The 57,671-nt window shown below is 39.1% G+C and carries 44 protein-coding genes (2 of these 44 running past the window's edge); 15 read left to right on the top strand and 29 right to left on the bottom strand.

Annotated features, from left to right (window positions below):
• The 4 genes from QUE35_RS11595 to QUE35_RS11580 all read left to right on the top strand — a co-directional run.
• On the top strand, nt 1-860 hold the 3' portion of the coding sequence (locus tag QUE35_RS11595) for a bifunctional 3,4-dihydroxy-2-butanone-4-phosphate synthase/GTP cyclohydrolase II (RefSeq protein ID WP_122329731.1). It extends 358 nt beyond the left edge of the window; only the last 860 of its 1,218 coding nucleotides appear in the window; its start codon lies off the left edge, out of view; its stop codon occupies nt 858-860.
• Nucleotides 861-1,031: 171 nt separating this feature from the next.
• On the top strand, nt 1,032-3,671 hold the full coding sequence (locus QUE35_RS11590; protein WP_022600753.1) for an ATP-binding protein: 2,640 nt from the start codon (nt 1,032-1,034) through the stop codon (nt 3,669-3,671).
• Between the two features lie 20 nt (nt 3,672-3,691).
• A complete protein-coding gene (locus tag QUE35_RS11585; RefSeq protein WP_022390837.1) occupies nt 3,692-4,387 on the top strand; it encodes a response regulator in 696 nt (231 codons plus the stop codon).
• Nucleotides 4,388-4,451: 64 nt separating this feature from the next.
• Entirely contained in the window at nt 4,452-5,063 is a 612-nt protein-coding gene (locus QUE35_RS11580) for an L-threonylcarbamoyladenylate synthase (RefSeq protein WP_009319685.1), read from the top strand.
• A gap of 449 nt (nt 5,064-5,512) precedes the next feature.
• Here QUE35_RS11580 and QUE35_RS11575 read toward each other — a convergent pair whose 3' ends face one another.
• From QUE35_RS11575 to QUE35_RS11560, 4 genes are read right to left on the bottom strand one after another with little or no spacing between them, the layout of a single operon-like run.
• Complete coding sequence (locus QUE35_RS11575; protein WP_022600755.1) at nt 5,513-6,667, bottom strand: 1-acyl-sn-glycerol-3-phosphate acyltransferase; 1,155 nt, start codon at nt 6,665-6,667, stop codon at nt 5,513-5,515.
• A 52-nt stretch (nt 6,668-6,719) separates the two neighbouring features.
• Complete coding sequence (locus tag QUE35_RS11570) at nt 6,720-7,700, bottom strand: D-alanine--D-alanine ligase (RefSeq protein ID WP_022600756.1); 981 nt, start codon at nt 7,698-7,700, stop codon at nt 6,720-6,722.
• 48 nt (nt 7,701-7,748) lie between these two features.
• Nucleotides 7,749-8,819 (bottom strand): RluA family pseudouridine synthase, encoded by a 1,071-nt coding sequence (locus QUE35_RS11565; protein WP_022600757.1) that lies wholly within the window; start codon nt 8,817-8,819, stop codon nt 7,749-7,751.
• Nucleotides 8,819-9,430: a PASTA domain-containing protein gene (locus tag QUE35_RS11560; RefSeq protein WP_009318905.1), complete on the bottom strand. Its 612-nt coding sequence runs from the start codon at nt 9,428-9,430 to the stop codon at nt 8,819-8,821. The genes QUE35_RS11565 and QUE35_RS11560 overlap by 1 nt, the downstream gene beginning before the upstream one ends.
• A 237-nt stretch (nt 9,431-9,667) precedes the next feature.
• On the opposite strand from QUE35_RS11560, the gene QUE35_RS11555 reads away from it, so the two are divergent.
• From QUE35_RS11555 to QUE35_RS11535, 5 genes are all read left to right on the top strand, one after another.
• Nucleotides 9,668-10,561, top strand: a complete 894-nt coding sequence (locus QUE35_RS11555; RefSeq protein WP_009318906.1) for a DUF8429 coiled-coil domain-containing protein — start codon at nt 9,668-9,670, stop codon at nt 10,559-10,561.
• 278 nt (nt 10,562-10,839) lie between these two features.
• Nucleotides 10,840-12,291 carry a TolC family protein gene (locus QUE35_RS11550; protein WP_031258406.1) on the top strand — a complete coding sequence of 484 codons (1,452 nt, stop codon included), beginning with the start codon at nt 10,840-10,842 and terminating at the stop codon, nt 12,289-12,291.
• Between the two features lie 27 nt (nt 12,292-12,318).
• Entirely contained in the window at nt 12,319-13,314 is a 996-nt protein-coding gene (locus tag QUE35_RS11545; RefSeq protein WP_009318908.1) for an HlyD family secretion protein, read from the top strand.
• A gap of 52 nt (nt 13,315-13,366) precedes the next feature.
• Nucleotides 13,367-14,548 (top strand): ABC transporter permease, encoded by a 1,182-nt coding sequence (locus tag QUE35_RS11540; protein WP_022600761.1) that lies wholly within the window; start codon nt 13,367-13,369, stop codon nt 14,546-14,548.
• Nucleotides 14,549-14,576: 28 nt separating this feature from the next.
• The gene (locus QUE35_RS11535; protein ID WP_031258408.1) at nt 14,577-15,812 is read left to right on the top strand and encodes an ABC transporter permease; all 1,236 of its coding nucleotides are present in this window, start codon (nt 14,577-14,579) and stop codon (nt 15,810-15,812) included.
• A 106-nt stretch (nt 15,813-15,918) separates the two neighbouring features.
• On the opposite strand, the gene QUE35_RS11530 is transcribed toward QUE35_RS11535, so the two are convergent.
• From QUE35_RS11530 to QUE35_RS11485, 10 genes are all read right to left on the bottom strand, one after another.
• Entirely contained in the window at nt 15,919-16,962 is a 1,044-nt protein-coding gene (locus QUE35_RS11530) for a glycoside hydrolase family 43 protein (protein WP_022600763.1), read from the bottom strand.
• A gap of 61 nt (nt 16,963-17,023) precedes the next feature.
• Nucleotides 17,024-18,703, bottom strand: a complete 1,680-nt coding sequence (locus QUE35_RS11525; RefSeq protein ID WP_022600764.1) for a T9SS type A sorting domain-containing protein — start codon at nt 18,701-18,703, stop codon at nt 17,024-17,026.
• Between the two features lie 89 nt (nt 18,704-18,792).
• Complete coding sequence (locus QUE35_RS11520; protein WP_022600765.1) at nt 18,793-21,570, bottom strand: RICIN domain-containing protein; 2,778 nt, start codon at nt 21,568-21,570, stop codon at nt 18,793-18,795.
• A 12-nt stretch (nt 21,571-21,582) separates the two neighbouring features.
• On the bottom strand, nt 21,583-24,144 hold the full coding sequence (locus tag QUE35_RS11515) for a glycoside hydrolase family 3 protein (protein WP_022600766.1): 2,562 nt from the start codon (nt 24,142-24,144) through the stop codon (nt 21,583-21,585).
• A 14-nt stretch (nt 24,145-24,158) separates the two neighbouring features.
• Nucleotides 24,159-24,896 carry a DUF3823 domain-containing protein gene (locus QUE35_RS11510; protein ID WP_022600767.1) on the bottom strand — a complete coding sequence of 246 codons (738 nt, stop codon included), beginning with the start codon at nt 24,894-24,896 and terminating at the stop codon, nt 24,159-24,161.
• An 85-nt stretch (nt 24,897-24,981) separates the two neighbouring features.
• Entirely contained in the window at nt 24,982-26,874 is a 1,893-nt protein-coding gene (locus QUE35_RS11505; RefSeq protein ID WP_022600768.1) for a RagB/SusD family nutrient uptake outer membrane protein, read from the bottom strand.
• 8 nt (nt 26,875-26,882) lie between these two features.
• Entirely contained in the window at nt 26,883-29,957 is a 3,075-nt protein-coding gene (locus QUE35_RS11500) for a SusC/RagA family TonB-linked outer membrane protein (protein WP_022600769.1), read from the bottom strand.
• On the bottom strand, nt 29,954-32,215 hold the full coding sequence (locus QUE35_RS11495) for a GH92 family glycosyl hydrolase (RefSeq protein WP_009318918.1): 2,262 nt from the start codon (nt 32,213-32,215) through the stop codon (nt 29,954-29,956). The genes QUE35_RS11500 and QUE35_RS11495 overlap by 4 nt, the downstream gene beginning before the upstream one ends.
• A gap of 10 nt (nt 32,216-32,225) precedes the next feature.
• On the bottom strand, nt 32,226-34,493 hold the full coding sequence (locus QUE35_RS11490; protein ID WP_022600771.1) for a GH92 family glycosyl hydrolase: 2,268 nt from the start codon (nt 34,491-34,493) through the stop codon (nt 32,226-32,228).
• Nucleotides 34,494-34,727: 234 nt separating this feature from the next.
• Complete coding sequence (locus QUE35_RS11485) at nt 34,728-36,344, bottom strand: GxGYxYP domain-containing protein (protein WP_022600772.1); 1,617 nt, start codon at nt 36,342-36,344, stop codon at nt 34,728-34,730.
• 263 nt (nt 36,345-36,607) lie between these two features.
• On the opposite strand from QUE35_RS11485, the gene QUE35_RS11480 reads away from it, so the two are divergent.
• From QUE35_RS11480 to QUE35_RS11460, 5 genes are all read left to right on the top strand, one after another.
• On the top strand, nt 36,608-39,118 hold the full coding sequence (locus tag QUE35_RS11480) for a Kelch repeat-containing protein (RefSeq protein ID WP_022600773.1): 2,511 nt from the start codon (nt 36,608-36,610) through the stop codon (nt 39,116-39,118).
• Between the two features lie 283 nt (nt 39,119-39,401).
• On the top strand, nt 39,402-40,340 hold the full coding sequence (locus tag QUE35_RS11475) for a magnesium transporter CorA family protein (protein WP_009318922.1): 939 nt from the start codon (nt 39,402-39,404) through the stop codon (nt 40,338-40,340).
• Between the two features lie 219 nt (nt 40,341-40,559).
• Nucleotides 40,560-42,617 (top strand): endonuclease, encoded by a 2,058-nt coding sequence (locus tag QUE35_RS11470; protein WP_081705627.1) that lies wholly within the window; start codon nt 40,560-40,562, stop codon nt 42,615-42,617.
• A gap of 12 nt (nt 42,618-42,629) precedes the next feature.
• Nucleotides 42,630-43,700: an endonuclease gene (locus QUE35_RS11465; RefSeq protein WP_022600775.1), complete on the top strand. Its 1,071-nt coding sequence runs from the start codon at nt 42,630-42,632 to the stop codon at nt 43,698-43,700.
• A 2-nt stretch (nt 43,701-43,702) separates the two neighbouring features.
• Nucleotides 43,703-46,084 carry an endonuclease gene (locus tag QUE35_RS11460; protein WP_022600777.1) on the top strand — a complete coding sequence of 794 codons (2,382 nt, stop codon included), beginning with the start codon at nt 43,703-43,705 and terminating at the stop codon, nt 46,082-46,084.
• Between the two features lie 80 nt (nt 46,085-46,164).
• Here QUE35_RS11460 and QUE35_RS11455 read toward each other — a convergent pair whose 3' ends face one another.
• The 4 genes from QUE35_RS11455 to QUE35_RS11440 all read right to left on the bottom strand — a co-directional run bounded on the left by QUE35_RS11455 (nt 46,165) and on the right by QUE35_RS11440 (nt 51,818).
• Nucleotides 46,165-46,677, bottom strand: coding sequence for an RNA polymerase sigma factor (locus QUE35_RS11455; RefSeq protein WP_022390821.1), 513 nt, complete (start codon nt 46,675-46,677; stop codon nt 46,165-46,167).
• A gap of 398 nt (nt 46,678-47,075) precedes the next feature.
• Nucleotides 47,076-48,269: a pyridoxal phosphate-dependent aminotransferase gene (locus QUE35_RS11450; protein ID WP_022600778.1), complete on the bottom strand. Its 1,194-nt coding sequence runs from the start codon at nt 48,267-48,269 to the stop codon at nt 47,076-47,078.
• 284 nt (nt 48,270-48,553) lie between these two features.
• On the bottom strand, nt 48,554-50,527 hold the full coding sequence (gene porE / locus QUE35_RS11445) for a PorE family type IX secretion system protein (protein WP_009318928.1): 1,974 nt from the start codon (nt 50,525-50,527) through the stop codon (nt 48,554-48,556).
• Between the two features lie 64 nt (nt 50,528-50,591).
• The gene (locus QUE35_RS11440; protein ID WP_031258418.1) at nt 50,592-51,818 is read right to left on the bottom strand and encodes an S-adenosylmethionine:tRNA ribosyltransferase-isomerase; all 1,227 of its coding nucleotides are present in this window, start codon (nt 51,816-51,818) and stop codon (nt 50,592-50,594) included.
• A 54-nt stretch (nt 51,819-51,872) separates the two neighbouring features.
• On the opposite strand from QUE35_RS11440, the gene QUE35_RS11435 reads away from it, so the two are divergent.
• Nucleotides 51,873-52,925 carry a DUF2027 domain-containing protein gene (locus tag QUE35_RS11435; protein WP_022600780.1) on the top strand — a complete coding sequence of 351 codons (1,053 nt, stop codon included), beginning with the start codon at nt 51,873-51,875 and terminating at the stop codon, nt 52,923-52,925.
• 46 nt (nt 52,926-52,971) lie between these two features.
• On the opposite strand, the gene QUE35_RS11430 is transcribed toward QUE35_RS11435, so the two are convergent.
• The 11 genes from QUE35_RS11430 to QUE35_RS11380 form a co-directional block, all read right to left on the bottom strand.
• Entirely contained in the window at nt 52,972-53,709 is a 738-nt protein-coding gene (locus tag QUE35_RS11430; protein ID WP_022390817.1) for an AAA family ATPase, read from the bottom strand.
• A 61-nt stretch (nt 53,710-53,770) separates the two neighbouring features.
• The gene (locus QUE35_RS11425) at nt 53,771-54,109 is read right to left on the bottom strand and encodes a hypothetical protein (protein WP_022600781.1); all 339 of its coding nucleotides are present in this window, start codon (nt 54,107-54,109) and stop codon (nt 53,771-53,773) included.
• A gap of 49 nt (nt 54,110-54,158) precedes the next feature.
• A complete protein-coding gene (locus tag QUE35_RS11420) occupies nt 54,159-54,509 on the bottom strand; it encodes a hypothetical protein (RefSeq protein ID WP_022600783.1) in 351 nt (116 codons plus the stop codon).
• Nucleotides 54,506-54,817, bottom strand: a complete 312-nt coding sequence (locus QUE35_RS11415) for a hypothetical protein (RefSeq protein WP_022600784.1) — start codon at nt 54,815-54,817, stop codon at nt 54,506-54,508. The genes QUE35_RS11420 and QUE35_RS11415 overlap by 4 nt, the downstream gene beginning before the upstream one ends.
• 2 nt (nt 54,818-54,819) lie before the next feature.
• A complete protein-coding gene (locus QUE35_RS11410) occupies nt 54,820-55,170 on the bottom strand; it encodes a hypothetical protein (protein ID WP_009318936.1) in 351 nt (116 codons plus the stop codon).
• Complete coding sequence (locus tag QUE35_RS11405; protein ID WP_022600785.1) at nt 55,167-55,490, bottom strand: hypothetical protein; 324 nt, start codon at nt 55,488-55,490, stop codon at nt 55,167-55,169. The genes QUE35_RS11410 and QUE35_RS11405 overlap by 4 nt, the downstream gene beginning before the upstream one ends.
• A gap of 76 nt (nt 55,491-55,566) precedes the next feature.
• Complete coding sequence (locus QUE35_RS11400; RefSeq protein WP_022600786.1) at nt 55,567-55,878, bottom strand: hypothetical protein; 312 nt, start codon at nt 55,876-55,878, stop codon at nt 55,567-55,569.
• Nucleotides 55,875-56,201 carry a hypothetical protein gene (locus tag QUE35_RS11395; protein WP_009318939.1) on the bottom strand — a complete coding sequence of 109 codons (327 nt, stop codon included), beginning with the start codon at nt 56,199-56,201 and terminating at the stop codon, nt 55,875-55,877. The genes QUE35_RS11400 and QUE35_RS11395 overlap by 4 nt, the downstream gene beginning before the upstream one ends.
• 298 nt (nt 56,202-56,499) lie before the next feature.
• Complete coding sequence (locus tag QUE35_RS11390; RefSeq protein ID WP_022600788.1) at nt 56,500-56,799, bottom strand: hypothetical protein; 300 nt, start codon at nt 56,797-56,799, stop codon at nt 56,500-56,502.
• Nucleotides 56,796-57,104 (bottom strand): hypothetical protein, encoded by a 309-nt coding sequence (locus tag QUE35_RS11385; protein ID WP_022600789.1) that lies wholly within the window; start codon nt 57,102-57,104, stop codon nt 56,796-56,798. Before QUE35_RS11385 ends, QUE35_RS11390 begins: the two co-directional genes overlap by 4 nt.
• Nucleotides 57,105-57,481: 377 nt before the next feature.
• Nucleotides 57,482-57,671 carry the end of a GNAT family N-acetyltransferase gene (locus tag QUE35_RS11380; RefSeq protein WP_022600791.1) on the bottom strand. It continues 320 nt past the right edge of the window, so the window shows 190 of its 510 coding nt (coding positions 321-510); the start codon falls outside the window, past its right edge; the stop codon is at nt 57,482-57,484.

The following is a 57,671-nucleotide window of genomic DNA, read 5'->3' as shown; positions in this document are numbered from 1 at the left end:
CAAAACCGTCAGATTTAGGACGTCCGGGACATGTAAACCCTCTTCGTGCCCGCTCCAGAGGAGTATTGCGCAGATCCGGACATACCGAGGCTGCCGTAGACTTAGCTCGTTTGGCAGGTTTGTATCCGGCAGGGGCATTGATAGAGATCATTAATGAAGACGGGACAATGGCTCGTCTCCCTCAATTAATGGAAGTCTCCCGAAAATTCGGCATCAAGATCATCTGTATCAAAGACCTCATCGCCTATCGTTTAAAAGAAGAATCGATTGTCGAAAAAGGCGTAGAAGTAAATATGCCTACGGCATACGGACATTTCAGATTAATCCCGTTCAGACAAGTTTCCAACGGACTCGAACACATCGCCCTTATAAAAGGAGAATGGAAACCGGACGAGCCAATATTAGTACGAGTCCATTCATCCTGCATGACAGGAGATATATTCGGTTCAAAACGGTGCGAATGTGGAGAACAATTGCACAAAGCGATGGAAATGATCGAAAAAGAAGGAAAAGGTGTCATCGTATACATGAATCAAGAAGGTAGAGGTATAGGTCTTATGAATAAAATGAAAGCTTATAAACTACAAGAAGAAGGTTTAGATACGGTAGATGCTAACCTTCATCTCGGATTCAAAGCCGATGAACGGGATTATGGCGTAGGGGCTAATATACTTCGCGAATTAGGAGTCCGTAAAATGAAATTAATGACCAACAATCCTATAAAACGCATCGGATTAAAAGGTTATGGACTGGAGATCGTGGAGAATATACCGATCGAAGTAGAACCAAACCCATATAACATGTTCTATATGAAGACAAAAAAAGAACGTATGGGACATGATCTGCATAAAATAAAATAAAATCACTAAAAATCATATATCAACGGCGGCATCCATAAAAAACAGATGTCGCCGTTGATATTTCTTTATCGGAAAATTTAAACAGGCTAACATTTTCCCTCTTTATTATTTTGAGAGATCAAAGATCTTTTTTTATTTTGTTAAACATTCCGAGATAAAATATGTCTTTTTATGAATAAAGTTTTTCGATTCAAACCTCAAAAGAGACTCAGCTTACTCAACCCTGAGCGAAAAACAAAAGGACAACTAACCTTGTTCTTCGGAATGTGTATGGGTATAGGGAAAACCCACTTGATGCTACAAGAAGGTATCCATTTGATAAAAGACGGTTTCGATGTCGTTCTGGCAAATTATAACTCGCACGGAAACAAAGAGATAGAACGGTTAGCGGCACAAATAGAGCAAATCCCACTAAAAAAGAACGGAGAAATAAATCTCGACTATATAATCAAACGCGATCCTCAAATTGTTCTGATAGATGAAATGGCCCATCAAAATCCCAACGGCAGCCGACATAAACATCGACATCAAGATATAGAGGAACTGCTCGACGACGGAATACACGTATATACAACTCTAAGTGTACTGCAATTAGAAAGCAAAGCCTATTCTGTTCAGGAAAATACCGAATATTACACTACATGTACCGTTCCGGATATTCTATTCGAGCTGGCAGAAAAGGTGCATTATATAGATGCGTCTCCCCAAGAAATAGCAAAACGATTTCTCGACAAAAGTATCTATCTCGACCAACATTTAGGAGAGCATTATCGAAAAGCATTTTTTTCGATCAAGAACCTGCATTTGTTACAACGCCTTTGCAAACAAATGATGGCATTCCGCCGAAATGAAAAACAACGCCAGTACCTTTATGAGCACCATATGCAAGAAGACACTATTACCGGAGTAAAATTATTGATCTCCATTAATGAAAGTCCGCATATGGAAAGTTTTATCCGAAGATCAAAAAATCTATCCTACACCTTAGGGGTTCCTCTCTATGCCGTATATTTCGACTCTACAGGACAACTGACAAATAAAGAACAAGAACAACTCAATAAAAACATCAGCATGGCCTACCGATTAGGTGTATTTGTTATCCGGTCAACAGGTGAGAACTGGGTATCGAGCATGCTGGATGTAATCCGTATCGAAAAAATTACACATTTAATTTTCGAGAGACTTCCGAACGAAAAATATATAAAGCGAATTTTCAGACGAAGCGAACTGGATCGTCTTATCTCCAAATGTAAGAATCTCGATATTTACATTCTTTCGAACGAGAGTATTCTTGAGCGGAAAAAGAAATTTTTCCAAATCAATACATCGGGGTTCAAGACCTCGATCTGGAACTATATAAAATCGGCGACAATAACATTATCTGCAGTAGCCATACTGAGTCCCTTTATCGGAATGGTAAGTGAAGTATCATCCGGATACATATTCCTTATTATTCTTGCATTACAGTCTATCTATTTCTCAACCGGACCGATCCTTTTATCGGCTTTGCTGAGTGCAGGAGTATATGATATATTCTTTACTATCCCTTACGGCACACCATCCCTTTCCTCTCCTGACGACTGGCTACAATTTTTTATGTTCCTTGCTATCCCGTTTATCAATATCATGTTGGCTACCCGATTAAGAAAACAAGAACAGCAAAGCCGAAAAAGAGAACGGATATCAAACACCATGTTTAATTTTTCAAAACACCTTAGTACCGCCAGCGGAATTAACTCGATTCTCGAAATATCAGCAAAAGCTATCAACGATAGCTTCAAACTAAAATGTGCATTTATCTTGAAAAACAATAAAGGAGGATTAAGCAATTCTACCTCGCCTCACAGTAATTTCACACTTACCAGCAATGAGTTTAAAGTTGCACAATGGGTTTTTGACAAGGGGAAACAAGCTGGTAAGTCAACAGAAAATTATATGCATGAAGAACACACATTCTATCCGCTCAACAGCCTTAAAATGAAAATGGGAGTCGTCGTTCTCGAATTTAAAAAATTATTCGATGCCGAAGAAGAGCTACTGTGGCTTACGTTGAAAAGGCAAATCTCAAATGCACTTGAACGGGAATATTTGAACGATATGGCCAGACAAGCCTCTATATTAAGCGAATCAGACCGATTGTATAAGACTCTTTTCAACTCTATATCTCATGAATTACGTATTCCGGTAACCTCGATTCTTTCTGCTTCTGAAACCTTGAAAGAGATAGAACAAGGTATCAGCAAGGATATAGGTGAAGAAATTTATATGGCTGCCCAAAGACTACACCGGCTTATCGAGAATCTGCTCAGTATGTCGAGATTAGATTCCGGCAGGCTTTCTCCTCGTTTCGACTGGTACGATGTACATGATCTTGTAAATTCGGTAACCGGGTTACTCAAAAACGAACTAAAAGAATATGATCTTTCTATAAATATTCCGGACGATATGCCTTTGGTACGCATTGATTTCGGACTCATCGAACAGGTGTTGTACAATTTATTATACAATATCACAGTATATGTCCCGTCTCATACATTGATCGAATTAGATTTCCAGCACGACGGAACAAATTTCTGCATATCTATTACCGACTACGGGAAAGGATTTGCAGACAAAGATTTACCCTACATCTTCAACAAATTCTACCGGGGTGAATCGGGAATTACAGGAGGATCGGGTCTCGGATTATCCATTGTCAAAGGATACATAGATATCCACAAAGGTCAGGTAGAAGCCAGTAATGTTACCGGAAAAGGAGCAAATATTTTCATCCGTATTCCCAGTATGTTACCTTTGATAGATAATTTTTGATTTTTACTAATACATATAACATGAACAATAACAGTATCCTGATTATAGACGACGAAGTACAGATACGACGCTTATTGAGCATTACTTTGGAAATGAGCAAATATAAAGTATTGGTTGCCTCTAATGCCAAAGAAGGATTAATGGCCGCCGCCATGCATTCTCCGACATTGATTATTCTCGATCTCGGATTACCAGATGAAGACGGACAATCTGTTCTGCGAAAACTACGAGAGTGGTATAAAAATCCCATTATCATTTTATCTGCACGCACGCATGAAGAAGAGATTGTAAAAGCCCTTGACTCTGGAGCGAATGATTATCTGACCAAACCGTTTCATAATGGCGAGTTATTAGCCCGCATCCGGTCGGCAATACGTTCTATTCGGGAAGAAAAAGACCAATCGGCAATTCTCTCATTCGGCGATTTAACCATAGATATGCTAAACCATTGCGTAAAAAAGAAAAACGAAATTATAAAATTGACAAGTACTGAATTTTCGATATTGTCTCTAATGGCACAAAATGCAGGGAAAGTCCTTACTCATCAATATTTGCTAAAAGAAGTATGGGGCGTAGCCTATCAGAGCCAACCTCAATATTTACGAGTATTTATAGCTCAATTAAGAAAAAAGATCGAAAACGATCCTTCTTTCCCGGCATTTATTCTTACAGAATCAGGAATAGGGTATCGCTTCAGTGAACAGACAGAGAAATAAACAATTCCTTATAAACCTCTGTTTCCAATCACGGTCAATAACAAACAATATATACAGTTTTATCATGGAAGTTATCAAAATATATCCGGAAAACCCGAATCCAAAAGAAATAAACAAAGTGGTTAATGTCCTCAAAGAAGGAGGACTGATAGTATATCCGACAGACACTGTATATGCGATCGGATGTGACGCTCTTAATGTTCGTGCCGTTGAACGAATATGCCGCCTAAAAGGCATTAATCCTCAAAAAGTCAATCTATCGATCATTTGCTATGATCTCAGCAATATCAGTCAATACGCTAAAGTAAACAACGAACATTTCAAATTGATGAAAAAAAATCTACCGGGTCCGTTTACATTCATACTGCCTACTCACTCCAATCTTCCAAAGATTTACAAAAACCGTAAAACAGTGGGAATTCGTGTCCCTGACAATTCTATAATTCGGGAAATCGTACATCAGTTGGAAAATCCAGTACTAACAACTTCAATACGTGATGAAGACGAGATTCTGGAATATACTACTGATCCCGAACTCATTGCAGAAAAATATGAAAATGACGTCGATATTGTCATCAATGGGGGATATGGAGGCATAGAGGCTTCTACTATTGTCGATTGTAGCGAAGACGATGCATTCATCGTCCGTGAAGGGAAAGGAAAATTGATTTGGTAACCCAATGATACTTAACCTTTAAATTCTGTTTAAAGTCTCCGATAAAATAATCCGGACAAATACTTAATTCTTCTTTGAATTTTCTTTCGTCAGATAAGCTGCCATCATACTCACAAAAACAGAAAAATATTCTCAAAAACAAAAGACTTCGATTGACATCGAAGCCTTTTGTATAAGAAGTTTTTCAGATCCGAAGCCGGAAGTCAATTCACTATTCTTCATAAGGTGTCTAAGAGTAAATAAAATAACATGCTTTGATGGATTCACATCCTAAAACAATTACTTTTCCAAAACCTCAGACCTGAAAAACTATATTGTAATTATAATTTATGTGCATCTCTATGCTTATGTCACTAATATGTTCTTTTCAGAACATATTTTATTATTATCATCGCAAAAATAGTCATTTTATATGATGAAATAAAATTTAATACTAAATATTTTTTACATCATAGATCAACACCCGTAGCTATCAATTTATTTTTCAATGGATTAGAATACATTTCAAGCATCCTTTCAAGAAGAAACGCCTCATCCTTCTGCGGTAAATCGATCTTATCTAACTGTTTCTGCATATAATCCATAAAACGACGTTTCTCTTCTGTGGAATAATTTCTTGAAAAACGATCTGTATGGTACAACTCGTCATAAGCGACATAATTACCCGAATAAATCATGTAATTTGAATGAATTGCTTTATCAATAATATGGGTTATACAATGCAACACATCCGATTTTTCACAACAGTCTTCCAATTTTTCTAATTCTCCGTTAATAACCGGCGATAAATAAAAATGAATATGTCCCTTATAACCGGATATTCCCGTTTCCATACTGAAAAGATCATCCTGAGGTTGTTTCTTGTAATCAGGATTATCCCGTTTCATCTGATACTCTTTTGCTTTTAAATAGTCACAAGGATCATATTCATAAGATATAGAAACCGGAACAATATTCAACCCCATAATGTTCGTACGCATATCGCTTCCACCCCCGAGATTCAGCATTTTGATAACGCTTTCCTGCGTTTGGTCCTCAGAATTTTTAGAACGTCCCTCACGTTGGGCAATCCATAAAGATTGATGTTTTATCTTAATTGCGAAATTAATATAATTAGATAACCGGCGAGAAACCTCAAGCATGCGTCGGCGAGGTACATTACGGTTTACGATAACGCTTTTATTTACCCGTACCAAATCTGAAATCCACGGATACACCAATAAATTATCCCCGATCGCCACTTCACTGGTTTCAAATCCGTGAGCATCGAGCATCATATTCAGGAAAGAGGCATCTAAAACTATATCTCGATGATTTGACATATAGGTATAATTACCTGACGGAGACAAATTTTCAAGTCCGCTCGCATCCACTCCTGAAGTAGAGCGTCTCGCCAAATCGTTTAATACAGGAATAGCCAATCGTTTTTGAAATTCTCTTTTAGTAGTACATTCTTCCATTTGGCGACAGAATGCATCCACATCCGGAACAACGAATTTTAAAGCATGCCGAAACTTTTCTTCTTTTGTGAGCGACCTGATAATGTCAGGAATCTCCTCGTCATAAAAAGGACGTATCTCGTCAAAATCAAATAGTTGTCTCATAACTTTATCATTTTACAGATCATAACAGAGCTCTTCATAAGAATCGTTATCTTCACAACATTTCATCTTCAATAATCTCCGACAAAACCTGTTTCATCTCCATTCCGGCAGCTTTTACCTGCTGAGGGATAAAGCTGGTCTCGGTCATACCCGGAGTCGTATTTACTTCTAACAAATAGGGTTCTTTGCCCACGATAATATAATCGACACGGATAATACCTTTGCACCCCAATATATCATAAATAAAAGATGTCCGTTCCTGTACCTTAGCTGTCATTTCCTCAGATAAGCGGGCAGGAGTGATCTCTTCTACTTTGGAAGCCGTATATTTGGCTTCATAATCAAAGAACTCGTTTTTACTCACGACTTCGGTAACCGGGAGTACGACATCCCGTTTCCGGGTTTTATAACAGCCGCAAGTGATTTCCGTCCCTGCCATAAAAGCTTCGATAATAACTTCTTTCCCTTCATCAAAAGCTTTCTTTATAGCCGGCTGTATTTCTTCTTCAATCTTTACTTTCGTAGCTCCGCAACTCGATCCACCTACATTAGGTTTTATAAAGCAAGGTAAACCAATCTGCTCTACGATCTCCCGGTCAGAAACAGTCTGCCCGTTTCGCAATACGATAGAATGCGCAATAGGAATACCGAACGCATGCAGATAACGATTACACACAAACTTATTGAATGTCATAGCCGAAACCAAAGTATCACAAGTTGAATAAGGCAAACCTATCATATCTAAGTAGCCTTGTAAACGCCCGTCTTCACCGGGAGTCCCATGTATCGTAATATAAACGAAATCAAAATGACGAATCCGTCCACCTTCGACAAAACTAAAATCATTTTTATCTATTTCAGAAGTTTCTCCGTCAGGCAACTCAACAAACCATTCGTCACGAGTCAATTTCACGATATATATGTCGTAACGGTCTTCATCCATAAAAGAATAAATCCCTTGCGCACTTCTCAACGAGACCGGAAACTCCGAAGAATATCCACCGGCTACAATAGCAATTCTACGCTTATCCATGTTTATAGCAATAAATATACTTAAAATATTTTATATAATGATCTTTATTCAACCAATTTCTCTATTCTGCATGTATGAACGCCATTTTTCGATCAACAAGCTCATATCCTCCGGTATCTCCGAATCAAAAAACATCTCTTTTCCCGTAATCGGATGTACAAAACCCAAAGTTTTGGCATGTAAGGCATGACGGGGACAAATATCAAAACAATTTTGAACGAACTGTTTATATTTGGCAAAAGTCGTTCCCTTGAGTACCTCATTTCCTCCATACCGAGCATCATTAAACAAGGTATGACCGATATATTTCATATGCACCCGTATCTGGTGCGTACGCCCGGTTTCCAAACGACATTCTACAAGAGAAACATATCCCAAACGCTCGAGAGTCGTATAATGAGTTACGGCATGCTTACCATAATCGCCCTCAGGAAACACGGTCATTTGCAAACGATCTTTCAAACTACGACCTATATTTCCTTCGATCCGACCTTCGTTCTCCTCCATTCTTCCCCATACCAATGCAACATACTTCCGTTTTGTCGTTTTATTAAAAAATTGCAATCCCAAATTCGTTTTCGCTTCGGGAGTTTTAGCGATCACCAACAGACCCGAAGTATCTTTATCGATACGATGCACCAATCCTAAACGAGGATCGGAGACATCGAATAAAGGATCATTTCTGAAATAATATGCTAATGCATTGACCAATGTTCCTGAATAATTGCCATGTCCCGGATGCACGACAAGACCTGCCGGCTTATTCACAACCAGCACCTCTTTATCTTCATATACAATATTAAGGGGAATATTTTCCGGTATGATTTCCGATTCATAACGAGGTCTGTCCATCACTACCGAAACGACATCCAACGGTTTTACTCGATAATTAGACTTTACCGGATTCCCGTTTACCAATATACAATTAGCTTCGGCAGCTTGTTGAATTCGGTTTCTCGATGTATTCTCGATGCGAGCTACCAAAAATTTATCGACCCGTAGCAAATTCTGACCTTTATCCGCAACAAACTTAAAATGCTCATACAGAGCCGGAATTTCTTCATCCCCCGTCTCCAGTTCTTCACAGTCGGTCTCTATGTCCGTGAGCTTCTCATCCATTATTCCATCCACTCCTCTCCCACAGAATCTTCACTCATAATAATAGAGTCTTCTATAATTTCCGCCGTCCCATTTCCAACGAATAATTTCAATCGGGAAGATACGGGCAATTTCAATCCTTTCTCTACTGATACTCCATTATAAACGACATCCAACACAAGATCTTTATATTCCGAAGCTACATATTCGATCTCCGGTTGCGAAAGACCTATCCCTTCAAGAATAGCAACAGCCTGGCGATATGACATATCTCGAACATCCGGTACTGTAACTTTTCTGGGAAGATTAGAGTTTATCGTCAGAAAAACAATCCTATTTTCTTTTACAGAAGAATTTTCCCGAGGTATTTGTTCTACAACTGCGCCCCGAGGAATATTGTCAACATACACCGAGTCGATGACTTCACTACGCAATCTATAGCGAGAGAAAAGAGCTTTTGCATCTTCAGCCTGCATACGTTTGACATCGGGAACCGTTACCGACTCCCCATGTCGGGTGTAAATATCCAAACCATGCAACACGATCCAAACCAATGCCACAAAAACTAATCCGATAAAAATCAGATGTTTAAGAATCGGATGATTTTTAAAAAACAGAATGATTTTTTTCACTGCTTTTCAATTATACATATTAGAATTGGCAAAGATAGATATTTTGATCGGTTTTCCAATCAAGCTAATTTATTTTAATAATCATACATCAAAACCTCCACGAAACAAAGAATTCCCGATTCATAACTTAAAAAATCTAATATGGTTGATTTTTGCTTCTAAAACGTTTACCTTTGCGAGCAATATTCTCCCGATGGAGAATAAAAAATATTCTAATCTGAAAATACTTTTTCAAATATGAAAAAAGGATCTGTCATATGGATTGTAGCATGCGCTATTCTTGTTGTCATTTTGGTAATCGCTGCATATTTTATTTACTCACAAAAGAAAGAGATGGAAGATTTCAAAACGCAAGTTGAAATCGAAAACGAACGGAAAGAACTTGAAAAAGAATATGCCGACCTCGCATTCCAGTATGACCAATATGAAGGTGGAAAAATATTATTGAACAACGACTCTTTAGTACAAAAGTTGGATGCCGAAAAAATGAAAGTCCAACGTCTGCTCGAAGAACTTCGTACCGTCAAAGCTACTGATGCCGCACGCATCAATGAACTGAAAAAAGAATTGGCTACATTACGAAGCGTAATGCGTAACTACATCATACAAATCGACTCCCTCAACTCCCTCAACAAAAAGCTGATGGAAGAAAACAAATCTGTCACCAGTAAATATCAAGCTGTAGCCCAAACTGCTTCTCAATTGCAAAAAGATAAAGAACAGCTCAGTCACAAAGTTACGTTAGCATCAAAATTGGATGCAGTCGGAATCACGGTTACACCGATCAATAAAAGAGGCAAGGAAACCAACAAAATCAGTAAAATCGAACAAATAAAGGTATGTTTTACCATTGCCAAAAACGTAACGGCCGAAGTCGGTGAAAAATATATTTATCTCCGGATTATGAAACCAGACGGGGATATTCTGGTAAAAAGTCGGGCAGATTTATTTCACTACGAAGATAAAGAAATCAACTTCTCTACTCGCAAACTTATAGAATATGACGGAGAAGAAATGAATTTGTGCCTCTATTGGAATGTCGAAGAATTCTTATATCCAGGGGATTATCGGGTCGATATCTTTGCCGACAATTATATGATCGGAAGCAAGTCATTTAGCTTAGAAAAATAACAATAGATCAACAAAATATTGTAGAACTGTCTGTTGCCGAAATATGAATCATATTTCGGCAACAATTTTTTGCTTCCCCTTTTATTAAAAAAGAATAAAAACAGAAAACTAACCGAAAGAAAATCTTGTTATGTTAATATTCACAATATATCTTTGCCGGTAAAAGATAGAGCTGTGAAGTCTCTATTTTTTTAACATAGAAAGATTGTTTATGCAACAATTGCATATTTAAGAATATAATGCGAGATTTGAGAAATAATATCTAAACAACGAACAGAATGAAAAAATTAATTGTCCTCTGTTTACTCATCATTGGCGGAAGTAATGCTATCGCACAACAGGTTTTTACCCTTGACTCGTGCCGGAATATGGCAATAAACAATAACAAACAGATACGTATTGCCAACGAAAAAATAAAAGCAGCCGGTTATGAAAAGAAATCGGCATTTGCAAATTATTTGCCCGGATTCGATGCAGTAGGCGGTTACATGTATAATTCAAAAGAAATCTCTCTATTAAGCGATAAACAAAAAGAGCAATTATCAAATGCAGGGACAAATACATTAGCTCCTATAATGCAACAAATAATAGCTCAACATCCCGAACTCGGACCACAACTTCAACAATTGGGTGCTGGCATAATAAACTCGGTAAACGGAGCAGGACAATCTTTAGTAAATGCTCTGCGTACCAATACGACCAATATGTTCGGGGGGGCAATTACGCTTACCCAACCTATTTATATGGGCGGAAAAATAAGGGCCTACAATCAAATCACCAAATATGCAGAAGAACTGGCAAAAACTCAGAAGAGCACAGCAGTAAAAGACCTTGTATTCCAAACGGACGAAATCTATTGGCAAGTAGTATCGTTGGTATATAAAAAGAAACTGGCCGAGAGTTATGCCGATCTTTTAGATTCTTTATACCAAAATGTCGAAGCAATGATAGCTGAGGGGGTTGCAACTCAATCTGACGGGCTGACTGTTGCAGTAAAACAAAACGAAGCACAAATCACTTTAACAAAAGTTTCTGACGGACTCAGCCTCTCTAAAATGCTTTTGGCACAAATTTGCGGATTACCGATAAACATGCCTTATACTTTAGCTGACGAAATAGAAGAGTTACATGAAGAAAACCTTCCAACTCCGACAAACTCCATCAACATGGATGAAGTATATGCCAACCGCAGTGAAATACAGAGCCTCACATTAGCGACCGAAATTTATAAACAAAAACAAAAAGTCGCGCTTTCCGCCATGTTGCCTAACCTTGCGTTGACAGGCAGTTATATGTTCTCCAATCCGAATGTTTTCAACAGTTTCGAAAAGAGAGTAGACGGATTTTTCAATGTAGGTGTAATGCTTAAAATTCCGGTTTTCCATTGGGGAAAAGATTTTTATAAAGTAAAAGCGGCTAAAACAGAAAGAAATATCGCTCTTTTGAATTTAGAAGAAGCTAAAGAAAAAATCGAATTACAAGTCAATCAGGCTACGTTTAAAGTAAACGAAGCAAATAAAAAACTGATTATGACACGCAAAAATATGGAAAAAGCAGAAGAAAACCTTCGTAACGCCCAAATCGGATTCGAAGAGGGAGTTCTTACGACCGATAATGTACTGGAAGCTCAGACTGCCTGGTTACAAGCCCAGTCAGAAAAAATAGATGCCGAAATAGACGTCCGCTTATGCGAAGTTTATTTGTCTAAGGCTATGGGATTAATGAAATAAAATAGGAAACGTAAAAAACAAACGACAATGGATACTCCTCAAAGAAAAAAAGAAAAAAGTCTGATCATCGGATTAGTCGGACTCATTATCGTGATCATCATTCTCGCAATGATCGGATTCTTCATGTTGAAACCGGGTGACGAAACCATACAAGGACAAGCAGAAGCAACCCAAGTACGGGTATCGGGAAAACTTCCGGGACGTATTGTCGAATTTATGGTGGAGGACGGACAAAGCGTACATAAAGGCGATACTCTTGTCCGCATCTTTTCATCCGATGCCGAAGCTAAACTCATGCAGGCTTCTGCTATGGAGAATGTATATAAGGCCCAAAACCAAAAAGTAGATAAAGGAGCACGCATAGAAGTAATAAACTCGGCTTATGATATGTGGCAAAAAGCAATAGCCGGACTCGATATTGCAAAAAAATCATACGACCGGATGCAGGCTCTTTTCAAAAAAGGCGTGATTTCTGCCCAAAAACGCGATGAAGCCGAAGCAAACTATAACGCAATGAAAGCCACCGAAAGCGCAGCAAGATCTCAATATGAAATGGCCAAAAAAGGTGCGCAAATCGAAGATAAAGAGGCCGCGGCAGCAATGTTGCTGGCAGCAAAAGGAAGCGTGGCTCAAGTCGAATCGGTATTGGCAGACTCATACCTGACAGCTCCGATCGACGGAGAAATATCCGACATATTCCCTAACGAAGGCGAGCTGGTAGGTACTGGAGCTCCGATTATGAATGTTCTGAATCTGAATGACATGTGGGTTACATTCAACGTAAGAGAAGAACTCCTGCAGAACCTGACTATGGGAAAAGAAATACCGGCAATAATTCCGGCTTTAGGAAACAAAGAAATCACTTTGAAAATTTACTATATAAAAGATTTAGGCACTTATGCTGTATGGAGAGCGACAAAAGTAAGCGGACAATATGACGCCAAAACGTTCCAGATCAAAGCTCGTCCGACAGCTCCGGTAGAAAACCTGCGTCCGGGAATGTCTGTCTTGCTGAAAAAATAATTAGTTACATCCGAGTCCGCCATCTTTAACGGACTCTCAATACAAAAATTACATGCCAGAAAAAAAATCGGTTACAAAAATTCTTTGGGCAGTCATCATAAGAGAATTGCACCGGCTGGTTTCCAGACCGATATACATTTTCTGTATAATAATAGCACCTCTCATCAGCTATCTTTTTCTGTTAACTCTTATGAACGAAGGATTACCGGAAGAGATTCCCACCGCCGTCGTCGATCTCGACCATTCTGCAGCATCGAGAAATTTTATCCGGCAACTCGATGCAATGAGTCTGACACAAGTTACAGAGCAACCCAACAGCTTTACAGAAGCTCGAAAATCGCTGCAAAAGGGAGAAATATACGGGTTCTTAGTGATACCGGAAAGTTTCGAAGCAAAAGCTATGGCCGGCCGCAGACCGGAAATATCGTTTTACACCAATAACGCATACTACATACCTGCGTCTTTGTTATATAAGAATTTCAAAACGATGTCGGTACTTGCCTCCGGGGCTATCGTACAGCAAACCTTACTCGCCCACGGAGAATACGGATATGAAATTATGCCCCAATTACAACCTGTGCCTACGGCAGTACATGAATTAGGTAACCCTTGGATAAGTTATTCTGTCTATTTGAATAATACATTTATTCCGGGAATGCTGCAAATAATGATATTATTGACAACCGTATTCAGCATCGGAACAGAAATCAAACACGGAACATCCAGAGAATGGTTAGCTCGATCACACAACTCGGTCGTATTGGCTATTACAGGGAAATTACTTCCGCAAACCGTTCTGTTTTTTATCATGGGAGCATTACTGCAATCTATGCTCTACGGATACTGGCATTTCCCATTACATAACGGAATCTGGCCGATGCTGGCGGCAATGTTCTTGTTGGTTCTTGCAAGCCAAAGCTTCGGCGTTATCATGATGAGTATAGCACCATCGTTAAGAATAGGGTTGAGTATAGCCGCATTATTCGGAATCATTTCTATTTCGATTACCGGATTTTCATTCCCCGTGCCTGCCATGTATCCGCCATTTCAGTTATTGTCGAACATATTCCCGCTACGACATTATTTCCTGATATACGCAGATCAAGCGTTGAACGGCATACCGTTATATTACAGCCGAATGCATTATCTGTATTTGTTCCTTTTTGCCATAGCTTCTTTACCGTTACTGAAACGACTCAAAACCGCTTTGCAAAATCAAGTATATGTTCCTTAGCAATAAGCAGGATAAAAAAGTATTAAAGATGAAACTACAAATATTCGAATCGATAAAAACCGGAATGCTGGATGTCTGCTATATCTGGAGAAAAGAATATGTAACGGTATTCCGGGATTTCGGAGCATTGATTTTTTTCTTTGCCCTGCCATTTGCATATCCGATATTATATGCTCTTATTTATAATCCTGAAGTCGTACGAGATGTTCCGATGGTTGTAGTAGATAACGCCCGCACTCCGTTAAGTCGTGAATTATGTAGGAACATGGATGCAAGCCCGAATGCAAAGATCGTATCTTATTGCGCTAATATGGATGAAGCAAAAAAAATAATGTATGAAAAGAACTGTTACGGCATTATGCTCATTCCGGAGGATTTCAGCAAAAAACTTATGCGAGGAGAGCAAAGTCCGGTTATTTTTTACTCAGATATGAGTATATTACTTAACTACAAAGGATTTCTGATCGCTTTGACAGAAGTGACGATGGACTTAGGGTCAAAACTACAAGTCGCCGCATTAGGTGGTGCGACCCCCGAACAAGCTAAAATGGCGATGTCTCCTATTCCATACAGTTCTATAACTCTCTATAACCCCGAAAGCGGTTTCGCATCGTTTCTTATTCCGGCAGTCTTGATATTGGTTTTGCAACAAAGTCTTATTTTAGGAATTGGACTTTTAGCAGGGGGAATATACGAACACAAGAAATTGCATAGATATTATTCCAACCGGGAAATGATGCATAACAATATCATGCATATTGTTTTTGGGAAAGCGATATGTTATTATAGCCTTTACATTGTCTCCACAATGTATATATTACACGTAGTACCTTGGCTATTCAAATATCCTCAGATAGGAAACCAATGGGAAATATACGCGTTCATCGCACCATTTTTATTATCATCCATATTTTTCGGAATGACACTCTCTATATTTGTAAGAGAACGGGAGACATCGTTCCTACTGTTTGTTTTTACTTCATTGCTGTTTCTCTTTATTTCAGGTATTACATGGCCACGTTATGCAATGCCCGAAATCTGGAAAATAATAGGAGCTATCATACCTTCAACATGGGGAATCGAAGGCTTCGTCCGCATGAATACTACAGGAGCTAGCATCAGTGACGTACATGATGCATTCATTAATCTGTGGATACTTACCGGAATCTATTTTATAACAGCATGTCTGGCATACAGATATCAAATATGGAAAGATAAAAAAAGAGGTTTCAGAGGAAAGATAGAAGAAAACTATCAAATATAAGAGGCTGTCTAAATCCGAAATAGATCAAAAAGATTACACACTTTATATGAAAAATGCCCCTAATATCGAGGGGCATTTTTCATATAACAAATAAAAAGCGAACAGTTTATTTGATGCGACGAGGCTTAACCCCCTCAAACGTTATTTTAACAGGAAGAATATATCCGTCCTTATCAAAATACATCCGGTCGATACACGTTTCTCTATGATTCTGATTGGTATCACCTAAAGGTCTGCGATGATAAACGATATACCATTCGTCTTTCCCGGGAATCTGAATCACCGAATGATGTCCGGCTCCGGTTGCTACATTATCATCCTGTTGCAATATTTTACCGATACGTTTGAAAGGACCAAAAGGAGAATCGGAAATAGCATAAGCCACGCTATAATCAGAACCACCCCAGCTACCTTCAGACCACATAAAATAATATTTGCCGTTTCGCTTCAACATAAAAGGCCCTTCTACATAATTTTCAGGAGTAACCGATTTATATAAAGTACCGTCATCAAACGGAACAATGCTCAACAAATCATCACTCAACTTTACCATATTGCAATGATGCCAGCCTCCGTAATACATATAATAAGAGCCGTCATCATCACGGAATACGAACTGATCGATAGGTTGTGCGCCATTCACGATTTTATCGATCAGCGGTTTTCCTAAAGCATCTTTGAAAGGTCCCTCCGGACGATCGGCAACTGCTACACCTATACCACCGTATTGGTCATTATTCTGAATATCATTAGCCCCGAAAAAAAGATAATATTTCCCGTTTGCCGAAATTACCGACGGAGCCCACAAAGCAAACTCAAGCCACTTTATATTCTCAATCGAAAGGACTTTCGGATGCTTAGTCCAGTGAACAAGATCTTTAGACGAAAATGCGTCCATATATGTCTGCACATTGTAAATTTGATGCACAGCCCGAGTTTTTTTGCCCGTATCCGGATCTTTTCCATCAGCAGTTACCAGTCCGGACAATGTAGGATATATCCAATATTCATCTCCATACACAATAGCTTCAGGATCGGCATACCATCCGGGCAAAATAGGATTTCCGCTCGTTTTTTTCTTCTTTTGAGGAAAAGCTAATACCGACACACAGCAAAAAAGAAATAAAAAGAAAATTTTTTTTGTAACCATAATTTAACCCGATAAAACAAAAAACGCCCTTAACGGGCGTTCTTTGTAATTAAATAAATTTTTATTTTACAGACAATTTATAAGTAGCTACATTACCCTTCGCATCGGCAACTTTTACCAAATAAATACCTTTTGCCATAGACAAAGTACTCAATCCGGCAGCCACCTTAGTTTGAGAAATATTCTGTCCTGCGAAATTATACACATCAACAGTCAACGACTCAGTAGCAGACTCGATGCAAACAGCATTTGTCATGCCCCAAACTTTTACACCTTCAATTGTTGCCGTAGAGATAGAAGAAGGATCATAGTCGGTATCCAAATATACACCATGGATATTCGCACCGGCATCGGTCCTAAATACCATATACAAATCATGCACACCTTCTACTTTTGATGTCATAGTTCCGGCAGTTTTCTTCGGAGTAGCCCAGTTACTTGTACCCTGAGCCTGTACTGTTGCCAATTTCGTATCATTTTCCAATACCGATAGATCGCTATAATCATCATGATCCAAGTCGATATAGAAATCGAACGTACTGCTTCCCAAAGACGCCTGGTCTGAAGAATGATCTACCAAAATACGAGTAAATTGTCCATTTTGGAAATCAACGTCAACAAATTTCAAAACCACACCATAAGAAGTATAACCGATATTAGAAGCCTCAAATTTCAGATCATCTGAACCGTATGCCATAAATTCAACGGTGTTCTCAATACCCCCCATCGAATCGAAATGCATGCCATAAGCGTTATCAGTAAGAGGTTCGTCTATCAACTCTATCTTTTCAGGCTCATCATCTTCTATTTCCCAAGGAGTTCCTTCAATCAATTGAATTTCTTTCAAGTTTGTAGCACCCGTCCATTTTACATAAAGATCATGCACACCACTGATATTTTTCTCTAAGTTTTTTGCTAACGTACCATAAACAATCCAACGCCAGTCTCGAGCCGTCCATATTTTAGCAATCATGTTATCTTCACTATCCGTACCATCAATATAAATTTCAAGGAAACCATCCGGATTAGTAGACCCTCCATGAGTAGAAACCACAGCTATCTGTTGATACGTATTTCCATCTTTAAAATCTATCGACGGAAATTTAACAATCAATCCTTCTCCTGTATTTCCCCAAACACCATCATTTAATTTAGCATCTGGACATACTTCCGGATTCACAACAGAACCTGCACTTGCCGGAATTGAAAAATAATCATACGTCGGATCAGGCATTTCCCCTTGCTCTTCTTCAGTAAATTCATTGTTATAAAACACGATCTTTTTCAGATTACCTTCACAGTTATTATAGCGCATATATACTTGATGCTTTCCGGTAGGCCAGGTAAAACCATCAGTACCTTCAGGATAAAAATTATAACGGAAAGTACGATAATACTGAAAAGCATTCGTACCCTTAACATCGATTTGTGTAAACAATAAACCTCCGTTATCCGGATCTCCCATATAGAAATCCAATGTACCTTCCGTATCCGGATTTTCATGTGCAAATTCCGCACCGTTAGCAGCATAAGTCGTTCCGTCTCCAAAATCGATTTCACCCAAACAGATGGTTGTTCCGGGCATTGTATTTCCCAAACACTTGTTTACAATATCAAAACGGGCATCATTCACAATTTCGACACCGCTTTCTTCTGTCATTTTAATGACAAGGTCTTCAGCCGAAGCCGTCGCAAACAAGCCGGCAAAAAGCCCTAAAAAAGTAATTGTTCTCGTTTTCATAACATACAATTTAAAAGTTAATGTATATAATAATTAAGTTGTTTTTTAACTTTTTGGAACCGACTTTAAATAGTCGATTCCAAAATTCTCTACTTCTTTACTACACGACCATACGAATGAACAGACTCCCCGTTCAATCTCCAAACATATATTCCCGAAGGCAAGTTATTTCCGGAAACAACCAATTCACGATCACCATCATTCAGAAATATCATATTTCTATATACACAGCGTCCTGCAAGATCGAATAAAGCAATTTCTATATCTTGAGACTGTTTTATAGAAACGGGAATATATATTTCATTGACAAACGGATTCGGATAAGCAATACCGACAGAATTTTCAGAAATAATAGAGTGATCCACACCCGTGTAGTCTGCAACTTCTTCTATCCTAAATTTCTGATTATCTTCCCCTGTCAAATCTCCTACAGATAGCTCCGCTCCTTCGTCCATCGAACTATCCGAAACCTCGAGATATTTCAATGCTCCTTTTTGCACGATAGTGAAACAGCCGTCTCCTTGATAATACAAATTCCATTTTCCGTTATTCACGGTGCAATCAAAAGGAAATTGACCGATCGTATTCGTTCCTCTCAAAACGATATTCAGTCCGGAAGCAACATTCTGCAAACCGTAACATGCATCACCGGCAACATTTAATCTCCATATTTCCGTATCGTCTCCGGTATATTCTTTCTGAATAATTTTCGTTCCGTTTGTCGTATTATTCGTTTTCAAAGCCAACGCCTTACCACTATGTACCGCGATGATTTTATATCCTTTACTTCTCTCTATTACAGGAATGGTCTCCGTATCTTCTTCGAAATCGTAATAGTCGAGGTTCATTCCACCATTCGTTATCTGTACTCGCAAATTATGAGTTCCTTCCGGTATCGTTACCCTTACCATATAATCAGCATAATTGTCAACTCCGGATGTAGACTTCAATTCCATTGAAGAGAGCACCTCATCATCCAACATGACACAAATACCCTTATCCTGTCCTGAAGGTGTAGAATAACGGACAGTCATTTTATACGTAGCTGTTTTTTCGACATTTACCGTATAATTCAACCATTCTCCGGTAGTAGTCCAGCCGATATGATACCCCGATCCGCCGACTCCCACACCGACATAATCACCCTCTTCATTTCGGTATGCACCGCCTTCATTAGAAGTCGCCATATCATAAAAACCGGCGCCTTGACCTCCTAAATCAAAATCTTCAGCTTCTATGCGGCCCGGAATAGCTAAATCTTTATAAGGTTTCTGTCGCTCTGTAAAATATCTTTTTGCCGTAGCCAACAAATCGCTGGCTTTCAGAAACACATATTTTCCGGGAAATTCGCTTTGCAAACGTTCCACAACACGGTTTATCGCAGCATATCCGGCGCCTCCCAATCCGGCCTGAACCATATATACTCCGGTAAATACAGGAATATCATTTCGAGCAGCAACGCCCTTCAAATAATTATAAATACCGTCTTCATCACTGCAAACTCCGCCTGTACCGACAACCGGCATACCGCACCAGTTATAGGCATCTTTGTAAGCCCCGTTTGTCCATGCCAAAGTCCCGGTAACTCCTGTTTTTACAAAACCATTGTTATAAAAAGGTTGTGCAGGCCAACGTAATGAGGATGCCGTACTGAACATGCCGGCGGCTTTCAGATACTGTCCATTCATTACACACCATGATTCATAATCATCCGGTTTATAATAAGGTTCTTGGATATATTGTACTCCCGAAGGACCTCCGATAAACTCATCATTATCGGTTCTATTCTCATAATAATATTGCAAAATGAACGGAGCGATTTCGGTCAAAGCCGGAGATAAAGTCATAGAAACAGGCACTTTTCCCCGTTCAGACTGTTTCCAAATATCCAATGTCCCGTTATGATTGAATTGAATATTGTCCCCGTCACTCCAATGCAATGCGACATATACTTTATTCGTTTCCGCATCAACAGCCACACCTTCTGGCTGACGCCCCTCAAATGTTTCGGAAGGGAACGAAGAATAATAACTGGCATTCGGGAAAAGATCGCTCACTACAAATCCGAACCCTTCGGGATTAGTCGTGAGATTAAGATCATCTCCATGCATACCGTACCCCATTACCACCGCATTTTTAGGATATCCCGGCGTATTTAATATTTTTTTAATAATATTCTTTCCCGTAGTCGTCTCATCATCCACCCAAAAAGCAAATGAGCGTGAAGCCACGGCATAATCATAAATACGCCAACCGCCATTTCTCCAATCGTCACGCAAGCCGATACTAAAAACCAATTGCTTGTTAAGTTTAGGCATAATTTCCTCTAACGCCCAATTATAAGCCTGAGTTATCGTGCTCCAATTATTCCGGATATCGACGATCTCCTTATCCCATCCGAACTCGGCAACCAACTCATCCTTAAGTTCTTCCGATACAGGCAAAGCATCTTCGGCACAAGCCATCAACAGCGCCATATTGAAGGTATAGTCATTATCCGAAAAATTACATATTACCAATTTATCCAAACGGTCTTTATACGATTTGAACAAAGTGCGCAATCCCCGATTTTCACCCGTGACGATAACACCTTGATCCGGACGTTTATATTTAACGTCTAAATACTTAAACCAGTCTAATTCTTTATCTCCGGTCGAAAGAAACACTTCCGCAGAATCCCGGTTAATAATTCCCTGAAAGATCCGGCAAATATGAAGCGCTTCAGGACTTTCCGTCGCACCTCCTACCGAAACGAACACAGGCGTCTGCACCGGTTTCATTTTCGGAAAATGTACTCCGGAAATTTGAGCGGATATTCCACCCAAAACTCCGTAGCACATTATCAATATCACTAATAGTCGTTTCATGAATAACCTCTATTAAAGTTTAACTACTTGCTGTAAACGAATATCATCCGAAGACGATCCGACCATGAAAATATAATTACCCGAAGGCGTATAGAATTTTCCGTCCTTCTCATCCCAAAGACGCAACTCCTTTTTAGGAATAGATACAGATACCTGAGCAGACTTGCCTTTTCCTATATGTACACGTTCAAAACCTTTAAGCTGTTTTAAAGGGACTTTTATTCCCGATTCAGGGAAACGCACATACACTTGTGCAACTTCATCTCCGGCATACTTCCCGGTATTTTTCACCGTAAACTTCAAATTCACGGCATCATCGGAAACTTCACTCTTCAGGTTTTTATAATCGAAGTGGGTATAACTCAACCCATATCCGAACGGATACAAAGGTTTATTTTCAAAATACATATAAGTTCTGCCTTTCTGAATATCATAATCATCAAAAGCAGGAAGCTCATCAAGGCTTCTGTAATATGTCAAAGGAAGACGTCCTCCGGGATTATAATCACCGAACAAAGCTTCAGCAACGGCAGTACCGCCTTGTTCTCCCGGGTACCAGGCATTTAATATAGCAGGAATATTCTCATCAATCCAGTTAATCGCCAAAGAACTTCCGGCAACCAATACGACTACGGTATTCGGGTTAGCTTTATATGCTTCCTTGATAAACAGTTGTTGATCGGCAGGCAACTCTATCGTATATCTGTCCTGTCCCTCCCGTTCGATAGACTTGTTGATACCCAATACGGCAACCGTAACATCGCACTCGCGAATAGCCCGTCCGGCTTCTCCATAAAGATCGAGTAAAGCTTTCTTCCCTACATCCGGAACACGCCAATATAATTTTGCCGTAGCCTCAGCTCCGTCATCGAAATATTCGGCAACCAGATTATATTTTTCGCCCTTATTCAGCTCGACCACTACACTATCGGTCTGTACCCCCCGATTGTGCCAAGAATCGATCAGTTTCTTACCGTTAAGATATAACCGGCAGCCGTCATCAGTAGCAAAAGCCAAAGTATATTTTCCCGATACACTCGGCACAAGATCTCCGCTCCAGCGGATCGACAACGGAGACTTCGGCAAGAAAGGATCGGGAGCTTGATTGGCCGGTTCAAAATTGATATTTTCATCGGTACGCACTTTCGGTGTTCCTTCCAAGTTCTTATTTCCATAATACTCAGCTTTCAAACCATTCGGGAAATTCGCTTTCGTAATCATCTCATATCCAGAAATCGAAGAAGACCACGGTGCATATACGATTTTCACATCATCCCCTACTCGATTTTTAATTCCTTCAAGAACAGATACCGGAGCATTCACCGGAGTACCGCTATAATCTCCGAATTCGCAATTCCCGGCATTAATGCCGACCACAGCAATCGATTTTACTTTTTTCGGATTTAAAGGCAAGAAGTTCTTTTCGTTCTTAAGTAATACAAGACTTTGACGTGCTGCTTCCAATGCCAATTGCCGATGCTTCTCACACCCTACGATAGAGGGAGATATAGCATTATACGGATTCTTTTCGGGATCATCGAACAGCCCCAGCATCATACGGGCACGTAAAACCCGATAAGCAGCAGTATCTATATCTGCATCTGTCACCATACATTGCTTGTAAGCATTCATCAAAGGCTTGATATATACATTGTCGCCGCATTCCAAATCAAGACCGGCTTTTATAGACAATGTCGCTGCAGCTTCGGGAGTCTTCACATATTTATGATGCGTCACTAAGAAACCCGGTCCTCCGCAGTCAGACACGACATACCCGTTAAAGCCCCATTCTTTCCGGAGAACTTGAGTCAACAACCAAGGGTTCAAAGTACACGGGACATCATTGATCGCATTATAAGCAGACATGATAGATTGAGCTTTACCCTCTTTAATACAACTTTCGAAAGCCGGAAGATAATATTCTCTTAAATTCCGTTCAGAGATATGAGGATTACATTCAAAACGGTTATGCTCCTCATTATTGGCTGCAAAATGTTTCGGAGTAGAAACAATTTTAAGGTAACGAGGATCATTACCTTGAAGCCCTTTTACAAAAGCAACCCCCAATTTGCCGGAAAGGAACGGATCTTCTCCATATGTCTCAGGAGTACGTCCCCAGCGAGGATCACGAGCCATATTCACTGTCGGTGACCAAAAAGTCAGCAAATCGCTAAAAAAACCTTTCTGATCTTTACCCCGATTCAATTCGTTCCAGCGTCCACGTGCTTCATCTGAAATCGCTGTCGATATTTCATACAACAATTCAGGATTCCACATACTCGCCAGTCCGATAGCCTGAGGAAAAACGGTAAAATTACCCGGACGAACAACCCCATGAAGCGCTTCATTTCCATGATAATATTTATCGATACCTAAACGGGGAATTCCCGGAGATGTAGCCCGCAAAAGCGAAATTTTCTCTTCTACCGTCAAACGGGACAATAAGTCCATAATCCGCTCATGCTGCGGAGCGTTCATATCTTTATACAACTCCTTAGTCTGGGCAACAGCCAAAGAAGTAGTTGCCAGACAAAAAGAGAATAACAAGGTCTTTATTTTCAGATTCAAAATCATAATGTCAGTTTAAATTAAGGTGCGACAATTTCAATAACAGGAGTATAATTATACCGTTTCAAAGTCGAATTATAGCTACAGCTCGACAGAGCGGCAACACGGATATAATATTTCTGCCCGCTTTTCAAATTCTTGACAGGGTCTTCATATACCTTTGACTCTATCGAAGCATCTGTAGAACGGCTAAGCACTTTTGTCGTAGAATTTTCCTCTATGAAACAACTGTTATAACAGGAAACTACCGGATAGATATTGCAAAGCAATCTGGATTCGGAAATTGTTTTCTTACCGATAGTCATTCCTTCTGGAGTAGTAGAACGGCGGATTGTATATTTAACCGTAACCTCTGCCGAACCGGGCTCTCCATAAACAATCTCTTCTATATTTACTTTCAGGAACGGAGTCACCTTAAAATCATGCTTAGTAACACCTTTAAGATGTACTCGTTCAGCTTCTACCGGGAAAAATGGACCTTCTGTCGGCGTTACATCATAATCCCCGCTAAAAAGAGCTACATTACGGAATGTACCGTCAGCTTTAGCCCAAAACTGAAGCGGTGTAGGATTTTCATAAGAAAGATCCATCAATTCAATACGGCAGCCATCCGGCTGTTCGGTGTAAACCGGAGATCCGGTCTCAATATCGATCAAAGTCCCGTCGATACCCGCATCGGGAGCATCATAATTATCCAGTTGAAAACAAGATGTCATCAACAAAGGGAATATGGCAAATATCAAACTAATCTTTTTCATGTATTTACAATTTTATTTTTAAGGACTGTCTGAAAACTTCCAGACAGTCTTGTCATATTTCTATTATTTACTTATCTACCGACGATTAATAGCCGGGGTTCTGCTCGATACCCGGATTTAACTTTCTCTGATCGTCATTAATACGGATATAATATAAATAGGGCTTAAAATCATGTGCATTACCGACTTCAACTTTCTTGAAAATCCAAGTTTTCTTATTAGCTACCCAATACGGATAAAGACCTTTCATCTTCTTATTGTTCATAACCTTATCGGCCTGACGCCACCGTTTGAGATCCCAGAACCGATGATTCTCATACATCAGTTCAACTTGACGTTCATTACGCACTACATCTACTGTAAGAGATGGAGCATCTTCTACACCTGCACGGTCACGTACGTCATTTAAATAAGTCAATCCATTAGCTACATAATCCGATACCCCCATCGTAGCCAATTCGGCTGCAGCTTCAGCATAATTCAGCTCAACTTCAGCATACCGGAACTCAAACCAATCCTGCTCACCACTCGTATGTTTAGGATCTTGTGTAGCATTTCCCTCATATAAGAATTTTTTAATATACAAACCGGTAACCGTCGATTCGGAATTACCTCCGACACCTTGCGCCCCGATTACATATATCGAAGTATCTTTCTGTGTTTCCGGATCGGTATAACTAATCTGATCGGTAAACGCACCTCCCTCTTTCAAGATCGTTACATTCTGACCGTTCATTTCGACAATTCCTCTTTTTACATCAATTATACCGCTTACATCTCCTTTTGCATTGGTCCACTCAGCACCGGGAATCAAAACTGTAGCATACAATCTCGAATCTCGTCCGTCGAAAAGATCGGTACGGTCTTTCACCTCAAGAATATTTCCATCATCCCCGACAATCCAACCCGAAGAATTGGTTTCAAATTCTCCCGACGTACCATCTGCCATCGGAAAGGCCTCTATCAAATCCAATGTCGGAGATAAGCGAGAACCATAACCATCCGGATAACGGTATCCCCAAGGTTGATTCCATAAATCCCAGTTATGAGCTTTATCGGGATACTCATATTTCTTTACAAAAATCACTTCAGGACAATCTCCCTTGATCCAGAACATTTCCTGATAGTTTTTTGCCTTGTCTGCATTTCCACGATATAGAGAATATCCTCCTTCACGAACGACATCTACCGCCTTGATTACTTCTTTATAGTATTTTTCAGCTTTCGAAGGATCATCGAACCCTACCAATCCGTTTTTATCATACGAACCATATTTGGCTATAGAAGCGGCATAGAGCATGGCACGACTTTTCAAAGCTGCTGCGGCATAGCGATTGATTCGGTATTTTTCCCGAGACGAACGGGTCGGTGGAAGCATAGCGATTGCATTGTCCAAATCTTCCAATATAAATTCATACGTCGCTTCCTCTGTGCTTCGATTTACCAACAAAGCCGAAGGATTGGATTCGTCATATTCTTGAGGAACCTTTATAATAGGAACACCTCCATAACGTTTTGCCATACCGAAATAGTACCATGCACGTATTGCGTATGCTTCACCCAATAATTCTTCTTTTTTTTCCGGAGCAAAAAGCGTAGATTGTTCCAATTCTTGGATCAACTGATTTACGTTACGCACATTGTCGTATGACCACCACTGATTCCATGCACCATTTTCCGTCGCCGGTCCGAATATTTCATGAGGCCATTCGCAGTGAATAGCTTCATCGCAACTCAGAGCCGGGACAAAGCATCCGGAAACCCAATTATTAAATCCGGATTCACTTCCGTAATTGAAATCTTCTATCGGAAGGCGGTTGTACAAAGTCGCCATATAAGCCTCTATTCCGGCTTCACTACCGAAGATATCGTTTTCTGTAATTTTATTGATGGGCGCCAAGTCGAGAAAATCGCTACAAGAAATCGTACCGAAAGTAAGCGTCATGGCCAATGCCCCGTATATAATCTTTTTCATCATATCAGCCTTTAGAATGTTACGTTTACACCAAAATTAAAGTTTCTCATAATCGGATAACGGGCAAGAGAACCTCCGGGATTTTCAGGATCGGTATAATTCAGATCTTTAGAACAGATCGTGAATAAGTTAAACCCGTTAGCATATATACGAAGATTACTGATCCCGATTTTATTCGTCCATTGTTTCGGCAATGTGTAACCCAACTCAAGATTTTTGAGTCGCAGATAGCTACAATTATTATAGAAATATGTAGATTCCTGTCCGTAGTTTTGAGGATCTTGCAAACGAGTCGACGGATAACGTCCGGCCACCCACGTTCCCTCACTATCGAACGGTGCGGGATTACCTTCTGCATCGACTTTATGCCAACGATCCATGAAAATATCCCATGCTCCTCCGAACTGTAACGGACGGTCGGTCAAGTTAGCATTAAACATAGCTGCACCTTGGAATGTCACATTCAAATCGATACCTTTCCACTGTCCGCCAAGAGTAAGACCATAGTTCATCACCGGAGTATTCCCCCTAAGAAGAGGTTGTTTATCCCAATCATCGATAATACCGTCTTCATTATAATCGACATACATCAAGTCTCCGGGAAGGTAAGAATACTGCGTATAAAGACCGTCTAAAACCGGATTCCTGTAAATTTCATCCATACTGGAGAATTGTCCGCGAACATCATATACCCATTTGATATTGCTGTTTCGATTATTCTGATTATTGCGCCAATTATCATAAGAGTTTCCGGACGGAGTACTTTCGATATATTTATTACGAGCCAAGGTATAGGTAAAGTTTCCTGAGATATGATAAGTAAAATCAGCAACTTTCCCTTCATGCCCCAACACTAATTCAAAACCCGATTGCATATCCGAGTTGATATTCTCTTTTGCGAATGTAGCTCCGAAAGTTCCCGGAACAGAAACTATACGATTTGCCAACAATCCGTCACGATCACGGCGAAACAAGTCGAATTCAACAGAAAGAGCACCTCTCCATAACGACATATCGAAACCGATATTTTTTGTCGTAGATGTGTACCATGTAGCATCATAATTTGGTATCTGAGGCATTCCGATACCCGGAATAAGACCTTGATCTCCCAATACGTATTTATCACCACCCGGATAATCGAATGCCATCATCCACAAGTAAGCATCAGTGTTGTCATCCCCCATCTTACCGATAGAACCACGAATTTTCAAATTATCGATAAAGTCTACATTATCTTTAATAAACGATTCTTCAGAAAGACGCCAGCCGAGAGAAAGAGATGGGAAGAATCCCCATTTCTTATTTCTGAATTTCGAAGATCCGTCTAAACGGAAACTTGCTTGAACCAGATATTTCGATAAAAAGTCATAATCTATACGTCCGACAAGCCCCATATTTGAGTTACGGTCGGCAGAACCGTTTACACTACGAGCATCATCTACCAATCCTGCGTAAATCTGATCGACGGCATCCATCAACGTATTACGGCTTCCGCTCAATTCAGAAGTTTCCCATTTACGGGTTTCGAACAATAATAAAGCTTTCAAATTATGTTTATTTTTGATCGAAGTTTCATAGTTCAAAGACAACTGTGTTGTCGGAGTCGCCGTGTTGCTGCGCCATTCTGTCACACTTGCCAAAGAAGATGTTGTTACTACATCATAAGATTTCGCGTCGGCATTGTATTTATAAGTTTTATACTGCTTCTTGAGCATCTTATCTGTATGATATTTAGGGTCATAAGCAATAAGTGCTTTTGCCGACAAACCTTTTACCCAAGGTATATCCCAACGCAAAGAGGCGGTTGCTTGCACTTGCAAGTTTTTGGTACGACGATATCCGCCATATTCCTGCGAACTTTTTATCAAAGCATTTTTTTCATCATTATATTGATAGCCCAAATAATCGGGATTACCATTGGCATAAACTTCATAAATAGGAACTTGTGCCGAAACAGCATCGAAAATTTCACTGGGATAATAAGCCGGAGCATCCTTGTCGTCATAATATCCTCCTATCTGGAATTCGGCAGTCAATTGATCGGTTATTTTTGCCGTAATATTCGATCTCAGATTATAACGTTCATAATTCAAAGAATTCGCTTTCCACAATCCTTCTTCCGAGTAATAACCGATACTATTGAAATATTGTACCCGATCATTTCCTCCGGATATATTCATATTTATCTGCCATTGCGGTACCGTAGAACGAACAACCTGATCGAACCAGTTGACATTAGCATAAGGAGATCCCGAAGTTACCAAACTCGGATCGTAAGTCGGAACTGTTTCTCCTCGATTAGCCATCGCTTCATTATAAAGTTCCATATAACCATAAGCATCTACGGATTTCGGGAATTTGGTAATATTCTGTATACCGTATGAAGCGTTCAATGTGATTTCCGGTTTACCCTTTGTACCACGACGGGTAGTAACCAATACGACTCCGTTCGCAGCTCGCACACCGTAAACGGCAGCCGAAGCATCTTTCAACACAGATACCGACTCGATTTCATTCGGATCGAGACGATCGAAGTCATCACGCGGAATACCATCTATAATAACCAAAGGCGATCCTAAACCACGAATATTAAAGCTGTTATCGTAACTACCCGGTTCGCTGGAATTTTGTTTGATATTCAAGCCCGGCACTTTTCCTTGCAAAGCATTCGTTAAGTTTGAAGTAGTTACAGCCTTAATCTCATCCCGGTTAATAGATGCCACAGAACCGGTAATCTCTTGTTTTTTTTGAGTTCCATAACCTACGACAACCACTTCATCCAAGAGTTTGGTATCTTCTTTTAAAACCACGATCAGGTTATTTTTTCCCTTCACCGGAATTTCTTTTTTCTCAAATCCGACAAAAGAAAAAATCAAAGTAGCTTTATCTTTATCCGCTTTTAAAGAAAAATGTCCATCGACATCCGTAGCTGTTCCGACTTTAGAACCTTTTACAATTACACTCACACCGATGAGCGGTTCACCCGCACCATCTTTTACTACACCGTTTATCTCGGACACCTGTGCCATCAAAGACAGCGGCAGCCCTGCCAAAAACAGTAAAATCATCACTTTTAGATGTTTCATTGTATTTCAGATTTAGTATATAATAATTCTTGTTTCTTAACTCCAAAAGATTTTTCAGGAACATTACCCATTGTCAATTCCAAAACTCCTCCTTGCATAATATCTTCATGTGAAATCCAAGCTTTTTCATAAGGTTTTCCGTTCAGCTTGACCGACTGTATATACTTATTTGCCGGAACATTATTCAATGCAATAATTTTAAAGCTCTTTCCTTCCGGCAAAGAAATTTCAGCCTTGTCAAACAACGGAGAACCCAAAATATAATCACCTCCTGCAGGCACAACCGGATAAAAACCTAATGCAGAAAAAATATACCAAGAAGACATCTGCCCGCAATCTTCATTCCCTTGCAATCCATCCGGTTGGTCGCTATACATATTTTTAAGGATATAGCGTACTTTTTCCGCAGTCTTCCATTGTTGTCCTGCCAACGTATATAAATATGTAATGTGATGTCCGGGTTCATTTCCATGCGCATACTGTCCGATGAGTCCGGAGATATCTCCTGAAGCTTTTTCACCCATGGATTCGTTCAAAACAAAAAGAGAGTCCAACTTTTGTACGAACGCCTCTTCGCCTCCCATTAATTTAATTAACCCCTCGACATCGTGAGGGACAAGCCAGGCATATTGCCAGGCATTCCCTTCACAATAGTCATCAGCCCGATGTTCCGAGCGGAAAGGATTAAAACCTTCCCGCCAGCTTCCGTCAGCATTCTTACCCCGGAAAAATCGAACTGAAGGATCCCAATAATGGCGGTAATATCCCGCCCTTTCCATAAACAACCTATAATCATCTTCTTTACCTAATTTCTTCGCAACTTGTGCCACCGACCAGTCTGCCAACGCATATTCCAAACCTTTAGCAACACTTTCGCCTTCTTTATCTGCCGGTATATATTCATTTTCACGTACAAAATTCAGACCTTTATAATCGCTTAGCATCGACTGCTTCATGGCGTTATAAGCCTGCTCGTAGTTAAATGTATTATACCCCTTTAAAATAGCATCTGCAATTACCGGAACAGACTGTATACCGATCATTTCATAGGTATCCGATCCATACAAATGCCATACGGGCAAACATCCTTTCTGATCGAAAATAGCCAACATGGATTTCACGAAATCCGAAACCCGTTCAGGTTGCAGTATCGTATATAACGGGTGTGCAGCTCGATAGGTATCCCACAACGAAAATACCGTATAATTTTTAAAAGGTGCATTGGAATATACTTGGCGATCGGCCCCCCTGTAATCGTTATTTACATCATTAAAAAGTACCGGTTGCAAAAACGCATGATACATGCCCGTATAGAAAATACGTTTCGCTACCGTATCATTTGTTTCTACGACGACTTTCGACAACTCTTTTTCCCACGCATCAGTCGTTTGTGCGACAACTTGCTCAAAATTCCATTCCGGGATTTCCGAAACTATATTTTGTGCCGCATTTTCAATGCTGACCGGAGAAATACCTACTTTAACCTGAACATCTTCAACATCATCCGCAAAACGGACATTTGCCTTCACACCCTGAGCTTTCAAAGATTTTCCGGAAACCTCAGCCGTGTCATTTAATAATATAACGGAAACAGGCAAAGAAAATTTTGCTGTGAAGTAAATTTGTTGTACACCTTTAGACCAACCTGTTGAAAAACGATAACCGCTTACCGTGTATTCATCGGTCTGTTCGATAAAACTTTCCAATGTCCGGTCATCTCCATACCCGTTTTTCAGGTCGATCATCAATTGTTTTCCTCCCGGTTCTTTCGGGAAAGTATAGCGATGATAGCCGACACGCTCTGTCGCTGTCAACTCTACCAAAACATCAGAATCGTCCAGCATAACCGAATAATATCCTACTCGAGCTTTTTCCCGATCGTGAGAATAATGCGAACCGTAACCCGAAGTAGGATTTTCCTGTGTCCCGGCTATTTTCTTCATTTCTCCGGTATAAGGCATGAACAACAAGTCTCCGGAATCGCAACACCCAGTTCCATTTAAATGCAGATGTGAAAAACCGATCAATACTGAGTCGGAATAGTGATATCCCGAACACCAATCCCAGCCTTTATTTATATTCGTCGGTCCTAACTGCAACGCACCGAAAGGTGCAGCTACCCCCAAAAAGGTGTGTCCGTGTCCTCCCGTGCCGATATAAGGATCGACCCAATGGGTAAGACTCGTTGCATTTTTGTCACTGCAACCGGACAATGCCAGAAATGCGACCGCCAGACATATACTCAAGAAATTTTTCATTATTAAACTATTATTTTTCATTGCTCAGCGAATAGGGAAAATCTTTTTTATCGATACCCCGTTTTTTATTGGGGACATTACTCATTTCATAATCAATTACGGCTCCTTGTTTTAACCGGGAATATGAAAACCATGTAGGAGTATATTCTTTCCCGTTTAGTTTAATACGTTTTATATACCGGTTTTCTTTAGTTACATCAGGAGCATTCAGCACTATTTTTTTACCATTTTCAAGAGTAACGGTCATTTTCTTAAACAACGGTGTTCCGATTACATATTGATCCGTTCCCGGACAAACAGGATAAAATCCCATAGCAGAAAATACATACCAAGCCGAAGTTTGCCCGTTATCTTCATCACCGCAATAACCATCCGGAGCTGCCGTGTACATCCGGTCCATCACCTCTCTTATCCAATATTGCGCTTTCCACGGCTCTCCCGCATAATTATATAGATAAAGCATGTGCTGTATGGGCTGGTTTCCGTGTGCATAATTGCCCATATTCATAATCTGCATCTCTTTGATTTCATGAATACAGAATCCATAATAACTGTCATCATATATAGGTGGAACGACAAACACGGAATCAAGCATCTGAACGAAAGTCTTCTTACCGCCCATCAGATCGATAAGCCCCTGTACATCATGAAAGACACTCCATGTATAATGCCAGCTATTTCCTTCTGTAAAAGCATCTCCCCATTTATAAGGATTGAATGGCGTTTGGAAAGAACCGTCCTGATTTTTCCCACGCATCAAGTTATGGCTCTTATCGAACACGTTTTTATAATTAAGACTGCGGTTACGGAAAAGCTCGATCTCCTTTTCAGGACGTCCTAACTTTTTAGCCATCTGCATGATGCACCAGTCATCATAAGCATATTCAAGCGTACGGGCGACATTTTCAGGAATCTTTACATCATAGGGTACATAACCGAGTTTGTTATAATAATCCGCTCCCCATCTTCCTGTCGACGGAACATCGGGATGTACTTTATCCGTAGCTGCCAATAATGCATCATAAAGCGTTTCACTATATTCTACACCTATTCCTTTTAAAAATGCGTCGGCAACCACCGATGCAGAATTATTACCGACCATACAGAAACGATGTCCGGGACTTGCCCATTCGGGAAGGAATCCGCTTTCTTTATAAGCATTCGCTAGCCCTGCCTGTATCTCTTCATTAACAGAAGGATACATCAAATTCAAAAATGGGAATAAAGCTCTGAAAGTATCCCAAAAACCGGTATCCGTATAAAGAAAACCTTTTTTTACACCCCCTTCGTACGGGCTATAATGAACAGGCTCTCCTTGTGCATTTATTTCATAAAATTTACGAGGAAACAGAACCGAACGATAGAAACAAGAGTAAAACGTACGATACTGATCTGTAGAACCTCCTTCTACCTGTATTCTACTTAATATATCATTCCAACGATCACGTCCGGACTTTTTAATTCTTTCGAAATTTCCGTCTCCCAACTCTTTCAGATTCAACCAAGCCTGATCAAAAGAGATAAAAGATGAACTTACTTTCGCCTGAACAGTCTGTCCTCGACGAGTCTTAAAACCTATAATAGCACCTACATGATTGGCTTCCAATTCTTTCTCTCCGGGAACGACCTTACTGTCACTCCAGACATCAGACGAGGCAAAAGGAGTATCGAACTCGATTACAAAATAATTTTTAAAGTCCGGAGTAACACCTCCCGAATTTTTCGTAGTATATCCTATTACCGTATTTTTTTCGGGGATCACCTCTATATAAGAACCGTTATCAAAGGCGTCGATCACAATATAAGAACTATCGCTTTCAGGAAATGTAAAGCGAAATGCCGCCGAACGTTCGGTCGGGGTCAATTCTGTCGTAATATCATGGTCTGCAAGATATACACTATAATAATAAGGTGTAGCAACCTCTGCTTTATGAGAAAACCAACTGGCTCTCTCCTCCTGTCCTATCTTATATCCGATAACAGGCATTAAAGAAAACTGCCCGTAATCATTTATCCACGGACTCGGTTGGTGGGTCTGCTTAAAACCTCGAATCTTATCGGCCGTATAAACATACGTCCAGCCATCTCCCATCTCTCCGGTCTGCGGAGTCCAAAAATTCATTCCCCAAGGTAAAGCAACAGCAGGATAGGTATTCCCTGTTGAAAGCAACTTCTTCGACATGCTCCCGACAAGAGGGTTGACATAATCGACCACTTCTGTTGCAAACAAAGAGGTAGTAAAAAGCGAAAATAAAATTGTCGTTAAAAAACTCTTCATGGCTCAATATTTTCTCTAAGCATAAATGTGTTACGAATATATTATAGTAATATAGAAAAGATCATTAATTTATCATTAACAGAAATGGTTCAACCCCGATTTAACAATAAACAAAGCCGAAATTTCTCTTTTCCATCATTAATAATTCATTAATTTTTCAGTTCCATACAATCTTTCTATTCAAAGGAATATATCCTATAACCCAATCATTTATAATACATTAAACATATATGATCATCTTTTTTTCTTATCAAAATAGCGAGCAGCAGATGCAGCAAGATCTTTCGGTAACAAATACTCATAAACACCCGGACGCTCTTTCTCTAACCGGTCTATTTCCCGCTTTAACTTTGCAATGCCTCCGTTCCTCCCATATTCGGCGGCAATCGGATATACATTTACAAACACAGGCTCATCCTCCTTTGCCTTGACCTTCATTAAAGCATTGTATAATTCACCTTCTTTGCGAATATGTTCTCCCTGATTCATAATGATCACCCCATTCTTATATGCGATGCCGGTTTTATCGTCACCATCGAATATCCCTTGCAATCCGGCAGTCTCGATAAAACGATCGAAACAATGACTTCCGAATGTGGCATGCCAAAAACAAGCTGTATGAAAACCCGCCGATGCAAGCCAACGGCGATTTTTCTCTAACCACGATTCATAACCCTCTTTTTGATAATCCCGACCATAAATAAACTGATATCCCGAAGGTCCGGCAACCAACTCGTCATTCTCGCTCTTATGTTTATAATACCACTCAAGTAAAAACGGATTGATTTCTTGCAAACCTGCCGCCATAGTAGTGCCGACCGGAACAGTTCCCCGCAACGAATCATTTTCCCACATTAGATACAAAGCATTCTGATCGAACTGAAGATTGTCCCCGTCACTAAATATGATACTGACATATATTTTACCGGGTTTGACCTTTCGGGCTTTCCCTTTAGGTTGATAAAAAGATTTATTCGGATAAGCACTCCAGAAACTTCCGTTGGCATAATAATCACTGACCACATAACCTATTCCATAATTATTGACTGTAGCCAACAAGTCATCTCCGCTTTTGGCATACCCCATAACGATCGATCCGGGGTTGTACTTACCCGCAATACAAATATTCCGGATAATTTGCTGTTCATCTTTTTGAGCGTCATCCAACCAGAAAGCAAATCCTCCGGATGCAGTAGCATAATCATACAAAGTCCAAGGAGCTCCGCGCCAATCATCTCTTAAACCTACCGAAAAAAGAATATTTTTATGACATTTCGGCATCAATTCGGCGATAGCCCAATTATAAGCAGCCTCTTTATTCACCCATTTTTCTGATAAATCGACAACTTCACCTTTCCAATTATATTTCTTCACCACCCAATCGGCATATTCTCGTGTCAACGGAATGCCTTTGTTCTGGGAAGAAAGCATCAAAGCCATATTCCACGTCCAATCTTTACAAGTATCCCATACATATATATAAGAGAACCTGTTCAAATATTTATCCAACAATGATTGCAGTCCCGCATTTCCGGCTCTCGAATCTCTATTCAGAACCGTATATTTCCGCTCCGTATCATTCAACTGACGAACATGATGATCTCCGAGAAATAAATAAACTTCTGCCGAATCCTGATTAATAATCCCTTGGATTGCCGTAGCCACCATTTTCGACAGCGCCGAATCCCTACGGCAATCGGCAACCCAAATTTCAGAAGACATTTTACACTTAAAAAATTGTCCTGATTCAGGAGCTAAGCTGCTCTCATATTTCGGCTTCGAAACACGGAGAGAACAACCGGTCAGAATAACAAATAATAAAAGTAAAGGGATTTTGTTCGTGCCTTTCATCTCAACTAATTTAAAAAACAACAAATAAATATCGTATGGCAAAAATATCCCCGACCTATATCTGCCGTCATTAATTATTCATTAATAAGAGAATGAATAAAAAATAACCGAGCCCTACTCTAAAATTTACAGAAACAGAAACGGAAATTATTCATTAATTTTCCCAAAAAGCAAAAAGCGGTATTCCTTTTTATTTTTTTGTTTTAGTCTTTTAAATATATTCACTACCTTTGTTGAAACACATTTATACATCAACAAAAGCCATGAAGAAAATTTTCATATTTTCTATTTTGTCGTTTTTCTTCCTTTTACATATTTCAGCAACGGATATCTCCTCTGGTTTAAATTTTGCATCCCATGAGGTAATCAAAGAAAAAAGGACTTCTTTATTGTTGAATGACGGTAAAGAATTTTACCTGCCCGAAGGATTTTCCTTGGATTTCGGATTGCGGTTCAGAACCGAATTGCACAACTACGGATATATTTTCAGAATCATAGCTAACGATACGGTATGCTTTGATTTGGTATCCAATTATTCCGATGGACGAAAATCTTTAAGTTTTATCGAAGGAAACAGAATATTCACTCCCTTCAGCAGACAGATATTGGAGCAATACGAAAAAAACAGTTGGGTTACGGTTCATTTCGGTATAAACCCTAAAACAAAAGAAATAACAATATCGTTTAATGGTGAGGAGATCAAAATTCCATATCATTACAAAAAATTGTCTCGATATCGTTTTCAATTCGGATATTGCAGTCATCCCGACTTTCTTTCCTACGATGTCCCTCCCATGGCAATCAAAAATATACGCATTGAAGATCAAGAAGGTAAAATAGAAGCATACTGGCCATTGAGAGAACATCAGATCGCAGAAGTATATGACTCGGTTTCTTGTAGATCTGCAATAGTACACAATCCCATTTGGGAAATAGATAAACATACGCAATGGGAAAAAGATCGATCTTTCGTTTCGGGACATTACACTCAAATTGCCTTCAACGAAAAAGATAATATACTTTATTTTGCAGATCAAAAACAAATTCTCGTTTATCATTTGACCGATAACCGCATAGATACAATCCTCGTACAATCGGGAAACCCGTACTATGTGAGTTCGAACCAGTTAATTTATCAACCTTCGACAAACGAACTATGGTCTTATGACTTCGACGGTCCTATCATCTCCCGATTCGACTTCAAAACCCATAAGTGGAGTCAAGCCAATAAAGACACAAAGAACCCTATCCATACTCACCATAACTCTTTTATTTCTCCAAAAGATTCTAATTTATACATATTCGGAGGATATGGCGAATATCATTATAAGAATGATTTTCTCAAACTATATTCCGACGAATCGAAATGGGAAAAAATCGATATGAAAGGTTCGATTCCTCCTCGTTATCTGAGTGCATTAGGCATAAAATCGGAAAACTCTATACTGATATTCGGAGGATATGGCCATATCAGCGGATTACAAGAATTAGGACCTTATAATTATTATGATTTATACGAAGCAGATCCCTACACGGGAAAAATAAAGAAGTTATGGTCGTTGGATAAACAAGAAGAGCCTTTTGTCGTATCGAACGCTATGATAATAGATACTACCGAAAACTTATTTTACACACTTTGCTTCCCCAATAACCGGAGTAACAGCCATATTGTTCTGAAATCATTCGATATAAGCAACGGAAATTCCCGGACATTAGCAGATACGATTCCCTATCCATTCGAAGATATAAATGCATACTGCTCTCTATTTTACAGCAAGAAAGACAATAAATTATATGCCGTAACCATTTTTCACGAAAAAGACAAATCTCAAATATCCGTATATTCATTACTGTATCCGCCATTATCTACAGCGAGCATTATTCAACCGGCCCGGGAAAAGGCCGACTTTATGTGGTTATATATCGCAACGGCAATTATTCTGATTATAGGAACGGCACTATTCATAATATATAAAAGAAAGAAAAAATCTACAGTTCAAGATTCGGTGATCTTAAATATGGAAGAATATGTTCCCGAAGCAATTCCAAATCGATCGGCAATATTATTTCTCGGAGGATTTCAAGTGTGGGACAAAAACGGAAACGATATAACCAAATCATTTACTCCGACATTAAGATATTTACTTATATTGATCATTCTCTACACACAGAAAAACGGAAAAGGAATTTCCAACTCTACTATGTGTGAAATCTTGTGGGCAGACAAAAGCGATGAAAGCGCACAGAACAACCGGCGGGTTACCATTCGGAAACTAAAAGTTTTGCTTGAAGAAATAGGAGGTATCGAATTAGTAAATACAAATACTTATTGGGCGACGAAATGCAGCGAACCGTTCTTTTGCGACTATTATACGGTTTTCGAGAGTCTGAAAAAGTTACAAAAACAATCAAAGGTTCAAGTAAATAAATTATATGACGTACTGCATCTCATCGCTAACGGATTACCATTGCCATATCTGAATCAGGACTGGGTCGATTCTTTCAAATCCGATTACGCCAATTATGTTCAAGATATGCTATGGAATATCGTACAATCAGGGAATCTGACAGATTTCAGACTCCTTACCAAAATTGCAGACATTATTTTCTTATTCGACCCTACAGATGAAAATGCCATACACTTAAAATGTAACGTACTGGTAAAAAATGGTAAAGTAGGACTGGCAAAGAGCACTTATGATGCATTCTGCTCAGAATATGAACAGTTATTAGGAACTCCGTATAATAAATCTTTTAATGATATATGTCATTAAGTATATCTTACAGATTATTAATCGGTTTTATATATCCATTTATCAACAAAAAGAAATAGTGCAAAATGAATTTCGTGTCATAAGGCAAACTTCAAACACATAATGAGGAAATATATACTATAAAAGAATTTTCAACTGCAATTAGGAATTTTCGACAATAGAAAAGCACGGAAACAATCATTTTACTATATTTGCACCGTTCTAAAAATAAACAAAATGGACGATTATCATTCGGAATATTAACGTAAGGGTAGGATTTTATACAAATTCTACCTGTAAAAGTATGGGAGATTTGTATATGAAGACTTATCTGAACGGCATAAAACTTATGCCCGAAAAAATCTGGATGCCCAATTATTGGATCAATATCGAACAACCCGACAAGATCGATATCGACTATCTGCTTAACGAGCTCAATGTTCCCGAGTCTTTTCTGAAAGACATAGAAGACCCTGAAGAAAGGCCACGTATCGAATACGAAGACGAATGGCAAATGATTATCCTTCGTATCCCGACAAAAGGCCATGATACCGGATATGCCTACACGACAGTTCCTTTAGGTATTTTCTTAAAAAACGACCTGATCATCTCTGTATGTTTTTACGAAAATGAAATGATAGGGGATTTTATCCGATATAATCAACGTAAAGAGATCGGATTCAATAATCCCTATGATCTGGTTCTTCAACTCATATTTTCTGCGGCAGTATGGTACATGAAATATCTCAAACAACTGAATATCATTATAAAGGAGAGCGAAAAAGAATTAGAAAGATCTATTAAAAATCAAGAGCTTCAAGCGCTATTGCAGATAGAAAAATGTTTTGTCTTTTTTATAACCAGTTTAAAAGGGAATACTATTCTCCTGCACAGGATCAAACACGATAAAAGGAGCAGTAAATATATTGATCCCGATCAGGTCGAAGATGTAGAAATAGAAATGAGACAAGCCCTTGAGACCTCTAATATATATAGCGACATTCTTGCCGGTATGATGGATGCATACGCTTCTGTGATCGGAAATAATATGGGCGATATCATGAAACAGCTAACCTCAATCTCCCTTATTCTCATGATTCCGACTCTCATCGCAAGTCTATACGGGATGAACGTACCCAATTCGTTACAAGATAGTCCGTATGGCTTTCCTATCATTTTAATAGCATCAATCACTTTATCTACTTTCGGTGTATGGTTATTCCGTAAACGTCGTTGGTTTTAATGGTTATTCTGAAGTTTTTCTTGTTCAGAAAAACTTCAGATACTTTTTACTCTTGCCCCTTAGAACCTGTCATCTAAATTTTACAATCGCATTACAAAAAATAAAAAATTCAAATCCTTTACACTTTCTATGTAAATATCTTTCCTTTCTTATTTATATATACTAATTTTGATACCCTTTTTCTTTCAGAAAGATAAACGATACCTAACAAATATAAATATGAAAAAATTTTTACTTTATTCCTTTTCGTGGCTATTGTTTACAGGCATGTTATCCTTACACGCCCAAGAAATTCCCACAGGCTATTATGACAAAGCTATAGGAAAAAGCGGAAAGGCTTTGCAAGAAGCATTATCTACGATATTAAATAACGGAGCTAAAGATGTCGGATATGACGGGCTATATTCCGTTTATCGAACTTCGGATAACCGGAGCGGAAAAGTATGGGACATGTACTCCGACATAACAGATTTTTCTTTTAGTAATACATGCGGGAACTATAAAAACGAAGGAGATTGCTATAATCGGGAACATTCAGTTCCGCAAAGCTGGTTTAATGAAGCTCGTCCTATGAAATCGGATGCATGGCTGGTATATCCGACAGACGGGAAAATAAACGGATACAGATCAAACAATCCCTTCGGAGAGGTCGGCTCAAAATACAGTTCTTCGGCAAACGGTTTTTCTAAATGGGGGACATCCGCTACTCCCGGGATAACCGGAACGGTATTCGAACCGAACGATATGTATAAAGGGGATTTTGCCCGTGCCTATTTTTATATTGCCACCCGATATGCCGATAAGTGCGGAAACTGGCAAAGTCAGGTATTCAGTTCTTCATTTCCTCATTTAGCCAAACCGACTTTGGATATGATGCTCCGCTGGCATCAAAAAGATGCCGTAAGTGAAAAGGAAATAGTCAGAAACGATGCTGTTTATAATGAACAAAGAAACCGAAATCCGTTCATCGATTATCCCGAACTTGTCGATCTCATCTTCGGGGACAGGACCGACGAACCTTTTAATCCTGACGGAAGCGAACATCCTTATCTGATTTCTCCATTAAACGGATCGACAATAAACATTGGAACTACATTGTTTAATCACTCCGTCAGTAACAATATTCTCATACAAGGGAAAAATATCGAGAATGATCTGACTCTTACTCTTAGCGGAACAGATGCAACACTCTTTTCTCTATCGGAAACGATTGTTTCCGCATCGGATATTAACGACGGGAAACAGATAACCGTAACCTATTTACCGACAGAAGTCGGTCTGAATAACGCGACATTGACAATATCGGGAAAAGATTTGGCCTATTCTACACAAGTTACCCTAACCGGAAAAGCGATAGACGGATTTGCGGCATTAGACCCGATAAATATTACCAGTAATTCTTTTACCGCACAGTGGAGTGCGGCCAATGGTGCAACCGGATATTTGTTGGATGTCTATTATTTAGATAATACATCTTCGGGAGAGGAAGTCACGGTATTAAATACGAATTTTAAAGAATTGACTCAAATCCCTAAAGGCTGGGAAACTTCCGGATTTGCTGCGATAGAAGGCGATAACGGTGTACGCCTGGCTTCGGGAAGTAGAGACGGATCTATCTCTACTCCGGCTCTCGACCTTTCGGGTAATGAGACTTCATTATATATAAAAGCATCTCCATATAAAGGAGCTGCACCACTATATATTTATCTGGACGGTAAAAAGATAGATGAGCTGAATGTCAGCAGCCAAATAGAAAAAAAGATGCCACTACCGGCCGGCACACCATCTTCGGTAATAAAATTAGAAGCCTCTTCGGACAAACGTATTTATGTTGAAGAAATCATCATCAGTAAAGGTGGCGGATACAAAGAAGTACGAGTAAACGGTTATCCCAAACAAGTAGGAAATACCCTTTCCGAAACAGTAACAGGGCTTACCCCTTCTACAGAATATTACTATACAGTTACGCCTATCGGAGGAACAGCTTCGAAATCGAATGAAATCAAAGTAACGACTTCCGATGATCCTGCAGCTCTTCCCGACATAACAGATATTAGTTATTCTGTCATATATAGTAATACAAACCGACTATATATCTCTAATGCCCCGGCAAATACGAAAGTATATGTATTTACCATAGACGGACAATTGATTCTGGAACGCACTTTACATGATGAGAATCTTGAAGAATATACAATCGATACAGCAGGTGTTTATATTGTAAAAATAGTCTCACCGCAAGGAAGTAAAAGCAATAAAGTTATTATCGAAAACTAAATTTTTCATTTTATGAAAATCAAATATTTTGTTTGCCAAAGCATAATATCATTATTTTTTACTCTCTCTGCATATACTCTGTGGGCACAGATTCCTAATGGATATTACGATGCAATCGAAGGTAAAAAAGATAAAGATCTGAAGACTGCCTTATATCAGATTATCAGTAATAATGGATTCAAAGTTGTCGGATATAGCGGATTGTGGGATGCTTATAAAGACACGGATGCCCGTCCGGACGGAAAAGTTTGGGATATGTACTCAAACACTTCGAATTTCACATTTGTAACAGATCAGGATAAAGGTTCGGGAGGGACAATAGAAGGCGATAAATATAATCGGGAACACTCATTTCCGCAAAGTTGGTTTGAAAAAGCCTCAGGGGACATGAAATCCGATTTATTCAATGTTTATCCCACTGATAAACTCGTTAATAATAAACGAAGTAATTATCCGTATGGAGAAACCAATGGCGAAATTTATAAATCCGATAATGGTTTCAGCAAATTGGGGACATGCACCTTTCCCGGATATTCGGGAACTGTTTTCGAACCTAACGACCAATATAAAGGAGATTTCGCCCGTTCCTATTTTTATATTGCAACATGTTATGAAGATGTATTTCCCCGGTTCGGAGGAGAAATGACTGCCGGAAATTCGTATCCCGGTTATAAAGATTGGGTAATCGATCTTTTGTTGAAATGGCACAGAAACGACAACGTAGATTCGAAAGAGATCGACCGGAACGAAGCCGTCCAAAAGAAACAACACAACCGTAACCCGTTTATCGATTATCCCGAACTTATTGAATATATCTGGGGAAACAAAAAAGGTATAGCATTCAATCTGCCGACATCGACGGACAAAACAGATATGAACACCATACATATCGCTACCAGAGAGGAATCGATAATCATCACGACTTCCGTTCCCGTACATGTTTTTCTATATAATACTTACGGGACTTTGATACAATCCCAAAACGGACAAGGAGAGATACATATACCGGCAAATCGATCAGGTATTTATATTCTGAAAATTCAGAACGACAAACACATCATTACACGAAAAATAAAACTTTGACTATGAACAGTATGCTATTGAAAATAAAATTTTTTTTCCTGCTTTTTCTCGGAATATCTTTACAATTATGGGCACAGATCCCTGACGGATATTACGATAGTGCATTAGGGAAAAAGAAAGCCGAACTAAAAACGGCCCTACACAAAATTATAGGAAAAGCCGATGTCTTAGACTATGGCAGCGGAGCGGGTAAAACTTGGTCCGGTTTCGTTCAAACGGATGTCGATGATGAAGGTTATTATGTAGATATGTATTCGCCCAACCGAGTAAAAGCCAACGGAAACTCTGCCGGATCGGGAATGAATATAGAACACTCTTTCGCAAAGAGCTGGTGGGGAGGCACAAAAAATCAAGCATATAAAGATATACAGCAATTAAGACCGTCCAATTCAAAAGCCAATTCAAGTAAAGGAAGCTGGCCTATGGCGATAGTCGATGGAAAAACGACTTACGATAACGGAGTTATCAAAGTCGGGAAATCTTCAAGTCGTCCCGGCGGCGAAATAACGGCATGGGAACCGAGCGACCAATATAAAGGAGATTTTGCTCGCATTTATATGTACATGGTTACTTGTTATGAAAATTTCAGCGAGAAATGGACAGGAAACTCGGTAAACCAACTCGATAATAACACCTATCCTGTTTTTGAGGATTGGACAATAAAAATGTTATTGGAATGGTGTGAAAAAGATCCCGTCGATGACTGGGAAATAGCCCGGAATGACAAAGTCTATAAAATACAAGGAAACCGGAATCCGTTTGTCGATCATCCCGAACTTGCCGAATATATCTGGGGAGATAAAACGGACACGGAATGGTATCCCGAAGACAATAATGAACCGACAATTATTTCTCCCAAAGATAAATCGGAAATCGACCTCGGCATGACCGCTGTCAATTATCCTTTATCCCGGGAATTATTAATAAAAGTTCGTAATCCCGAAGGGAATATTTCTTTATCGATAACCGGTACGGGATTTTCTGTCACCCCTGAAACGATCACGGCAGAAGAAGGAAAAACCGGGAAAAATGTTACCCTTACCTATACTACGGCAATAGCAGGACGGTCAGAAGGAAATTTAACCGTTTCTTGCGGATCTTTGGTTTCTAATGTAGATATGAAAGCCGAAGCCGTCGATGGTATTCCCGCTCTTCAAGCTACGGACATTACAAAAAATTCATTTACGGCAAATTGGATAAATCCGGCACACATACAAGATATATCTCTTACGGTATATCAAAATTCATCGGGTTCTCCTCTTCCGGGATTTCCAAAAACAGTCGATGAAAATACGACAAAAATGGAAATATCAGGATTAACACCTGACACTGAATATAGTTACAATTTATCCGGAGGAGGTTTGACATCCAATACGGTTACAATTCGGACTCTGCCGCTAAATCCTCATATAGAATATGACTTAGAAGATGGAGACCTGCTTTTTACGACAATAACAGGTTATGCATCAGACAGCAAACGCATACAAATATCCGGGACAGACACTTCGCTTCCATTGCAAATAAATACTGAAAGTCCGTTCGAATTATCTGGAGATCAACAAGAATGGAATACTCAACTTGTCCTTCCTGCAGAAGGCGGATTAGTTTATGTCCGGCTATCGGCTTCAGAAGCACCGGGAAATTATTCTGCCGATTTAACGATATCCTCATCCGAAATAGAAGAAGAATCCGAACCTTTATCCGGAGTTATCGAAATAAAAAAAGCATTTTCCGAAACTTTTGAGAACGGAACAAAAGGAAGCTACAATAATGGAAATGTCGAATGTACAGCTACAGAATGGTATATGGAAAATTCCCTGATCGGAACTCAATCGGGAGATAAAAAGAACGGGAAACAATCGGCTCGCATAAAAGGGTCGATCGAAATGGCCAAAGATAAGCCGGGAGGTATCGGAATGATTTCTCTATACGGGGCAAATTTCAGTAGCGATAACGACGGTAGTTTCAGCTTGTTTTACTCAACCGATCAAGGGACGACTTGGAAAACCGTTCAAAAGTCGGAAACATTGACAAATACATTGCAAAAATTTACATATATAGTTAACGAGCCGGGTAACATCCGAATCAAAATAGTGAAGGATAAAGGTAACCGCATCAATATAGACGATATAGAGATAAGCGATTACGATAATCCTGACGGAATTACTCGAATAGAGAACTCTTTATTTAAAATATATAGCTTTCAGAACGAACTGATCATCGAATCTCTTCAAAAAAGCATCTTTGCAATATATGACATTACCGGTGCTTATATAAACCGATACGAAGTAAACGGAAATATTCGCATTCCCCTTTCTGCCGGAGTATATTTAATAAAAAACCTCTCTGACGGAAAAACTATAAAAATAAATATAAACCGATAAACACTGTTCTGCAAAACTAAAAAGAGGAAGCCGATTATTATTTGGCTTCCTCTTTTCTTTTTACAACACACACTCACACGCTATCTTTCATAATGGTAATCTCTCAATTGAGACTGCAATTGCTGACGTGTCATATAGATACGGCTTTTTATCGTTCCGATAGGCAGATGCATTTCATCGGCAATTTCCTGATATTTATAACCGGCAAGATAAAGTGAAAAAGGCACACGATATTCTTTTGAAAGACTATTGATCGCTTTATTTATTTCTTTGACATTATATAAAGATTCAGGAGTATCGTCCGAAGGATCATTTGCAACAGATTTCATTATTGTTTCGTCTTCATTATCATAAACCGTTCTGCGATTGACGTTACGGTGATAATCATTAATAAAAATATTACGCATGATCGTATACATCCACCCATTCAGATTTTCATAATGAACTAATTTTTCTACATTGCTAAGCACTTTAAGAGAAGTTGCTTGCAACAGGTCTTGAGCATCATCTCGATTCATGGTCAGGCTATAAGCAAAATTGAACAAGCTCTTTTGCATCCCGATTAACAGACCGGTCATTTTTTTTTCGTCCATATTATTATCTGTCTTTAAAAATTAAACATTTGTAATCCATTTCCCTTTTGGATGTTACAAATGTACAATTGAAGTTATAAGTATATTGTAAGTATTATAAGGCAGGGTATAAAGATTTTATAAAGAAATCATCAATATAAATAAATATGCAATATCACTCACTATTATGCACATAATAATGCAAAAACCGGTTATACATATAACAATAAAAAGACACCTCTTTTAATAACAGATTTACCACAAGAAAAAAAGAAAAAAATAGGAATAAAGTTTCTAAGAGCTTGTCCAATAAATATTACGAAAATCCATGAGAACTGAGAACAAAGTGTAAATAGAAACTCAAAAAAAAGGTTGCCTGCAAACAGACAACCCTTTCATATTTTTACAGAAATAACCGGTTATTTCAATTTTGCCAGCGCCTCTTTTATACGACGTAGAGCTTCAACCAAGTTTTCGTCAGAAGTCGCATACGAAAAACGCAAACACTCGGGAGTTCCGAATGCAGCACCACCGACTGTTGCGACATGACCTTCTTCTAACAAGAACATTGCCAGGTCCGCAGCATTTTCTATTTTACGGTCTCCGAAAGATTTTCCAAAATAGTAACTTACTTCAGGAAAAAGATAAAAAGCACCCTGAGGAACGTTTACCTTAAAACCAGGAATCTGTTTTGCCAGATCGACAACCAAATTACGACGACGTTCAAATGCCTTGCGCATCTCTCCTACACACGATTGATCGCCTGCAAAAGCTGCCACCGAAGCTTTTTGGGCAATAGAACTCGGTCCGGAAGTATATTGACTCTGCAACTTATTGCATGCTTTTGCCAACCAAAGAGGTGCGGCAATAAAACCGATACGCCATCCGGTCATTGCGTAAGCTTTCGATACTCCGTTTATAATAGCTACACGATCACGGATATTTTCAAATTGGGCAATACTCTGATGCCCTCCTATATAATTAATGTGTTCATAGATTTCATCAGCCAATACAATCACCCGAGGATATTTAGCCAACACATCGGCTAAAGCTTTCAATTCGTCTTTCGAATAAACACTTCCTGTCGGATTGGACGGCGAACACAAGATCAATGCCTTAGTTTTAGGTGTAATAGCGGCTTCGAGCTGAGCAGGCGTAATTTTGAAATCCTGATCGATACCTGCCGTAATAATCACGCTTTTACCTTCGGCAAGCTTCACCATTTCTACATAGCTCACCCAATACGGAGCAGGAATAATCACTTCGTCTTCCGGATCGATAAGACTCAATATCGCGTTACAAATAGATTGTTTTGCACCGTTCGACACAACAATCTGGTCGGGAGTAAACTCCAGCGCATTTTCATTTTTCAGTTTCGCACATATAGCTTTACGCAGATCCATATATCCGGGAACCGGAGAATAGAATGAAAAATTATCATCAATCGCTTTTTTCGCTGCGGCTTTAATATGATCGGGGGTATTGAAGTCAGGCTCTCCTACACTTAAATTGATGATGTCTATTCCTTGCGTTTTCAATTCATTACTTTTCTGCGACATAGCCAACGTCTCTGAAGGAGAGAGGCTTGCCAAACGTTCTGAAATCTGATTCATGGGTGATATTTGTTTAAATTATTACTTTCTGCATCTTAACTATTTTACGCTTGCAAAGATAAGACAATCTTAAATGATAGCAAACAATATACCTAAATATTTCGATATACAATAACAAAAATACGGAAAATACACACAATAGTAGAACAATATGTCACAAAATCAAGAAAAGTAAAAACTTTTAAGATAATCCAGAATCTGCAAGAAAGCCCCTTTTTTATTTTTAAGAATATTCTAAAGACAGTATAAATTCCCTGAAAATGCTTTTCGGAAATTTCGAGAAATCAATACAAGCCGTAATTTATTTTCAACACACGAAATTCGGTGCGACGGTTTATCTGATTGGCGATTTCTTGCTGATCTTCAGGCAATGCGAGAATATATTCTTCGGTAAGCACATCTCCTTCTTTAAACATCGGATATTTCTGTGCCATTTTTTTGGTTATCGTTTTAGGCTGGCTTTCACCGTAACCTTTCGGAGTAAGACGGTCTGCCGCAATCCCCCCGGCAATCAAATAATCCACGACAGACTTAGCCCGACGTTCCGACAAATTCAAATTATAGGCATCCGTTCCTTTCATATCGGTATGTGCACCCAACTCGATCGTCACATTCGGATTATCTTCGAGCATCTTTATCAACTCATCCAACGCTGTCGCCGACTCGGGACGCAATGTAGCCTTATCAAAATCATAAAATATATTTTCGATCAATACCGGTTTCGTTATGGATGCAAGAATAAAATCGACCGAATAGGTGATATTTTTTTCCTCATCACTGGTGCGCATTTCATTCTTGGCATTCAAGAAGCCCCGGCATCCCGCCATCATCACATAATCCGTACCTAAACTTAAAGGGAATTTATAAGTCCCGTCCTTTCGGGCTATAGCTTTTTGATTAGAACCATCCTTGCCGACAATGCGGATAATAGCATCCGGAACAGGTTCTTCGTCACGGTCGATAACGACTCCGGTCACCCACACATTGATCGTAGGCAATTCAAAACTATAAATATGGTCATATCCTCGAGCATCATTGCGGTTAGAACTGAAAAATCCGGATTCACCCGGTCCGAACGTAATACCGAAATCATCAGAGGAAGAATTGATCGGATACCCCAAATTTTCAATCTGCCAAACACCATACTCATTCATCTTTGCCTTAAACAGGTCGAGCCCCCCCATTCCCGGATGTCCGTCCGATGAAAAATATAGATCTCCGTTTTCACGGATATACGGAAAAACTTCATCTCCCGGAGTATTTATCTGACTCCCCAAATTTTCCACTCCTCCTTTTTCATCATTCAGAGCAATACGCCAAAGATCCTTTCCTCCGTATCCTCCGGGCATATCTGAGGTAAAATACAGGTACTCTCCATCAGGCGACACTGCCGGATGTGCAAAAACAGACAACGTATCCCCGGTGATCTCATATTTCTGCCCGGCACTCCATTTAGCCCCGGAACGCGACGAGGTAAATATCTCAACAGACGTATCCGAATTGGGTTCTCTTCTTGCTTTTGTCAAATACATCGTACTGCCATCGGGACTGAAACTGATAATTCCCTCATCCAGCTCGGTATTCACCTCTCCTTCTACCAATTCGGGACGCATCCATGCCCCTTTTTCATCCTTTTTTGAAAAGAAAATATCATTATTCTTTACCCCCGTAATATCGCTCTTATTATTTCCTGAAGCCTTGTCGTTCGTAGAAGAAAAATATAATTGATCATAATCACTTCCCAAAAACATCGGACTACATTCGCTTCTTCTGGAATTAAACAGATTAGCCCGCTTTACAACATAACGTGTCGGCTTAGCCTTTAACTCCACAGCCAATTCACATCCTTTTTTCCCGTTTAATGCCAAAGGATCATCCGGCTTCTTTTCCAAATAAAGGTCATAATTCTTTATCGCATCTTTATATTTGCCCTGCATTTGAAGCGCTCTACCCAAATATAAATAAGCCGTACTATCCGGATAATGGTATCTGATCGCATTTTGATACGCCCCGGCACAACGAGGAGCGGAGTTCAACATGCGATAACAAGTTGCCATACGGAATGCTATCTTGCCCCTAAGCGCCCGTTCTTTACGAGGAGAGGTCTTATTATATACTTTACGATATGTCGCTGCGGCGGCGAAATATTCTCCCCGGCGAAATTGTCCGTCGGCCGTGCTCAGTTTTGCACTGTTGCATCCCGTAAACAACCACGCTAATAAAAAAAGAGATAAAGGCACGTATATCCGCTTCAACATCAAATGCAAATTATTTTATAGTTTATACGGCATATTCCGCAAATTATTGTACATCCGCTCCAATTTAATCAGGCAATAACAGAGAACTGTCTCCATAACTTAAAAAACGGAAATCGTGAGACAAAGCATAATCGTATATCTCCCGCCACCTTCCGTCTACAAAAGCCGAGACCAATAACAATAAAGTGCTTTGCGGCTGGTGAAAATTAGTAATCATTCCCCTGACAATCTTAAACGTATATCCCGGAGCAATTATAATTTGCGTAGCTGTTACGAGTCTCGACAGACCTTTTCGGTCTAAATAATCTACAATATTCCGCAACGCTTTCCGATAATCGATCTCCGCCACCGTATCGTCGTAAGGCTGCCATTGTCCGACTTTCAGCTCTTCCGGAACAGCATCGGGATTGTACTCTAACGTCCGACCGATATAATAAAGACTTTCCAATGTACGCACCGAAGTTGTTCCTACGGCAATAATCCGACGGTCGGTTTCGGCAAGAGATACAATCAATGAACGTTCGACCGAAATAAACTCGGTGTGCATTTCATGACCTTCGATCGTCTCGCTCTTCACCGGTTTGAATGTCCCCGCCCCGACATGCAACGTCAATTCCAGGCACGGAATGCATTTCTCTTTCAGAGCAGCCAATACATCTTCCGTAAAATGAAGACCGGCCGTAGGAGCGGCAACAGATCCCTCTATTTTTGAATATACTGTCTGATAAGTCTCCTTATCGCTCTCTTCCGTTTCCCGATTCAAATAAGGGGGAATAGGGAGTTCGCCGACTGCATCGAGCAAAGCTGCAAAAGAGATTTGCGGATTATCCCATGAAAAACGAATCTCAAAACTATTTCCGTACGCATTCAGCCGATCAGCATTTAAAGTCACGGATTTACCCTCTATAATAACCGTCCGGGATAATGTTCCGCTTTTCCACTTTTTTAAATTTCCGACCATACATGCCCAAACACATTCCCTGTTGGACTGGAACGACAACAAATAATTATTCGGAGAAAGAGGTTCAAGGCAGAATATTTCGATCAACGCACCTGTCTCTTTCCTGAAATGAAGCCGTGCCTGTATCACCTTTGTATTATTGAATACCAACAAGCTATTCTCCGGCAACAGATCGGGTAAATGAAAAAACTCGGACTCGGAAACCGAACCAGAACGATATAACAGCAATTTAGAACGGTCTCTTTGCGATAAAGGGAATTTTGCAATGCGCTCATCCGGCAGCGGATAATTGAATTCTTCGATACGTATATCTCGTGTTTTTTGCATAATCTATTGAATATATCTACAAAAATAAGCAACTTTGTGAGATAAACAGATAAAGATATGGTTAAAGTAGGTGATAGAGTACGCTTCCTGAACTCTGTGGGCGGAGGAATCGTAAAAAAAATAAATAAAGATATTGCTTTGGTCGAAGAGGAAGACGGGTTTGAAACTCCCGTACTGTTACGAGAATGCGTAGTGATAGAAGCCGGGAAAAAATACAGCGATCCTGTTCCTGAAAAACGGACTGATTCGCCTCAAATATCCCGGAATATTATTCAAGAAGAGGAAGAAGAACTGCCTCTACTCGAAACACCGGAGGGAGAACGTCTGAACATTTTATTAGCATTCGTACCGGAAGAGCGGAAGAATTTGCAAATCACACGTTTCGATGCTTATTTAATAAACGACAGCAATTATTTTCTCGATTTTACCTATTCCTGCAAAACTGACGCAGGTTGGCTCGTAAGATACCACGGATCTATCGAACCCAACATAAAGCTACACCTGGAAACATTCGGAAAAGAGATATTGAACGACCTGGAACGTATCTGCATCCAGGCAATAGCTTATAAAAAAGAAAAAGCATTCAAACAGAAAAATCCTATATCGGTAGAACATCGCGTCGATACGGTCAAATTTTACAAACTGCATAGCTTCCGGGAAAATGATTACTTCGATGAAGATGCCCTAATCTTCCCGATCGTGCGCAATGATATTCCTGAGCGATCATTCATCATAGATCCCGCCGAGATCGAAATTGCCATAAAACAAAAAAAAGATTCGGAAAAACCGGAACGGCAGGCGATCAAAAAGAAACACCGTCCGATAAACGAACCTTTAGAAATAGACCTTCACATTAACGAACTTCTCGATACTACTGCAGGAATGAGTAACTCCGATATACTTCAATATCAACTGCAAAAAGTAAGGGAAATTCTGAATGAACACAAAAACGAGAAAGGCAGAAAAATCATATTTATACACGGCAAAGGCGATGGCGTATTACGTAATGCATTGATAACCGAATTAAAAACAAAATATAAGACTTTCTATTATCAAGACGCCTCTTTCCGTGAATACGGATATGGGGCAACCCAAGTTACAATACGTTAAAATATAAGCCATTATACATAGAGCGATAGACTTTAATTCTATCGCTCTATATATTGTTATCCTCCGATACTCCCAATTCGTCAAGCATCTTGGGATAATTATTTATAAAGTACTTTGTCAACTTAAACTGGTCAGTCTCTTCATAAGTCACCGATTCGAATCCGTTATTCGTTATGCGGTAAATATCAGCTCCGGGATAAGACAACAATATAGGGGAATGAGTAGCGATGATAAACTGAGATTTATTATCCACCAGTTCTTTCATCCGAATCAGCAGTCGGAACTGGCTGGAGATAGACAAAGCCGATTCCGGTTCATCGAATATAAACAAGCCGTTCCCCGACAGTCGATTCTGAACAAGGGCCAGAAAACTCTCACCATGCGAATACTCATGAAGCATACCGCCATAATTTATCATTTGAAATGCACGGCCCGAAATACGATCCAATTCACTGGATACATTATAAAAACTCTCGGCTCTGAGAAAATAGCCGTCTTTATTCCGGTAAGCCGATCTCACCAATTTAAGATCATTGAACAGGCTCGAATGAGAATCATAAGTGTGATAATTCAGATTAGGACTGCCTCCTTCCGGATTGAATCCGGCACAAATGGCAAGAGCTTCGATAAAAGTAGATTTTCCTGCCCCGTTTTCTCCGGTAATAAACGTAACGCTTTCCCGGAACTCAAACTCATCCATATGTAATATAGACGGAATATTATAGGGATATTCGCATCTTTCTTCTATCGGTTTACGATTTATTATACGCTTGATATAAATCATAATAGAATAATTTCGTTTTTGTCACACTCGACCAAGAAATATCAATAACGAGCGACTCGTATTAATGATCTTTTTTTAAAATGGATTCTAATCTCCGAAACATTTCCAGTTTATAATCCAGTCCAAAATCAGGATCGGATGCCATTTGTCTATATTCAGGATCAATTTCGATAATCTGATTCTTTTCCGATATAGGGTCTGACGGATCATCAAACTCGGTAACCTCGATCTCAAATTCCAACCCCTCTCTAAGTTTCTGAAAAGAACAGATAAACGGGTCGGAACATCCTCCCTCAATACAAAAATAATGCGTATTAATCAGTGCGATAACAGATACTTGTTCTCTTAATGACCCGATCTTATAGGTACGTCCTAAATGCTTGACAATAAATCCCAACATACGATCTACAATTAAATGACAAATCTACCACAGCACAAATAACTTAATACTATAAAAAGCCTTCTTCTTTGAGCAATTTTTCAAGCGTATAATAATCCGCCAAATCTTTAGCCCACATCTCATCGCTTTTTCCTTGATTTGATTTTTCTTCTTCAGAAAAAAACTTCTCAACCGATATCGGCACAGAAGATCGATTAAGTTCAGCTATCTCCATATCAATAACATCACCGGTATTCATCAAGGAATTAAGCCAAGTATAAGTATTCTTTTCCCTATCTATACCCACCAAATTGGCCACACTCTGTTCCTTCTCACTCTTAGTACATACCATCAGACTAACTCCAAAATCAGACGAGACATCGATCTCTTCTCCATTAAAAAAGATTTTAAGACCTTTCATTTTAACAGACCTTTTTTTGTTAAACGTTCTTTCAGCTCACTATATCTTCTATACAGATTTTGGCGGTCAACAATTGTGCGCTTTACGGGCAAATCACTTTCTTCCATTTCTGTGGCGACTATTCTGATTTTATCACCTATCGTCAGATCTTGTCTAACCCACCATTGATGCTCTTGCCTTTCAATGTCCAATCCCGAGACAGTTATACAAAATTTATCACAAGTCTGATCTACAATAATCATAGAAACACCATGCTTTATTGCAATATTCACTTTTTTATCATTAATATAAATCGTAAAACCCTTCATTCTTATTTGGTTATTTTAGAAGGAATCAATCCCTCTTCGATAAGTTTTTTCTTCAATCGATTATACGAAGCCAACAATAATTGATTTTCCTGCTCCTTATCATTCACATCCCGGATAAAGACGGGCATGGAAACATCAGACTCATCTATATCCTCATACGTTATCGAAAATTTATCTCCGGGTTTAAGATCCTCACTGCACCATTTCGGAAAAAGACCTTGTTCGTCCATACCTCCGAAATATAATCTCAACACATCTATATCATCTTTATTCGAAATAATTATTCCCGAACAAGCATTTCTTACAGCTCCCGATATTGTTTTGCCATTCCATTTCAACGTAAAACCTTTCATAATAACCCCCGTTCTTTTATTAACGATTCTAACTGATAAAATTGTTCTAATTTCGAAATAGGCCGTTCTACATCTTTCTTTTTCGTCTCTACCGGCTCTGTCATTTGGTCGGTTTCAACAACTTCAAATTCAAAAGTATCGCCCAACTCTATGGGAACTATCGGATACCAGACCCGACCGAGCTGTTCATCATAATCGACACTACCCGCATAAAAAAATGACTTTCCCCGAACATCATGCATATCGACAACTAACAAATCACCATCTTTAACAGCGGCAATCGTATTTTTTCCTTTATAGTTAATTTTTAAACCTTTCATATACTAATAATCAACAAGTAACAATATTCAGAAAATTTTCAAGCACCGAATACATACAATCCTTTCTCACAAAATTTTATATCAACCCTTCATCCATAAGTTCTTGTTTCATCCGATGATATGATTCCAACAGCTTAAACTCATCGACAACATCGATAAACTCTGCAAATGCAGAAATTTCCGACTCATCTATATCCGTATATTTTATTGAAAGCCGATCTCCGGCTTCAAGAGTTTTCGTACACCATACACAAGAATGTGCCAGTTTATCCATACCACCAAACTCTAATCTAAAGGTATTATTCTTTCCCGTAATAGTTATAGTGGAACATCCGTCCATTGCCCCAGCAAATACCTCACCATTCAATTTTAATATAAAGCCGTTCATAGCAATCCCCTTTTCTTTAATAACGCCTCCAACTTATAGAAACTCTCCAACTTTGAAATCGGAGATTTAATATTTGCTATATCGGTCATAATCGCAGATTCCGTCATACCATCTGACTCAATTACCTTAATATCGACTACATCATCCGGTTTTATCGGTTCATTTGAGAACCAAACCTTTCTGCGTTTCTTATCACGATCTGTACTTCCCGCATAAATAAAAGCCTGTTCTTTACTATCATTAATAAGAATAACTATCGACTCTTCATTTTTAGCAGAAATTGTTGTGGTCACTCCACGATAATTAATTTCAAAACTTTTCATTTTCACTCTATTTTGCCTGTTTATTCACCGCTCTATAATTTATTTATGTTTAGCGTAAGGAGTCAATATACAAGTCGCATTAAAAAAAATCGTGATAGTATTATCTTCTTTTAGATCAGAATCATAATAACTCCATAATTCATTATCCCGAAATTATACCTCCAATGCGAGCAGAAACTTCTCTTTTTTTCATTCCGAACTGTAACCATTTCACCATAAGTATTATAAAGCATCGAACTATCTATAAAGTCATATCAGATTCTCTTCTTTTAGAATCTCCTCTAATTTTCTAAATTCCTCAATTCCAATCAACATCAGCTTTCTGTTTATCTATCATTTCGATATACAAAGGATCGATCTGACAAGTATCTTTATAATTATCAGCGGTAATCGGGATAGAAGCCTCATCAAATTCAGCCACTTCGACATCAAGTTCAATCCCGTCTTTCTGCAATTGAAACGAACTTATGTAAGGCTGCCCACTACTCCCCTCAAGAATAAACTCATTTCTTACCAACGTCACGTTCAACGTAGCATCAGATTCAGAAGAACCGACTTTAAAATTTCGGCCTAAATATTTAACAATAAATCCTATCATCTTTCACTCTTTCCTTCCAATTCTTTTTTAAGAGTATAATATCTCTCTATCAATTCCGCCCTATTGATCGGATAGCGTTCTAATAAAGGATATATCTCCTCATCAACCTTCGTTACCCGTATTTTTATTTTATCTCCCAATTTAAGTTTTCGCTTATGCCATCGAAGGTGATACGACTTCGAATTTATTCCATCTATACACATAATGTCATATCCATGTCCTATATTCATCATTACATGCACCAAATTATCAGAAATTACAGAAATCTCTTCCTCACCATTAATTACAATCCTGAACCCTAACATATTTATACACTTTGCAAAACATTTGATAATCTTAGAACCTATTTAAATTTTTCCGATAAAATCGTCTTTTTAAACTTTTTAGGACTTCCTCTCGAACTGTTTTCTCATTCTTGTACCTAACATTCTTGAAAACATCTCTAAAAAAGATCTTATGCAAAATTTAAACAGATTTTTAAAATGCCGATAATCACCAAGTGATAATATCTATAAATTTATAAAAAGAATACATAGATACTAAAACAGCTATTCTGTTTTATTTTTATTTAACAATAAAACCTTAAAGATATTGCATTATCCAACGCAATCAATAAAATACAGAAGACTACAAATAGAGCTGATAAAAAGAAAAGATTTTCAAATGACTTTCAAATGATTATTCAAATTTTATAACAACGATATTCATGAAATTCTTTACCGTTTTCGGTAATTCCCGAATTCCATTTCTGCATACCGCATTTTTCACATAAACGAACAGAGGCCTTATTGGAAGCATACATGCGGGCAAGTACACATTTTGCTTTTAATGAAGCAAATGCATAATTTATCAATCCTCGGCATATTTCCGTT

This window comes from Coprobacter fastidiosus, from assembly GCF_030296935.1.
Classification (GTDB): domain Bacteria; phylum Bacteroidota; class Bacteroidia; order Bacteroidales; family Coprobacteraceae; genus Coprobacter; species Coprobacter fastidiosus.
Note: the sequence above shows the minus strand (reverse complement) of the source record. Positions and strands in the feature narration are given on the sequence as shown.

Bases quoted from the DNA above. Each gene is read 5' to 3' on its own strand.
- QUE35_RS11590 (WP_022600753.1), top strand. From the start codon at position 1,032: ATGAATAAAGTTTTTCGATTCAAACCTCAAAAGAGACTCAGCTTACTC.
- QUE35_RS11585 (WP_022390837.1), top strand. From the start codon at position 3,692: ATGAACAATAACAGTATCCTGATTATAGACGACGAAGTACAGATACGA.
- QUE35_RS11580 (WP_009319685.1), top strand. From the start codon at position 4,452: ATGGAAGTTATCAAAATATATCCGGAAAACCCGAATCCAAAAGAAATA.
- QUE35_RS11575 (WP_022600755.1), bottom strand. From the start codon at position 6,667: ATGAGACAACTATTTGATTTTGACGAGATACGTCCTTTTTATGACGAG.
- QUE35_RS11570 (WP_022600756.1), bottom strand. From the start codon at position 7,700: ATGGATAAGCGTAGAATTGCTATTGTAGCCGGTGGATATTCTTCGGAG.
- QUE35_RS11565 (WP_022600757.1), bottom strand. From the start codon at position 8,819: ATGGATGAGAAGCTCACGGACATAGAGACCGACTGTGAAGAACTGGAG.
- QUE35_RS11555 (WP_009318906.1), top strand. From the start codon at position 9,668: ATGAAAAAAGGATCTGTCATATGGATTGTAGCATGCGCTATTCTTGTT.
- QUE35_RS11550 (WP_031258406.1), top strand. From the start codon at position 10,840: ATGAAAAAATTAATTGTCCTCTGTTTACTCATCATTGGCGGAAGTAAT.
- QUE35_RS11545 (WP_009318908.1), top strand. From the start codon at position 12,319: ATGGATACTCCTCAAAGAAAAAAAGAAAAAAGTCTGATCATCGGATTA.
- QUE35_RS11540 (WP_022600761.1), top strand. From the start codon at position 13,367: ATGCCAGAAAAAAAATCGGTTACAAAAATTCTTTGGGCAGTCATCATA.
- QUE35_RS11535 (WP_031258408.1), top strand. From the start codon at position 14,577: ATGAAACTACAAATATTCGAATCGATAAAAACCGGAATGCTGGATGTC.
- QUE35_RS11530 (WP_022600763.1), bottom strand. From the start codon at position 16,962: ATGGTTACAAAAAAAATTTTCTTTTTATTTCTTTTTTGCTGTGTGTCG.
- QUE35_RS11525 (WP_022600764.1), bottom strand. From the start codon at position 18,703: ATGAAAACGAGAACAATTACTTTTTTAGGGCTTTTTGCCGGCTTGTTT.
- QUE35_RS11520 (WP_022600765.1), bottom strand. From the start codon at position 21,570: ATGAAACGACTATTAGTGATATTGATAATGTGCTACGGAGTTTTGGGT.
- QUE35_RS11515 (WP_022600766.1), bottom strand. From the start codon at position 24,144: ATGATTTTGAATCTGAAAATAAAGACCTTGTTATTCTCTTTTTGTCTG.
- QUE35_RS11510 (WP_022600767.1), bottom strand. From the start codon at position 24,896: ATGAAAAAGATTAGTTTGATATTTGCCATATTCCCTTTGTTGATGACA.
- QUE35_RS11505 (WP_022600768.1), bottom strand. From the start codon at position 26,874: ATGATGAAAAAGATTATATACGGGGCATTGGCCATGACGCTTACTTTC.
- QUE35_RS11500 (WP_022600769.1), bottom strand. From the start codon at position 29,957: ATGAAACATCTAAAAGTGATGATTTTACTGTTTTTGGCAGGGCTGCCG.
- QUE35_RS11495 (WP_009318918.1), bottom strand. From the start codon at position 32,215: ATGAAAAATTTCTTGAGTATATGTCTGGCGGTCGCATTTCTGGCATTG.
- QUE35_RS11490 (WP_022600771.1), bottom strand. From the start codon at position 34,493: ATGAAGAGTTTTTTAACGACAATTTTATTTTCGCTTTTTACTACCTCT.
- QUE35_RS11485 (WP_022600772.1), bottom strand. From the start codon at position 36,344: ATGAAAGGCACGAACAAAATCCCTTTACTTTTATTATTTGTTATTCTG.
- QUE35_RS11480 (WP_022600773.1), top strand. From the start codon at position 36,608: ATGAAGAAAATTTTCATATTTTCTATTTTGTCGTTTTTCTTCCTTTTA.
- QUE35_RS11475 (WP_009318922.1), top strand. From the start codon at position 39,402: ATGGGAGATTTGTATATGAAGACTTATCTGAACGGCATAAAACTTATG.
- QUE35_RS11470 (WP_081705627.1), top strand. From the start codon at position 40,560: ATGAAAAAATTTTTACTTTATTCCTTTTCGTGGCTATTGTTTACAGGC.
- QUE35_RS11465 (WP_022600775.1), top strand. From the start codon at position 42,630: ATGAAAATCAAATATTTTGTTTGCCAAAGCATAATATCATTATTTTTT.
- QUE35_RS11460 (WP_022600777.1), top strand. From the start codon at position 43,703: ATGAACAGTATGCTATTGAAAATAAAATTTTTTTTCCTGCTTTTTCTC.
- QUE35_RS11455 (WP_022390821.1), bottom strand. From the start codon at position 46,677: ATGGACGAAAAAAAAATGACCGGTCTGTTAATCGGGATGCAAAAGAGC.
- QUE35_RS11450 (WP_022600778.1), bottom strand. From the start codon at position 48,269: ATGAATCAGATTTCAGAACGTTTGGCAAGCCTCTCTCCTTCAGAGACG.
- porE (WP_009318928.1), bottom strand. From the start codon at position 50,527: ATGTTGAAGCGGATATACGTGCCTTTATCTCTTTTTTTATTAGCGTGG.
- QUE35_RS11435 (WP_022600780.1), top strand. From the start codon at position 51,873: ATGGTTAAAGTAGGTGATAGAGTACGCTTCCTGAACTCTGTGGGCGGA.
- QUE35_RS11430 (WP_022390817.1), bottom strand. From the start codon at position 53,709: ATGATTTATATCAAGCGTATAATAAATCGTAAACCGATAGAAGAAAGA.
- QUE35_RS11425 (WP_022600781.1), bottom strand. From the start codon at position 54,109: ATGTTGGGATTTATTGTCAAGCATTTAGGACGTACCTATAAGATCGGG.
- QUE35_RS11420 (WP_022600783.1), bottom strand. From the start codon at position 54,509: ATGAAAGGTCTTAAAATCTTTTTTAATGGAGAAGAGATCGATGTCTCG.
- QUE35_RS11415 (WP_022600784.1), bottom strand. From the start codon at position 54,817: ATGAAGGGTTTTACGATTTATATTAATGATAAAAAAGTGAATATTGCA.
- QUE35_RS11410 (WP_009318936.1), bottom strand. From the start codon at position 55,170: ATGAAAGGTTTTACGTTGAAATGGAATGGCAAAACAATATCGGGAGCT.
- QUE35_RS11405 (WP_022600785.1), bottom strand. From the start codon at position 55,490: ATGAAAGGTTTAAAAATTAACTATAAAGGAAAAAATACGATTGCCGCT.
- QUE35_RS11400 (WP_022600786.1), bottom strand. From the start codon at position 55,878: ATGAACGGCTTTATATTAAAATTGAATGGTGAGGTATTTGCTGGGGCA.
- QUE35_RS11395 (WP_009318939.1), bottom strand. From the start codon at position 56,201: ATGAAAAGTTTTGAAATTAATTATCGTGGAGTGACCACAACAATTTCT.
- QUE35_RS11390 (WP_022600788.1), bottom strand. From the start codon at position 56,799: ATGATAGGATTTATTGTTAAATATTTAGGCCGAAATTTTAAAGTCGGT.
- QUE35_RS11385 (WP_022600789.1), bottom strand. From the start codon at position 57,104: ATGTTAGGGTTCAGGATTGTAATTAATGGTGAGGAAGAGATTTCTGTA.